The organism is Providencia sp. 2024EL-00732, assembly GCF_044006275.1.
In the GTDB taxonomy this organism is placed as follows: domain Bacteria; phylum Pseudomonadota; class Gammaproteobacteria; order Enterobacterales; family Enterobacteriaceae; genus Providencia; species Providencia huashanensis.
In genome coordinates this window covers 115,344-173,014 of the sequence record NZ_JBIPDG010000010.1, presented here as the reverse complement: position 1 = coordinate 173,014, position 57,671 = coordinate 115,344, and the positions used below count along the sequence as shown (strand labels likewise).

Genomic DNA, 57,671 nt, shown 5'->3' with positions numbered 1-57,671 from the left:
GGAGTCTTTGTACGAATGAAGATTCGTCTTATAGCGGATTTTATTGCCAAGATGATAATGCATTGGCGCTTGCTTACTTATCGGCATTCACCAAAAAAAATTTAGTTTTGAAAGTTAAATATAAAGATTAAGAGAGTCGAACAGTGGACACCATACACTTTGTAACCAACCTCTTCTACGTTTTCTTGTTTTCGTTAGCCTTTATTTTTCTGGCCCGAGTTGTTGCGATAAAAATCGGGTTAGTTGATAAGCCTAACTTCAGGAAAAAGCACGTAGGATTAGTTCCTCTTGTTGGGGGAATTTCCGTTTTCTTTGGGATCTGTTTTGCGTTTTATATAACTGAAGAGTATATACCTCATAAATGGCTGTATATCAGTTGTGCAGGTTTATTGGTCTTTATCGGTGCGCTAGATGATAGGTTTGATATCAGTGTAAAATTAAGGGCAGGGATCCAAGCTATTGTTGCGGTTGTTATGATGACAGCAGCAGGGCTAAAACTTGAATCATTAGGCCATGCATTTGGGCCATGGGAACTCGTTCTTGGTCCATTTGGTTATATTGTCACTCTCTTTGCCGTATGGGCTGCAATCAATGCATTTAACATGGTTGATGGTATTGATGGGTTACTTGGGGGGTTATCTTCGGTTTCCTTTGGGGCACTCGGCTTTTTACTTTATCAAAATGGTAATTTTGCATTAGCCTTTTGGTGTTTTGCCTTTATTGCAGCTATCCTTCCTTATATTCTGTTAAATTTAGGCGTATTAGGGCGTCGTTTTAAAGTATTTATGGGGGATGCAGGAAGTACTTTGATCGGTTTCACCATTATTTGGATCTTAGTCGCTTCAACTCAGGAAGAAGTTCACCCTATTAACCCAGTAACAGCTTTATGGATTATTGCGATCCCATTAATGGATATGGTTGCCATTATGTATCGCCGAATTCGTAAAGGTATGAGTCCATTCTCACCAGACCGCCAACATATTCATCATTTGATTATGCGTTCCGGTTTCACGCCAAAAGGTGCATTTGTATTGATTACTTTATCTGCAGCTATCTTGGCATGTATCGGAATTATTGGCGAAAGGTTAACATTTGTACCAGAGTGGGTAATGTTGGCATTATTTTTGCTTGTATTTATGATGTATGGTTATTGCATCAAACGAGCTTGGAAAGTCGCCCGTTTTATTAAACGAGTTAGACGTAGAGTCCGTCGAGGTGCAGTACGGTAACGACAAAACGAAAATAGAGGTTCTGTGCAGTGAATAACTCAGAAACACAACCGAGTCAGCATCAAACACCAATAGAGCCGGAATTGGATATCCGTGGTTTATGCCGCTCATTGTGGCAAGGCAAAATTTGGATCATTGCATTTGCAGTTATTTTTGCTGCAATTGCATTGGGAGCATCTTATTTTATGCAACCCAAGTGGAGCGCAACCGCAATCACGGATTTACCAACTGTAAATAATCTGGGAAGCTATTACTCTCAGCAGCAATTTCTGCGCAACCTCGATTCCCGTATAAATAATACCGGGCAAGAAGGGCAATTACCGACGATCGCAAAAGAAGCATACCAAGAGTTTACAAAACAACTTGGTTCTTATGATACACGCCGTCAATTTTGGTTGAGTACTGATTACTATAAGCAACGCTTGGAAAATGACCCAAAAGCGGATGCTGCATTATTGGATGAACTCATCAATAATATTGAATTTACTCCCGCCGATGAAATCAAAAACCTAACAGATAGTATTAAGTTAGTGGCTGAAACATCAGCAGATGCGAATCAATTATTGCGCCAGTACACTCAGTTTGCGAATCAACGCGCAACAACGAACCTGAACGATGAAATTAAAGGTACTTGGGCAACTAAAATGCAATCCATGAAAGCCTTAGTTAAGCGTGAAGATATGGTTGCCAACGCGGCTTATGAAAGACGTCTGAATGTCTTAGAACAAGCACTTAAAGTCGCGGAAAAACAAGGTATTGTGCGTAATCAAAGTACAACACCAGTGGATGAACTCCCTGACTCTAAAATGTTCATGTTAGGTGCCCCATTATTACAGGCACAAATTGAAACATTGAAAGCTACAGGTCCTGATCATGATACCGATTATGATCAAAATATTGCCATGTTATCAACATTGAGCGTAGGACCAACTCTCCAAGATAATTTCCAAGCATATCGCTACCTGCGGACTCCTGAAGACCCCGTAAAACGCGATAGTCCTCGTCGAGCCTTTATGATGGTTCTTTGGGGAGCCATAGGGTTGTTAGTTGGTGCCGGAGTGGTACTTGCTCGCCGTCGCCCATCTTGATTTTGGGATATGCCACTGATGTTTTCATCAGTGGCATTATGAAGTCATTAAGATTACAAAAGCAGCACACTGCGAAAGATAAATATAAGAGAGTCACTGTGAAAGTATTGACTGTATTCGGCACACGGCCTGAAGCTATTAAAATGGCACCGTTGGTTCATGCACTTGCTGCGGATGAATTTTTTGAAGCAAAAGTATGTGTCACCGCTCAGCATCGTGAAATGCTAGATCAAGTACTGAAACTGTTTGAGATCACTCCCGATTATGATCTCAATATTATGAAACCTGGGCAAGATTTAACCGATATTACATGCCGTATTCTCGAGGGGTTAAAAGCTGTCTTTGCTGATTTCCAACCTGATGTTGTCTTGGTTCATGGAGATACAGCAACAACGATGGCGACTAGCCTCGCCGCATTTTATCATCGTATCCCAGTCGGGCATGTTGAAGCTGGGTTACGCACTGGTGATCTTTATTCACCGTGGCCTGAAGAAGCAAACCGTAAAATTGCAGGCCATTTGGCCATGTATCATTTTGCTCCAACTGAAAATTCGCGCCAAAATCTATTAAAAGAGTCAATCCCTGATAGCCATATTTTTGTCACGGGTAATACGGTTATTGATGCACTATTGTGGGTGCGCGATAAAGTGATGAGCGACCAGTATATGATGGAAAAATTGGCAGCTAATTATCCATTTATTGACCCAAACAAAAAAATGATTTTAGTTACAGGCCATCGTCGCGAAAGTTTTGGTGGTGGTTTTGAACGTATTTGCCATGCATTAGCAGAGATTGCCCAAGCACACCCAGATGTCCAAGTTGTTTACCCAGTTCACTTGAACCCTAATGTGGGTGAACCAGTTAAACGTATATTGCATGACATTGATAATATTATTTTAATTAGCCCTCAAGAATATTTACCGTTCGTTTACTTGATGAATCATTCCTATTTGATTTTGACGGATTCTGGCGGTATTCAAGAGGAAGCTCCTTCTCTCGGTAAGCCGGTTTTGGTTATGAGAGACACCACAGAACGCCCTGAAGCAGTTGATGCAGGTACAGTTCGCCTTGTGGGGACAGATACACAAAAAATTGTGGAAGAAGTTAATCGGTTACTGACAGATGACGCGGAATATCATGAAATGAGCCGCGCACATAACCCGTATGGGGATGGTCATGCATGTCAGCGTATTCTTGCAGCATTAAAAGGTAATCAGGTGAAATTATGAGTTTTGAAACTATTTCTGTTATTGGCCTTGGTTATATTGGTTTACCGACAGCAGCAGCCTTTGCATCACGTAAAAAGCAAGTGGTTGGTGTAGATGTTAATCAACACGCCGTTGACACCATTAATCAGGGGAAAATCCACATTGTCGAACCTGAGCTGGATGTTGTGGTGAAAAAAGCCGTTGAAGAAGGTCACCTGAAAGCCTTTACTACACCACAGCCTGCCGATGCTTATCTTATTGCTGTGCCAACACCGTTTAAAGGTGAGCATGAGCCTGACCTCACTTATGTTAGGGCTGCGGCAGAGTCGGTCGCTCCAGTGCTGAAAAAAGGCGATTTAGTGATCCTTGAGTCGACATCCCCAGTGGGAACGACTGAGCAAATGGCACAATGGATGGCAGAGGCTCGTCCTGATTTAACTTTCCCTCATCAAGCTGGTGAAGAGGCAGATATCGATGTTGCATATTGCCCTGAGCGTGTATTACCGGGGCAAGTCATGGTCGAATTGATTAAAAACGACCGTGTCGTGGGTGGAATGACGCCAAAATCTTCCCTACGAGCCAGTGAGTTGTATAACATTTTCCTTGAAGGTGAATGTGTTATTACCAACTCTAGAACAGCTGAAATGTGTAAACTAACGGAAAATAGCTTCCGTGATGTTAATATCGCTTTTGCAAACGAATTATCATTGATTTGTGCTGAACAAGATATCAATGTGTGGGAACTAATTAGCCTCGCTAATCGCCACCCTCGCGTTAATATTCTTCAGCCGGGACCGGGTGTTGGAGGGCACTGCATCGCAGTTGACCCATGGTTTATCGTATCGCAAAATCCAAAACAATCCCGCTTAATTCATACGGCGCGCTTGGTCAATGATGGCAAGCCTATTTGGGTAGTTGATCAAGTAAAAGCTGCGGTTGCAGATTGTTTAGTGGAAACGGGTAAAAAAGCCAACGAAGTGACGATTGCGTGCTTCGGTTTATCTTTTAAACCGAATATTGATGACTTACGTGAAAGCCCAGCGATGCACATTACTAAAATGGTGGCGAACTGGAACCCGGGTAAAACCTATGCGGTTGAGCCTCATATCCATGAATTACCAACCTCTTTAAAAGGTATTTCTGAATTAGTATCGATTGAACAAGCCGTTAATGAAGCGGATGTGATCCTCATGTTAGTTGATCACAATATGTTTAAAGGTATTCAAGGTTCAGCTATTCCACAAAAATGGGTTGTTGATACAAAAGGAGTGTGGCGTTGAAACGCATATTAATTACTGGGGGCGCAGGGTTTATCGGTTCTGCGGTTGTTCGTCACATCATTGAGAACACTGGCGACAGTGCGGTCGTGGTTGATTGTTTAACTTATGCTGGCAATTTAGAGTCCTTAGCGGCTGTTGCCAGTCACCCCCGCTATGCTTTTGAGCAAGTGAACATTTGTGATAGAACGGCACTAGACAAAGTATTTGAACAATATCAACCAGATGTAGTCATGCATCTGGCTGCTGAAAGCCATGTTGATCGCTCCATTGATGGCCCTGCTGCATTTATTGAAACCAATATAGTAGGGACTTACACACTGTTAGAAGCCGCGCGTTCCTACTGGTCTGCATTGGATGAAGAAAAAAAAGCTGCATTCCGCTTTCATCATATTTCCACTGATGAAGTGTATGGCGATTTAGAAGGCCCAGAAGGGTTCTTCACTGAAACAACACCTTATGCACCAAGTAGCCCATATTCTGCGTCTAAAGCATCGAGTGACCATTTGGTAAGGGCATGGGAAAGGACTTATGGTTTACCAACCATGATCACTAATTGCTCGAATAATTATGGTCCATATCATTTCCCTGAGAAATTGATCCCATTAATTATTCTCAATGCATTAGCGGGCAAGCCATTACCTGTATACGGTAAGGGGGAGCAAATTCGTGATTGGTTATTTGTTGAGGACCATGCTCGTGCATTGCATTTAGTGGCAACAACAGCTGAACCGGGCACCACTTACAATATCGGCGGGCATAATGAGCGCCGTAATATCGAAGTGGTAGAAGCGATTTGTGAGTTATTGGAAGAGCTACAACCACAGAAACCACAAGGCGTTGCTCACTACCGTGATCTCATTACCTATGTGAAAGATAGGCCGGGCCACGATATGCGTTATGCGATTGATGCTGAAAAAATTGAGCGTGAATTGGGGTGGAAGCCCCAAGAAACATTTGAGTCTGGCATTCGCAAAACCGTGCAGTGGTATTTGAATAACGAAACCTGGTGGCGTCGTGTGCAAGATGGTTCCTATGCCGGCGAGCGCTTAGGTCTTGGCAATTAGGTGAAAGTATGAAAGGTATTATATTAGCAGGAGGGTCGGGGACGCGATTGCACCCAATCACTCGTGGCATTTCTAAACAGTTATTGCCTATCTACGATAAGCCCATGATTTATTACCCGCTATCAGTACTGATGCTAGCGGGGATCCGTGAGATTTTAATTATCTCGACACCTGACGATTTACCCATGTTCAAACGCTTATTAGGTGATGGACATGAATTTGGTATTGAGTTGAGCTATGCGGAGCAGCCATCACCGGATGGTTTAGCACAAGCCTTTATTATTGGTGAAGAATTTATCAATGGGGATTCATGTTGCTTAGTGCTGGGTGACAATATTTTCTTTGGTCATTCATTTAGCCCGAAATTAAAAACAGTCGCGCAAAGGCAGCAGGGGGCAACCGTATTTGGCTACCAAGTCATGGACCCTGAACGTTTTGGTGTGGTGGAGTTTACTGATGATTTTAAAGTGCTCTCCATCGAAGAAAAACCTAAAAAACCAAAATCTAATTGGGCTGTTACAGGGTTATACTTCTACGACCAACAAGTCGTTGAATTTGCTAAGCAAGTAAAACCTTCTGAGCGTGGTGAATTAGAAATCACTTCAATTAACCAAATGTATTTAGAACGCGGTGAGTTGAATGTTGAGCTATTAGGACGAGGTTTTGCTTGGTTAGATACTGGTACGCATGACAGCTTAATTGAAGCGGGCACATTTGTACAAACTGTTGAAAAACGTCAAGGTTTTAAAGTTGCTTGTTTAGAAGAAATAGCATGGCGTAATGGCTGGCTTACTGATGAGCAAGTTCAGGCTTCAGCAGAGCAACTGAAAAAAACCGGTTATGGGCAATACTTAGAGGATTTATTACGTGTCCGTCCGCGCCAGTATTGATAGTTTGCAATGGGAGAGCGATTTTTTTCAACGCTCGACCGCAAAATTAAATTTCACGGGGGAAAACTCCAATATTATTCTTGCTTATCAAATGGATAAGTTTGATATCGTACAGGCTAAAGTCACGGCGTCTGAAACGGGGCTAATCGATGACTTAGCAAGTATGGGGTTTTCTTTTGTTGAAGGTGAAATTGACTTTGCTCTCACTATTGGCACAGAAAATGCTTATCTTAAAGCAGGTTTAACAGCGGCAGATAATATTGTTACAGCGCAAGTGGATGATATCCCTGCACTGAAACAAGCTGCTGCTTCTGTCTTTAGCAAAAGTCGCTTCCGAGCACCTTGGTATAATGAAGGTGATAGCGGGCGGTTTTATGCTTTATGGATAGAAAAATCAGTACTTGGTACGTTTGATCACACTTGTTTATTAGTTAAAGACGCATCTGGCACAATTTTAGGGTTTGTGAGTTTACGCCATCTTGATGCAGACACAGCACGTATTGGGCTGTTAGCGAAAGTGCCAGAAGCGATAGGGCAAGGAGTGGGTCGTAAGTTGATGTCAGCCGCATTTGATTGGTGTGTACAACACCAAAAAAGACAGTTAAATGTTGCCACTCAAATCAGTAATGTTGCTGCATTAAATCTTTATTCACGTAGTGGTGCTGCCATTGCAAGCACTGCATATTGGTTATACAGGGGACAACATGATTCCATTTAATAAACCGCCAATTGTAGGTACTGAATTAGAGTATATGAAACAAGCCATGGAAAGTGGCAAACTGTGTGGTGACGGTGGTTTTACTAAACGTTGTGAAGAGTGGATGGAAAAACGTTTTGACTGCCCGAAAGTTCAATTAACACCCTCTTGTACTGCTTCATTAGAGATGGCGGCGATTCTAATCGATATTAAGCCGGGCGATGAAGTGATCATGCCTAGTTTTACGTTTGTATCGACATCTAACGCATTTGTGCTGCGCGGCGCAAAAATTGTTTTTGTTGATATCCGTCCAGACACAATGAATATTGATGAAACTAAAATTGAAGCGGCGATTACAGAGCGTACGCGAGCAATCGTGCCAGTTCATTACGCAGGTGTAGCCTGTGAAATGGATACCATCATGGACATTGCCAAAAAGCATGATTTATTCGTTATTGAAGATGCCGCACAAGGTGTGATGTCAACCTACAAAGGTAAAGCGCTGGGTACCATTGGCCATATCGGTTGCTATAGTTTTCATGAAACCAAAAACTACTCTTCGGGTGGTGAGGGTGGGGCAACATTGATAAATGATAAAGATTTAATCAATCGTGCTGAAGTGATCCGTGAAAAAGGGACCAATCGTAGCCAATTTTTCCGTGGGCAAGTCGATAAATATACTTGGCGTGATATTGGCTCAAGCTATCTGTTATCCGACTTACAAGCTGCTTACTTGTGGGCTCAATTAGAAGAAGCTGACAAAATTAATGATCGCCGTTTACTGCTTTGGCAACGTTATTACGACGCGCTACGACCTCTGGCAGAAGCAGGGCGTTTAGTTTTAGCCACAGTACCGGAAGGTATGAAACATAATGCCCATATGTTCTACATTAAGCTTAAGGATGTGGAAGAGCGTACGGCGTTTAATGACTATATGAAATCTCACGGTATTTTGACTGTATTCCATTATGTGGCATTGCACACGAGCCCTGCGGGCTTGGAGTTTGGTCGTTTTCATGGTGAAGACCAATATACAACGTCTGAAAGTGACCGTTTAGTACGCTTACCGATGTTTTACAATATGACGGATGACGAGCAACAAGTCGTCATTGAGCGAATCAAAGCGTTCTTTGCCTAATGTCGTTAGCTAAAGCATCGGTTTGGACTGCTGGCTCTACCCTAATTAAAATTGGGGTAGGCCTGTTAATTGTCAAATTATTTGCTGTCTCGTTTGGCCCTAGTGGCGTCGGGCTGGCGGGGAATTTCCGTCAGTTAATTACGGTACTAGGGGTACTATCTGGTGCAGGGATCTTTAATGGTGTCACAAAATATGTGGCGGAACATCATCAAGACCCACAGAAACTGCGTGCAGTACTCGGGACGTCATCAACGATTATCCTTGGTTTTTCGACCTTATTGGCGATTGTTTTTTTACTTTGCAGTGTGCCAATTAGTGTAGCGCTATTTGATAGTGAGAAATATAGCTCTGTTATTCAAGTAGTTGCCTTGATTCAAATGGGGATAGGTTATTCAAATTATTTCTTGGCTATTCTAAAAGGCTATAGGGACGCATCTGCTAATGCATTAGCGATTATTTTAGGTAGCATAATTGGGGTTTTTGCCTATTATTTATGCTATTTAGTGGGTGGCTACGAAGGGGCACTCGCAGGGTTAGCATTGGTGCCAGCATTGGTCGTATTACCTGCGGCTGGTATGGTTATTAAACGCAAACAGTTTGCGTTGTCATCGCTAAAACCTGCATGGGACAAAGCGATTGCGACTAATTTGGGTAAATTTACCGTCATGGCAATGTTAACTGCGGTGACTTTGCCAGTTGCCTATATCATGATGCGAAATTTACTGGCCCAAACCTATAGTTGGGATGACGTTGGCTTATGGACAGGGGTTACTACTATCTCTGATGCCTATTTACAGTTTATTACCGCCACATTTTCGGTTTATTTGCTGCCAACATTATCTCGTTTGCAGCATAAAAGTGAAATCTCAGCAGAGATCATCAAAGCATTGAAGTTTGTCTTACCCGCAGTGGCCGCAGTGAGTTTCACAGTTTGGTTATTGCGTGACTTTGCGATTTGGTTGCTATTCTCTGAAAAATTTATAGGAATGAGAGACCTTTTTGCTTGGCAGTTAGTTGGAGATGTACTGAAAGTAGGGGCTTATGTATTCGGCTATCTAGTGATTGCCAAAGCCGCATTACGTTTTTATGTTTTAACTGAAGTGAGCCAGTTTGTGCTATTGATGGTTTTTGCACATTGGTTTATTCCAGAGCATGGCGCTGTTGGGGCCACGCAGGCATATATGGCCACCTATATTGTATATTTTACTCTCTGTTGTTGCGTATTTTTGATTTACCGTAGGCGAGCATGACAACCTTAATACATGTACTGGGATCAAACCTCCCACACCATAATCAGACGGTATTGACGTTTTTTAATAACGTAATTTGCCAAGAAATGGCACCGTCAACAAAACCGCATTTTATGGTCGTAAGTGATGATGCGCAGCTTGCTGACGCATATCCACAGCTCGAAATAGAAGTTTTTAGTAGTAAAAAGTCGGTTGCTAATTGCGTGATCCAGCGGGCAAAAGCTGAGCGTCGGACCCGGTTTTTCTTCCATGGGCAATTTAACGCACCAATTTGGCTAGCATTGCTATTTGGCCAAATTAAATCCCATCAGTTTTGGTGGCATATTTGGGGTGCTGATCTTTATGAGGAATCTAACTCATTAAAGTTTAAATTGTTTTATATTCTGCGCCGTTTGGCTCAGAAAAAAGTCGGCCATGTTGGGGCAACACGTGGCGATTTGTGTTATTTCCATCAATCGAATCCGAAAGTGCCTGCATCGGTCTTGTATTTTCCGACTCGAATGGACCCTGCATTGACGATTACTGAGCGTAAGCCCCGTGAAGGTGAGCAATTAACTATCTTACTCGGTAACTCAGGTGATCGTTCTAATCGCCATGTAGAGGCTCTGAGCGCGATTAAACAGCAATTTGGCGATAAGGTTAACGTTATTGTCCCAATGGGCTACCCAGCGAATAACCAAGGTTATATACAGCAAGTCGAACAAGCAGCAAACAGTGAGTTCACCGCAGGGCAAGTGCAAATTCTAAAAGACCGTATGGAATTTGATGATTACCTTAATTTGCTGAAGTCTTGTGACCTTGGCTATTTTATTTTTAATCGCCAACAAGGTGTGGGGACGGTCTGTTTACTTATCCAGTTTGGGGTTCCATTTGTGATAAGCAGGCAAAATACATTTTGGCAGGATTTAACTGCGCAGAATGTACCTGTATTTTTCTATGGTGATGAACTGACAACCTCGCTGGTGGATGAGGCTCAACGTCAAATGAGCTTACTTGATAAACAACATATTGAATTCTTTGCTCCTAATTTCACTGAGGGTTGGAAAGATGTTCTCAGTGCCGCGGAGGAGCGAGCATGACACATGCAGAATTAGGTGGCTTAGCGTTTGTCTACCTGATATCAATTATTTTTATTGGTACTTTGCTTTATAAAGAGTTTGTGCGTGTTCGCTTTAATTTCAATATTTTCTTTTCAATGTTGTATTTATTAACATTTTATTTTGGCTTTCCGCTAACTTGCGCTTTGGTATTCCAATTTGATGTCGCAGTGGTACCGGCGGATTATTTGCTTTATGCACAGTTAGCTGCGACCAGCTTTTATGCAATCTATTACGTTGCCTATAAAACGCGGATTTCGAAGCGTACAGAGGTATCAGGGCGTGCTCTGTTTAGCATGAACAAAGTTGAAACCAATCTAACGTGTATGCTGTTGATATTAATAGCTGTAGTAACAGTTGGTATCTTCTTCATGCAAAATGGTTTCTTATTGTTTAAGTTGAAATCTTATAGCCAAATCTTTTCTAGCCAAGTGTCCGGTGTCGCACTAAAACGCTTTTTCTATTTCTTTATTCCTGCGATGTTGATCGTTTATTTCTTACGACCAACCCAAAAGCGTTGGGTATTCTTCCTTGTGAGTACCGTTGCCTTTGGCTTTTTAACGTATGTTATCGTGGGTGGAACAAGAGCGAATATTATCATCGCTTTTGCTTTGTTTTTATTCATCGGTATCGTGCGTGGTTGGATCACCTTGTGGATGCTAGCTGCAGCAGGGGTAGCTAGTATTGTTGGTATGTTCTGGCTTGCTCTTAAACGTTATGGCCTTGATGTGAACGGAGCAGAAGCTTATTACACTTTTTTATATTTGACCCGAGATACTTTCTCACCGTGGGAAAACTTGGCTCTGCTACTCAGCCATTATGATGAAATGGATTTCCAAGGCCTTGCGCCAATTATCCGTGACTTCTATGTCTTTATCCCATCTTGGGTTTGGCCAGAACGGCCAGATACCGTTTTGAACTCTGCTAATTATTTTACGTGGGAAGTGCTAAATAATCACTCAGGACTGGCGATTTCACCGACGCTTATCGGCTCTTTGGTCGTGATGGGCGGTGTGATTTTTATTCCGCTGGGCGCGATAGCCGTTGGCTTAATTATAAAATGGTTTGACTGGATTTATGGCATGAGCCTAAAAGAACCTAACCGTTATAAAGCCGCCATTATGCAGGCCTTTTGCTTCGGCGCCATCTTTAACATTATTGTTTTAGCGCGAGAAGGGGTCGATTCTTTCGTCTCACGAGTGGTTTTCTTCTGCTTAATATTTGGACTTTGTCTGATTTTAGCAAAATTATTGTATTGGCTATTTGAAACTGCGGGGCTTATCCGCATAAAAACAGCTTCTCTTTTGAGAAGCCAACAGCGTGAAAGTCGCTAAAGGAGTATCATGGAACCGTTATCAACTCAGGCTTCATCCGTTCCACAATATTGCATTCGTGGTCATAATATTTGGGGCTTCAAAAATATGGCCCATTTTTTAGATTATTTGTTTGCAGATGGAGAAACCAAAACGGGAACACTAGTTGCGATTAATGCGGAAAAAGTGATGATCGCTGAAAAAGATACCGCGTTAAATACCTTACTAGGCCAAGCAGAGTACTTGTATGCTGATGGTATTAGTATCGTACGTGCTATTCGCCGTAAATACCCACAAGCGGACGTTTCTCGTGTTGCAGGTGCCGATTTGTGGGAAGGCCTGATGGAAAGAGCAGGAAAAGAAGGCACTCCCGTTTTTTTAGTCGGTGGGAAACCTGAAATTTTAGAGCAGACAGAAAGTAAGCTTCGCGCTCAGTGGAACGTGAATATTGTCGGGTCTCAAAACGGTTATTTTACTGCAGAAGAAAGGGATGCGTTGTTTGAACGTATCCATGCGAGCGGTGCGAAAATAGTGACTGTTGCAATGGGCTCTCCAAAGCAAGAAATTTTCATGCGTGACTGCCGACAGGTACACCCTGAAGCTTTGTATATGGGCGTGGGAGGTACTTATGACGTGTTTACTGGTCATGTCAAACGCGCCCCTAAAGTATGGCAAAACTTAGGGTTAGAATGGTTGTATCGTTTGTTATCGCAGCCATCACGGATCACTCGTCAATTTAAGCTGCTGAAATTTTTAGGCTACTATTACGGTGGTAAGTTGTAACTCTTCCAATAAAGAGACTTGCGTAATTGCTGGTCTCTTTCTTCAAATATTTCTATAATCCCTCAAAAATTAAAGCAATAACGTCGGTTTGTGCTCAATTTTCCTCACAATATGTTTTTAAAATTTGCCTAACTGACATTTTTCGACTGATTACAGTGGTGATGACTACTAAGCTTTAATTAACGCTGTAATTTAACCATGGTAATTTTTGACAGGGGTATTTATGGAAAATCCACAACAGGGACTTCAGCGTGGGCTAGAAGCTCGCCATATCGAGCTTATTGCACTTGGTGGAACCATTGGTGTTGGGCTGTTTATGGGCTCAGCCAGCACGTTAAAATGGGCAGGGCCTTCTGTTCTATTAGCCTATATCATCGCGGGTATTTTTGTTTTTTTCATCATGCGCTCGATGGGAGAGATGCTATTTCTTGAGCCTGTCACGGGGTCTTTTGCTTCTTTTGGTTATAAATACCTTAGCCCATTTTGGGGATGCCTGACTGCTTGGGGTTATTGGTTTATGTGGGTTGCCGTTGGGATCTCAGAAATCACCGCAATCGGTTTTTATGCGGAATACTGGTTTCCTGAGGTACCACAATGGGTTTTTGCTATTATTGCAGTGGTATTAGTTGCTTTAGCAAACTTAGCGGCTGTACGTTTGTATGGGGAATTAGAGTTTTGGTTTGCTATGATCAAGGTCACCACGATTGTGGTCATGATTTTGATTGGTTTAGGGCTAATATTCTTTGGTATTGGTAATAACTTTGAACCTATCGGTTTAGGGAACTTAACAGAGCATGGGGGCTTTTTTGCTGGCGGCTGGAAAGGTTTTCTATTTGCTTTGTGCATTGTTGTAGCTTCATATCAGGGTGTTGAATTAGTAGGGATTACAGCAGGGGAAGCGAAGAACCCCAAAGTCACGTTGAAAAAAGCCATTAATAATATCTTATGGCGTATTTTGATTTTTTATGTAGGGGCGATTTTTATCGTTGTTACGCTTTTTCCTTGGACTGAAGTGGGTCAACAAGGAAGCCCATTTGTTTTGACCTTTGCAAAAGTTGGTATTGTCTCTGCGGCAGCAGTCATCAATTTTGTGGTGTTGACCGCTGCGTTATCAGGTTGCAATAGCGGTATGTATAGCGGTGGGCGGATGCTATACGCATTGGCACAAAATAAACAATTACCAAGTTCATTTTTAAAACTCACAAAAAATGGCGTTCCTGGGCGTTGTGTGGGCTTTACTATCTTGTGTCTGGTTGCAGGCTCTAGTCTCAACTATATTATTCCAAACCCTGAGAAGGTATTTGTGTATGTATATAGTGCTAGTGTTTTGCCGGGGATGGTGCCATGGTTAGTGCTTCTTACTAGCCAGATCCGCTTTCGCCAGCAAAATAAAGAAAAGCTTGAGGGGCACACTTTCAAGTCGATACTATTTCCATGGGTGAATTATGCCACATTACTTTTTCTGGCTTGTGTGTTGATTGGAATGGCGATTAACCCAGATACACGCTTGTCATTAATCGTAGGGGCAATATTTTTATTGGTGGTTTCGGTTCTTTATTTTTTAATTCGCTGGGTGAATAGAGAAAATCAACAGGACTAGCTAAAGTATTTTGGGGTATTTTTAGCGGAAATTGGTTGTCTGAGGGGGTGAATATGCTCTCTTTCTCAGCGAAATGGATAAAAGGCAAGCAATCGATATTTTTATTTCAAAAAGGACTAGACAGCGAGAGGATAAATCCGTACTATCCTCTCCCGCAACGGCGTTAAGCGCCCGTAGCTCAGCTGGATAGAGCGCTGCCCTCCGGAGGCAGAGGTCTCAGGTTCGAATCCTGTCGGGCGCACCATTTTTAGTACGCCGCTACGGTTGGCAAAATGACGTTGTATGTAGTAGAATAGCAACGCTTTGAAAAAAGTGAAGTTATGGTGGCTATAGCTCAGTTGGTAGAGCCCTGGATTGTGATTCCAGTTGTCGTGGGTTCGAGTCCCATTAGCCACCCCATTTTTTTTGTGACATTGCGAGGGTGGCGGAATTGGTAGACGCGCTAGCTTCAGGTGTTAGTGTCCTATGGACGTGGGGGTTCAAGTCCCCCCTTTCGCACCACGAAAAAAGATAACTAATGCTATAAAAATCAGTACTACAAAAATTTCGGCGAGTAGCGCAGCTTGGTAGCGCAACTGGTTTGGGACCAGTGGGTCGGAGGTTCGAATCCTCTCTCGCCGACCAATTTAAAGAACCCCGCTTAATAGCGGGGTTTTTGCTTTTTATTGCCTGGTCTTTTTATTGGCTTCTTTGTCAAAACTTCTTTTCTTTCCCCTTCAGTTGGATCACTTTTGTTGATTGTGTTTTCACATAAGTTTTTTTAAAACAGGTAATATTTTGGAACTGTGAGAATTGCTATTTAACTTATTGTTTTTTCTTGAGAAGAAGATAAGTGTCGTGATCTTGATACAACCCTCTACTTACTTGTCTCCAAAAGGAGACATTTTAATCATTGATTTATAAGAAAAAATAAATAATGAATTTATGATGTCTCTAAATTGAGACAAGCAGGTGTAACGAAATATGAGAAGGGACAATCATAGAGAGAAATTATCTAGCTAGGTTGGATTGATGATTAAAAATAGCGAGTCAATCCGAGGGGTAGAGAGAAATAAAAAAAATAGGCCCAAAAATATAGCTTTTATAAAAGTTGGCACGCATCCTGCATTATTATAGATGTAGATGCTCATCTCACTTCTTATGACAGCAAAGCTTCATAAACCCAGAGATGACGCAAAGCCGATTATCGGTGCCTATTGTCCAACTTAGATGATCAAGAGCTCATCCTCTTACCATCAACGAACGGGCGAAACGTTGAGTGAGGCACCATCCGTCTGTAGACCTGATTGTATTTTACACCTGCCTTGTGCAGGTGTTTTTTTTCTGCAATACAAGCGACTTAGCCCCTTTACTGAAAACGTGAAAGAGGCTGTTAAACAAGATAAGAGACTATTTTTTGCCTTTACTAAACCATTTGCTGAACCAGCGAGTAATGTAGGTATAGCAGAGGATGATGAACGTAATAATAAAAATGTCTTTACTGAGGTCTTCTGTATTAAAGCCAATAAATAGGATAAAAACAAAAGGCGATAAAACTAGCAGAAGAAGATCAAAAAATATTTGTAAACGGTTTGGACTTGCAATAACCCAACGCCAAATAGTTTTAATTACATTCATATAGATATCCCACATTCATTCAAGCCAAGATGTATATTATGCTTTATACACTATGTATTTCCTTTATGACATAGTAATCACAAAATTTGTTTATACCTTGGCACATAAGTGGTTTTATTTTTTTATGATTATGTCACCTAGCGTGATATTTGTATTTTGTTTCTTTATTTTTGACAGCGTAAAACATTCGTTTGAATTAAAGTGAAATGCTGTTATTTTTCGCTTAAAAATACACATTATTAGTATTTAAATTAAACCTTAAATAAACAATTTCTTACTTTACCTTGTCAGTAAAAATAAATCATCTTTAACTGATGATTCATTTTCCCAAGGAAAGGTATTTAAAATGAAATTTTTATTTTTTGCATTGCTTTCTTTTTGTGCAGTCTCTTTTTCATCAACTAACCAGCCAAATTATTTATTAGATATGAGTGATGATTCTAAATTAGCATTGGATCAGGTTATTCATAAAGTAATAATACCAAATCAAGGTCTACCCTATGGCAATCTTATTGAGCAAGTTTCTAGTGTTTTTCTGGGGATGCCGTATGTCGCCAACACATTAGTTGGTGGACCAAACGTCAGTGAAGTACTTGTTGTTAATTTAGAAGGTGTTGACTGTTTTACTTATCTGGATTATGTCGCGGCACTAAGCAAATCAAACAGTAGGAATACGTTTTTAAGCGCCCTTGTGAATACGCGTTATAAAGACAGTGATGTTGCTTATTATAAAAGAAAACACTTTTTTACTGACTGGTATGCGGTATCACCACAAAATGCGACAGATGTGACAGCATTAATTAGCTCTGAGTCGGTTACAGTTGAAAAAAAATTAAATCAAAAAGCAGATGGTAGTGAGTTTATTAAAGGATTAGGTATTCACTCAAGAAAGGTAACCTATATTCCTACTCATGCAATTAATGAAATGGTTCTTAATAACTTAAAAACAGGCGATTATATTGGTATTTATTCACCAATTAAGGGGTTAGATGTTTCCCACACAGGTATTGTGATTAGAAAGGATAATCAGGTTTTGTACCGAAATGCATCATCACTTTCAAAGAATATGAAGGTTGTTGATACAAACTTCCTAGAATATATATCCTCCAAGACGGGTATTATCGTTCTTCGTCCTATTATCTAATTGGATATATGGGGCTAACAAATATGAATTAGCCCGTTATTTTACTTAACGATAAACTAACGGGTAGGTTTGTATACTAAATAAAATAGCCCCTAAGGTAACTTCTTGGGGGCTATTATAATTAATATAGCCTTTTATGAACGCTCTTGGTTCAATGAGTGTATTAAGGCCTCTTGGCGAATTTTTGCTGCTTCATTCGGTTTATGTAATTTGTCGAAAGCATCAGCTAACCATGATGCATCTTGTACATCAAAACGTTGAGCTAAGGCAGCTTTGAAATAAGTTTCTGCTTTATCCCATTGAGCATGCTGCAGTGACAAAACCCCCAATGTACTGTTTAGTAATGGCGTTGCCCCATTTTGCTTTTGCAGATGTAAAAGCGTTTTTTCAATAATTTCAGGGTGTTCGCTATTAAGCTTCGGCACTAACAATAATAAGCGCTCATCATATTGCTGCTTTAAGCCGTCAATGACCATTTTTTCAGCACTGTTAATGTCGCCACATTCAATTAAGTGTTCTGCTAAAAAAGCCTGCAATGCAGTTTCATGGCGGACGCGGCGAGGCTGAGCTTTCCACCAAGCCTTCAAGCCATCACTCCCACCTTCAGCCATGCATTGGTTCATTAACCCTTTGTAAGCTTTCAGTTTTAATGCGTCTAACTCGTCTTCAGTGTGTAATTGTACTTTGGCCATTACAGGTAATAATTCGATCAGTGCTTGGTAAGCCCCTGAACGTAAATAAGCTTGTTCGGCTAGGCGTAAAACCTCTGGGTGCCTCGGTGCTTTATCGAGAAGTTTATCAATGCCGTTACGAGCCGCGTGTACTTCGCCTTCAGCTAATTGGATGCGAACGCGACTAATATCAACAGGGAGTTGATCATTACCTGCGGCTTCTGCTGCCCTATCTAAGTATTGGTGGGTACGGTATTCATCACCGCGCTGTTGTGCCGCCTCTGCTGCCATTAAATAGTTGATTACAGGTTGTTGGGAAAAATCAGCATGCTTGCTCATCAATTTTTCAACCTGCTCAAAATCACCTTCAGCTAACTTGAGTAGGGCTTTTTGCGTTTGGGTGTGTGCTTTATGATATTTACGACCACTTACCCAACCTTTAGTCCGTGATGTGGTGCTCATAAAGCGGCGGTAACACCAACCAAGAAATAGCAACACGAATTGGAGTAAAATAAAGCCCAATATCAGGCTCGTTACACTGGTTGTAATGTCGTAGTTATCGGTGCGAATAAAAACATAGCCTTGGTGACCGGCTAATAGTGGCCCTAAGATGACACCTGCGATAAGAACAATAAATAGGATCAGTACCTTAATCATTGTTACCCCCTATTTCCAGCAGGCTCAGTTGACTCAAAAGGGTGTGGTGTATCTGCTGGTTCTGCTTTTTGTGTCTCAGTCGCGGGAACTGCGGCATCTGCTGCGGCATCAACAGCACCATCATTTGCCTTAGTACTGTCAGAGGATTGAGCAAGTAAGCTACGCACTCGCGTTTGCATGACTTTCTCTAGCTTTTCTTGGCTTTCTAAGGCGTCAGGCATTTCAACATCAATCGGTTGATTAATTAGCTCGTCAATGGTTGATAAGAACGCTTTCGTTTCCGGCGCTTCAGTATCAAAATAAGCTCTTACCCATGTTGAAGCCTGCTCAAGCGACTGTTTGTATGTTTCTTCTTGGAAGCGAGGAACGGCTTGAGCTGCGATTAGCAACTGTGAACGAATGTTTTCACGAAGGTAAATGTCTTGATTTGGGGCTAGTAGTGGTGCTTCAGAACCGTCACGAGCCCTGACGGTGATGAAATCGTTAGTGAAGCTTTTCCAACTACGAGATAAGTTTTGTTGCCAATCAGAAATGTCATCACTGACTTCGGCATTATCTTCATTTTTAGCATCACCACTGTTTAAATCGGCTAAACGTAAGTTATCAACGTCATTACTGAGTTGGTTTAGGCGTAAGATAATACCGTCATAGTCGACTTGATTGATGGCGGCTAATTTTGCCATGTCATTGTTAATTGACTTGCGAATATCGAGCAGACTTGGGTCGTTCATTTCAGCCAAACTAGAGTCTGCACTTTTTAATAGGACAGCTGCTGTGACAGGGTCGTGGTCGTTCCACAGTTTTCTTCCTGCCATTTTTACCATAAAGTCAGCTTGTGCAATCAGCCAGCTTTTAACATCACTACTGGAAAGGGCAGTCACGTGAGCTTGCAGTTCTTGCATGCGACGATTGAGCCTATCTTCATACTCGCGAGATTGGTTTTTCATCTCAGTATTCGCGGTAATTAGGGCATCTAAACGTTGTCTATCTGAATTTTGTTGTTCGATTAAATCACTCAATTGCTGTTTTAGTTCATTGTTTTCATTTACTAAAGTTGCATTGTTTTGTTGAGTGAAATAATAAAGACCACCACCAATGGCGATGATAATAGCGATAGCAATTACTCCGCCAATGAGACCAGAACGTTTTTGTTCCGAAGAGGTTTTTTTTTCGGAGTGCTGTTGTTTTGCACCTGTTTCTGGGGTAACCGTCTCGGTTGTTTTATCGTGTTCCGTCATAAATTAGCATCCCATGTCGGTTGAAATTAATGCTTCTAATAAAGCATTATTATCTGCACTATTAGCTACACAGACCCTCTGCCATCCAGCTTGGCGAGCTTGATCTGCAATCCGTTCACTGACAACGAGTAAGCGGCGGGTAAACCACCAATTTTGATACTCTTCAGCGATTAATTCTTCTAGTAAAGCTAACATTTGGCCACTGGTTATCACAATGTCAGTGATATCAACTTGAAACCATTTGCGATTAAATTCGTTTTTTTCGTAAGGGATTGGGTGCCTTGCATAACATTCACAATAGTCGACTTGCGCACCTCGAGCCCTTAATGTTGAAGCAAGAAGTTCTCGGCCACCATTTCCACGCAATAAAAGGGCGTGTTTCCCTTCGAGAAACTGGAGATCAGGAAGCGTGAGTAGCACTTCGCTGGTTTCCCCTTGTTCAGCCCAATGGGCTGGCTTCCCGGTTACTTTCTTGAAAAACTGGGCGGTAGAGCGACCAATACCATAGTAAGATAGCTTATCTGACCAGTTACGTCCCATTTGTTCAAGTGTTAAATTTGCGTACTCGACTGCATTTTTAGATAAAAGAAAGACTAAGTCGTTTGTATTGAGGTGATCAAGGCGTGAAACTAGCGTGTTTAATTCAGCGCCTGGTCCAATACTGATCAAAGGGGAAGAGTAGGCTTCTCCCCCTTTAGCGGTGATTGCCGTTATTAGCTCCGAACCTGTGGGTTCAGGGCGTGTAACAAGAACCCTCATGCAGGTGGGTTCCCGTTATAAACTTCGGCTAAAATTTCCCTTGCACCGCGTTCGAGGAGTTCTTCCGCGAGTGATACACCCGCTTGGCATGCTTCATTTGGGGCGACAAGCCTTTCTCCACGAATAATAATACTCCCATCCGGTGCGCCAACAAGAGCACGTAGCCATATTTTGTCGTCTTGCCAAATAGCATAACTACCAATAGGGACTTGGCAGCCCCCTTCTAAACGCATATTCATTGCGCGTTCAGCAAGAACACAAATAGAAGTCGTATCATTATTAAGCTTAGCGAGCAGCTCTCGTGTAACACTATCGTTTAATCGACACTCAATGCCAACGGCCCCTTGACCAACAGCAGGGAGACATTGTTCCGGTGCAAGAGCTGTGCGTATACGTGCTTCTAACCCTAAACGTTTTAGCCCTGCTACCGCTAAGATAATAGCGTCATATTCACCATTATCGAGTTTAGATAACCGTGTGCCTACGTTACCGCGGAGATCCCGAATGACTAAATCCGGACGAAGTTCTCTTAATTGGCATTGGCGACGTAAGCTAGATGTCCCAACGATGCTGCCTTTTGGCAACGCATCAAGATTGTCATAGTGGTTTGAAACAAAGGCATCTCGAGGGTCTTCGCGTTCACAAATAGTGACTAGGCCCAAGCCTTCAGGAAATTCAACAGGAACATCTTTCATTGAATGAACGGCAATATCTGCACGCCCTTCTAATAAAGCCAGTTCAAGTTCTTTGACAAACAAGCCTTTTCCCCCCACCTTTGCGAGCGGAGTGTCAAGGATGATATCCCCTTTTGTCACCATCGGAACCAGCTCAACCTGCAAGTTAGGATGTAATTGCTCTAGCTTATCTTTGACAAAATGCGCTTGCCATAAGGCCAAAGGGCTTTTGCGCGTAGCAATGCGCACAATATTTGTTGATGTCATTTTACTGTTTTCTCTAGCGAAGAACGCCGTAGATTAACCATACAATTGACGTTAGTTTTAACATGTTAAGGATATTTTTTCCAGCTGAGCTCAAAGCCACCGCTGTGTGGCTATCTTAGTGTTTGCTGTTGTTTGGTTCATTCCACTACATTCTTTACCCACCTTCACTTACTCAACATGAAATGCGGCCCATACACTGACAAATCGTGATGTTACTTTTTGATGGTCTCTTGATAAATATTTTCCGGTGATGCGTGCTAACCAAAGAATTATTTTAGCTTTTCGTGCTGTTTTTTTTGTTGGGTTACCTGTAGGTTTCATCTGTTCATGTTGAAGCGTTCAAGCATAGATGCTGCATGTATTACGCTTACATGGCATTTTACATAGTGGTTTTGTTGTTCAATTTGCATCAAAAGTATTATTCCATTGAAAAACAAGGGATATTCTGATGCATTAAAAAATAAAAACCTTTTTATACAATATGTTGAAAAGCATTTAGTATCAAAAATAAGCACGTAAAATAATGTGATCTACTTTACCCTTTTGCTGCAAGGTGTTAAATTGATCACGTTTCCGACAATTCATTTGAAAACTTTTTTAAATCTATCTCTATCTGTTGGGTGCTGGGAAATTCCCAGATTTGTATTACATTCAGTCAGGCGTAACTCTTGTATCTCTATATTGAAACCTTAAAGCAAAGACTTGATGCGATAAACCAATTACGGTTAGAGCGCGCAACAGCATCTATGAGTGAAACCTTTTCGAAGGTTTATAACCTGCTGCCTGTCTTGTTTCATTATCATCATCCAATGATGCCTGGTTTTATTGAAGGTAATGTACCCCATGGCGTCTGCTTTTTCTCTCCAGATACAGAACAAATGAAGTGGTTGGGGCAATTTGAACGCTTCCTACCAATCGAAAAGCCCACTAATGGTGAATTACCCATAACTGGGATTTATTCAATGGGCAGTACCTCCTCTGTAGGGCAAAGCCATTGTTCAGATATCGATGTTTGGGTTTGTCACCCTTCTTGGTTAGATCACGAAGAAAAACGTTTTTTACAAAAGAAATGCACATTAATTGAACAGTGGGCAGCGTCTTTAGGCATTGATGTAACCGTTTTTCTAATCGATGAGAATCGTTTTCGCCATCATGCGAGTGGGCATATAGGCGGGGAAAACTGTGGTTCAACGCAACATATTCTATTGTTAGATGAGTTTTATCGTACTGCGGTTCGAATGGCCGGCAAACGCTTATTGTGGGCGATGGTACCTGTTGAAGAAGAACAACATTATGATGAATATGTTATGGGGTTATATGCACAAGGTGTATTAACGCCAAATGAGTGGTTGGATTTAGGCGGATTGAGTGAACTTTCAGCCGCAGAATACTTTGGTGCAAGCTTGTGGCAACTTTATAAAAGTGTTGATTCCCCTTATAAAGCAGTATTAAAAAGTATCTTATTAGAGTCTTATTCATGGGATTATCCTAATGGCAAACTACTGGCTATGGAGTTTAAACGCCATTTACATGCCGGTGAAATCGTGTGTTATGGCTTGGATTCCTACTGTTTAATGCTTGAACGCGTCACAAGGTATCTTGTTGAAATAAACGACTTAACTCGTCTTGACCTTATACGTCGTTGTTTTTACCTTAAAGTTTGTGAAAAACTTTCTGAAGAAGATAGCAATGCTTTTTCTGGTTGGCGTCGAGATGTCTTATCCCAATTGGTGGCATCATGGGGCTGGGGAGCAGAACGTTTAACAGTACTAGATACACGCAGCCAATGGAAAATTGAGCGTGTCCGTGAAGCGCATAATGAGCTACTCGACACCATGATGCAAAGTTATCGTAATTTAATTCGCTTTGCGCGGCGAAATAATTTAAGCGTTAGTGCAAGCCCACAAGATATTGGGGTATTAACTCGTAAATTATACGCAGCCTTTGAAGCGCTTCCGGGTAAAGTGACGTTAGTTAACCCTCAGATTTCACCGGATTTAAGCGAAGAGCACCTCACTTTTATTTATGTGCCAGCAGGGCGTGCAAATCGTAGTGGTTGGTATTTGTACAACCAAGCCCCGAATATTGATGCGATTATTGGGCACCAGCCTCTGGAATATAACCGTTACTTAAATAAATTAGTGGCCTGGGCATATTTTAATGGCTTACTAACTGAAACGACACAAGTTTATATGCATAATGGGCAGTCGCAGTGTGACGAAAGAAAACTGCTTGAACTTATGCATGACGTCTCAAATCATTTCCCAATTAGGTTGCCGGCTCCAACACCAAAAGCGCTATATAGCCCCTGTGAAATTCGCCACCTTGCAATAATCGTTAACCTAGAAAAAGACCCGACTCAAGTTTATTCAGAGCAAGTGGTTCATGTCGATTTTAGGAAATTAGATATTTTCAGCTTTGGCGAGTCACAGCAGTGTCTCATTGGTAGTATTGATTTGTTGTATCGTAATTCATGGAATGAGGTAAGGACGCTCCATTTCAGCGGTGAGCAGTGTATGCTAGAAGCGTTAAAAACGATTTTAGGTAAAATGCACCAAGACGCATCACCACCGGAAGCTGTTGAGGTCTTTTGTTATAGTGAGCACTTACGGGGGCTTATTCGTACTCGTGTACAGCAATTGATATCGGAATGCGTAGAACTGCGTTTATCAAGTAATAGTAATGACCCTGGGCGCTTTAAAGCGCTCCGCATAGCAGGGCAGACTTGGGGGCTGTTTTTTGAACGCCTGAATGTCTCAGTACAAAAACTAGAAAATGCGGTTGAATTCTATGGCGCAATTTCCCATAACAAGTTACATGGCTGGCCGGTTAAACTTCAGGCAAAAAGTGATAACCATTTGCCAGCTGTTGTTGATGGTTATGCGAGTGAAGGGATTGTACAGTTTTTCTTCGAAAATACGGCGGATAACACAGGTTTTAATATTTACGTATTAGATGAAGCTAACCGTGTGGAGATTTACTCTCACTGTGAAGGTTCCAAAGAAGACTTGGTGCGTGATGTCAGTAAGTTCTACTCCTCCTCCCATGACCGCTTTACCTATGGTGCTAATTTTATCAACTTCAATTTACCGCAATTTTACCAAATTATTAATCATGACGGTAAAAACCAAGTGGTTGCCTTTTCGGGCGCAACGTGGCCATTTACATCAGAGGATGATGACGAAGTGGGGCATGATATGCATTTAAGCCAATCAGGGCACCCACAAGCGCATTACTTTTAGTGATAGTTGTTTAAAACTAGAACGAAAATGGCTGTTGGCTTTGGAAAGCAATGGCTTCCGCTAACTGGTTTTTAAACTCATTGCCAGAACGGTCACAGACCCATTCCCCTTGTTTGTAATCATAATGGTATCCGCCTTGTTTGGTCGCTAGCCAAATTTGGTGAAATGCCTCTTGTTTGTTGATGATGATTTTGCTGCCATCTTCAAAACTGAGTGTCATAACACCGCCATTTATCTCACAATCGATATCGGCATCACCATCGTAATTGTCCAAATGCTCTTCAATAGAGCCCAGTAGCGCTTCTGCTAGCTGGTGAAATTCACTGTCATTCACGGTTAAAATCCTGTTTGCTCACAATTAGTTAATTAAAATTATAGGAGGGATCAAGCATTGGGGTCAATCTCAGTGCGCTGACTAAAAATTTCAGATTAAATTTAGCCTAGAGTATATAATATAAGCATGCTTGATAAACAGACGTGATTTGCTAGGTCACTCCTGTTATTGTGTAAAATATCAGATGTCAAAAGTTAGTATCACAGGCGAAAAAGAATGAAAAAAAGTTTATTTGGGCTTAGTGCACTTGTTATGTTATTTACCTTATCTGGTTGTGGCTTGAAAGGCCCTCTTTATTTCCCGCCGGAAGAAACTGTTGCTCCTGCTCAGGCGCCTGATGTGCAACCAACAGCGCCAAGCAGCTCAACCGAAGAGCCTGCTACAACAAATCATAACCAGTAAGTTGCCGCTATGGAGCGTGAAATGCAATTCTCTAAAATGCATGGCTTAGGCAATGACTTCATGGTTGTCGATGGTGTCACACAAAATGTGTATTTTTCGCCAGAACTTATTTGCCGGCTGGCAGATAGGCATACTGGTGTCGGTTTTGATCAGCTATTATTAGTTGAAGCCCCCTATGACCCTGACCTTGACTTTCATTATCGCATTTTTAATGCGGATGGCAGTGAGGTGTCACAATGTGGTAATGGGGCGCGTTGTTTTGCGCGTTTTGTTCGGCTTAAAGGTCTGACTAATAAGCAAAAAATTAAAGTTAGTACCCAATCAGGCCGGATGACATTAACCATAAATGAAAATGATGATGTCTGCGTTAATATGGGAGAGCCTGATTTTGAGCCTCAAAGGGTGCCATTTCGCGCTATTAAAGAAGAAAAAACCTATATTATTCGAGCTCAAGAACGTACAGTGTTATGTGGGGTTGTTTCAATGGGTAACCCACATTGCGTCATTCAGGTTGAAAGTATTCATACCGCAGAGGTTGAAATTTTAGGGCCAGCTTTAGAGAGCCATGAGCGCTTTCCCGAACGCGCTAATATTGGTTTCATGGAAATTATTAATGCTGAGCATATTCGCTTGCGCGTTTATGAGCGTGGTGCAGGTGAAACTCAAGCATGTGGTAGTGGAGCATGTGCCGCAGTGGCTGTTGGGATCACTCAAGGGTTATTGGCGAAACGAGTACGTGTTGATTTACCCGGCGGGTCGTTAAATATAACTTGGGAAGGCCCAGGGGCTCCGTTGTATATGACAGGCCCAGCAACTCATGTCTACGATGGGGTCATCCAGCTATAAAAGTCACACAGCGATAATTTTACCGAGTTGAAGAGGGGAATATGGATAAAACCGAAAAAGCACTGAAGAGAAAACATCAACTTGATGAATTCGATGTGGTGCAATATCTAAAGGAAAATCCTTACTTTTTTCTTCGTAATGCACAATTATTGGAGCAGTTGAAAGTTCCACATGTTGTACAAGGTGCTATCTCATTACCTGAATTAGTGATGAATCGCCAACGTTTGAAAATCAAAGAGCTTGAGCAAGATATCCGTTTTATGGTAGAGCAAGCGCATGAAAATATAGAGCTTTTTGATGAGTTATTGGTTCTGGTGATAGACATGTCATCAGCCAAAAGCTTACAAGAAATGTTACTTACTTTAAATCGCTGGGCAAAAAAATTAGGTTTATCAGGCGCATCGGTTCGTTTATTCAGTGATAGTTGGTATTTATCAGCCCCTTTAGATGCCCATCAACTGGTGATTTCGCGTCGTGTTTTTGAGCCTATCAGAATTCAACGATTTGGCGATAAACGTAACTATCTTGGTCGTTTAAATGGCCCTGAAATCCAATTGCTTTTACCAGATGCGCTCAATGTCGGCTCTGTGGCTATCTCATTATTTGGTCATCATGGTGAATCGGGCATGGTTATTTTTACTAGCCGCGACCGCGAGCATTATCAACATGGTATGGGGACGGTTATGTTGGAAAAAGTGGCTCAAATTCTCCCGAGGTTATTATGCCAATGGATAGAACGCCTGTAGAGTCTCAGCCGAAAGGGCTGATGATGCAAGTTGAGGCCTTCTTACGTTATCTGCGAGTTGAACGTCGGTTAAGCCCTGTCACTATTACTAATTATCATCGTCAATTGAGTGTTATTGTTGAAATGCTAACCTCATTGAAAATCACTGAATGGCAAAAAGTTGATACAGCTATCGTACGGAATATTGCGGCTAAAAGTCGCAAATCAGGCCTACAGGCTGCAAGTATGGCTTTACGATTATCGTCATTGAGAAGTTTTTTGGATTGGATGGTGCATCAAGAGGCGTTGCCTGCAAACCCAGCCAAAGCAATTCAAGCACCCAAATCCAAAAAACGTCTTCCTAAGAATATGGATGTAGATGAGGTCTCCCAACTGCTAAATATGGATAGCGGTGATCCACTAGTTGTGCGCGACCGTACTATGCTGGAAGTGATGTATGGTGCTGGATTGCGTTTATCTGAACTTGTTGGTCTTGATGTTCGTCACCTCGATTTAAGCACTGGTGAAGTTTGGGTGATGGGAAAAGGAAGTAAAGAGCGAAAAATTCCAATGGGAAAAACAGCGGTGAGCTGGCTACATCGTTGGTTAGAAATGCGTGAGTTATATGAGCCAGAAGATGATGCTGTTTTTATCTCAACCCAAAGTGGGAAACGAATTTCGAATCGAAATGTACAAAAACGTTTTGAACAATGGGGAATAAAACAGGGGGTTAATAGTCACATTAATCCTCATAAATTACGCCACTCCTTTGCGACACATCTCCTTGAATCAAGTGGTAATTTACGTGGGGTGCAAGAACTTCTTGGTCATGCGAACTTATCAACAACACAAATTTATACGCACCTTGATTTTCAGCACTTAGCCAACGTTTATGATGTGGCTCATCCGAGGGCAAAGAGGGAGAAACCTTAATGCATTTTTACCGCCCACTGTCACCAATTATGGCGATTACGTTTGATTTGGATGACACGCTTTATGATAACCACCCAGTTATTGATAAAACGGAAGAGGAAGTCTTACGTTTTGTTCGTGAATACGACCCTCGATTCAATCATTTTAGCAATGATGACCTCTATGCTTTTCGCCGCCTTGTGGAAGAACAAGAGCCTGAGATCTGCCATGATATTTCCCGTTGGCGCTGGCTTTCTTCAAAAATGATGTTTTGCCATTATGGCTATTCGCGAGAAGATGCACAAAAAGGGGCAGATGACATCATGGCACATTTCACTTACTGGCGTAATAAAATAGATATCCCTGAATCTACACACGCAACACTTGCCAAATTAGCTGAAAAATTACCGTTAGTTGCGATAACCAATGGTAATGCAGAACCTGAAGCGTGTGGGTTAGGCCAATACTTTCAGTTTGTTTTAAAAGCCGGGCCAGATGGCCGTTCAAAACCTTATTGTGATATGTACCGTTTAGCTGCACAGCGCCTTGATCTTGAACCGAAATTCATTCTTCATGTTGGGGATAATCTACTGACAGATGTTGAAGGCGCAATCAATAGTGGTATGCAAGCCTGCTGGATTAACCTTGACCAAAAAACCCTAATGGGGGAGAAAGACGTGCGTTTATTGCCGCATGTAGAAATTTCTCAGTTGGCTTCTCTTTTATCATTGGTATAATCATTTCTCTGTATAAAAACACAGTGGTATTTGCTATTGTCGTGCTGCTACCAAACCTATTAAGGTTGGTAGTAAGTCGAATAGGTCATTTAAAATAAATCAGGAAAATCAATTTATTGGTTTTTGATTGATAACACAAAGTGGGAAATTACGTTTTTATTCCCCTTTGTTAACAACCTCACAGTGGTATTTTCCACTGCTTTGCTTTGATGGTAATTATGGACGTCTCTTATCTGCTTGAAGGTCTCAATGACAAACAGCGCGAAGCGGTTGCCGCACCGCGTACTAATTTACTTGTGCTCGCGGGGGCGGGCAGTGGTAAAACTCGCGTATTGGTACACCGAATTGCCTGGTTAATGTCGGTGGAAAATGCATCACCATTTTCTATTATGGCAGTGACGTTTACTAACAAAGCAGCGGCAGAAATGCGCCATCGAATCAATCAGTTGATTGGCAGTAGTGAAGGTGGGATGTGGATTGGCACATTCCATGGTTTAGCACACCGCTTGTTGCGCCAACATTATATGGATGCCAATTTACCGCAGGATTTTCAAATCTTAGATAGTGATGACCAATATCGCTTAATTCGACGTTTGCTTAAAGCAATGAATTTAGATGAAAAACAATGGCCCCCACGTCAAGGAATGTGGTACATCAACGGCAAAAAAGATGAAGGTTTAAGGCCCCAACATATTGAAAGCTATGGTAACCCTGTTGAAGCGACGTGGTTGAAAGTATATCAGGCGTATCAAGAGGCTTGTGATAGAGCAGGTTTGGTCGATTTCGCTGAGCTGTTACTTCGGGCTCATGAATTGTGGTTGAATAAACCCCATGTATTACAACACTACCGTGAACGTTTTACTAATATTTTAGTGGATGAATTCCAAGATACTAATAATATTCAATATGCATGGATTCGAGTATTAGCAGGGGAAACAGGCAAGGTCATGATTGTTGGTGATGACGATCAATCAATTTATGGCTGGCGTGGTGCCCAAGTAGAGAATATCCAACGGTTTCTTAATGATTTCCCCGGTGCAGAAACAATTCGTCTTGAGCAAAACTATCGCTCGACAAATAATATATTAAAAGCGGCGAATGCTTTAATTGCGAATAACAGTGATCGGCTAGGCAAGAATTTATGGACAGAAGGAGGGGATGGTGAACCCATTTCACTCTACTGTGCATTTAATGAATTAGATGAAGCCCGCTATATTGTTGGGCGTATTAAACAATGGCAAGAAAATGGCGGGGCGTTAAAAGATTGTGCCATGTTATATCGTAGTAATGCCCAATCGCGTGTACTTGAAGAGGCGTTAATTCAAACTAACATGCCTTATCGCATATATGGCGGCCAACGGTTCTTTGAACGTCAGGAAATCAAAGATGCACTTTCTTATTTAAGGCTGATAGCAAATCGTAATGATGATGCCTCGTTTGAACGCGTGGTCAACACGCCAACACGAGGAATAGGTGAACGTACTTTGGATACCGTTCGCCAAACAGCACGAGATCAACAATTAACTTTATGGGAAAGTTGTGAGTACTTACTTCGTGAGCAAGTACTTGGAGGGCGAGCTGCGGCAGCAATAGAGCGTTTTTTAGAGTTAGTTGAAGCGTTGGCGAAAGAAACGCAAGATATGCCATTGCATGTTCAAGCAGACAGGGTTATTCACGATTCTGGTTTGCGTGCAATGTATGAGCAGGAAAAAGGCGAAAAAGCCCAAGCGCGTATCGAAAACTTGGAAGAGTTGGTGAATGCAACGCGTGACTTTAGCTACCAAGAAGAAGACCAAGATTTAATGCCATTACAGGCATTTCTATCACATGCAGCTCTTGAATCAGGGGAAGGGCAAGCGGATGCCAACCAAGATGCTGTTCAATTGATGACTTTGCATTCAGCCAAAGGTTTGGAATTCCCAGTTGTATTCATTGTCGGAATGGAAGAAGGGATGTTTCCCAGCCAAATGTCAATGGATGAAAGCGGACGTCTTGAAGAAGAGCGTCGGCTCGCTTATGTGGGGGTTACCCGAGCAATGGAAAAACTTACCATTACTTATGCAGAAAGTCGTCGGTTATACGGTAAAGAAGTCTATCACCGTCCATCACGCTTTATTGGTGAGCTACCGACTGAATGTGTCGAAGAAGTTCGCCTAAGAGCCACAGTTTCTCGTCCGGTTAGCCATCAACGCCTTGGTACACCAATCAGTCAAAATGATTCAGGTTATGCGCTAGGGCAGCGGGTAATGCACCCTAAATTTGGTGAGGGGACTATTATTAACCTAGAAGGCAGCGGTGAACATTGTCGTTTACAGATAGCCTTTCAAGGACAAGGGATTAAATGGCTAGTGGCTTCATATGCACGGCTAGAGAATTTATAGTTACCATAAATTTCAAATATAACACCACCGTTCTAGGTGGTGTTATATATAATATAATAATTATATTATATATTTCTAAAACTATTTAGTTTATTTGTTTTGATTTTTTATATGATCTATTAATTTGTTTTTTTATTTTTATCTTTTAATATTAAATTGTAGTTCATGGCTAACGTAATGGTAATAAATGGAGCTTAATTATATGGATAGTAAACGTATTTCTGCACTAAATGAAAGATTGATAAATATAAAAAATAAAATTAAAGATATAAATGGCTTATTAATGAGATATAAAAACAGTATAGATGAAATGTCAAATAATATGGAATTAGTAAAAATACAATTAGAGCAGTCTGAGCATCCTAATCGAGTCAAAATGAACAAAATTATGGATGAGGTTAAACAGAAAATAAAGGTCAGAGACAAAGAGCAGAGAGACGAGCTTAAATCACTAGGCGAGTTTTTTAACAAGAAAGAAAAAAATATAAAGACATTTATCAAACCAACAAGTACATATAAGGCAGTCAACTTTGTTAATGTGGGTGGGTTAAAACGTCGGATTTTTGATTTTATTGCAGTAGTTAATAGGGATAGTGAATTAGTGGAGAAGGAACTTAGTTCTCTTCAGATTGAACTGAACGAAGTTAGCACGAAATATCCGGGTATTAAGGGTGATTGGTTAGAGGCGTTGCTGAAACCAGATGCACTTATTGGAACAGCGAAACCAGATGCACTTATTGGAACAGCGAAACCAAATACACTTATTGGAACAGCGAAACCAGATGCCCTTATTGGAACAGCGAAACCAGATGCACTTATTGGAACAGCGAAACCAAATACACTTACTGGAACAGTGAAACCAAATGCACTTATTGGAACAGAGAAACCAAATACACTTATTGGAACAGCTAAACCAGATGCCCTTATTGAAATGACAGCGGCGCTAGAGCCGTCTCAGGAAATGACTTCATCTGTAGAGGCACTGGTTGAAACTCAACATAAACCTCTCGTTTTTGTTGCTAAGCACAGTTGTTTTGGAAAGACGGCATGGTGTGGAATAACACACTGATAATATTGTTTGATTTTTAATCTGTAAAATAAATCAATCGAAATAATTTATTAGTGTAAGGTACTTATTTATATAGGTACCTTATTCAATCAAATGATTAAAAATACTTACATAATGAAAAATAAAGGGTTTTTAGTTAGAAAGATTGATTCGATAGTTTAATCAATAAGATTTAAGCTTTTAATTTTATCTTTTTGTTTTTTTAGCGTATAAAGTTTTACCGAATAACCTTTCTAGTATTTATCATGTCAATTAATAAACTTATTGATTCACTCTCTACACAGGGCTGGTATGTGTGGGACGGTTTCTTGATCCCGCCTAATATAAAAGCTATCAAGGATTGCATTCCAGAAACACTGCAAGATGCACGTATTGGTCACCGTAATTTGTTACAGGGGAATAAAGCAATTCGAGGTGACCAAACAGTTTGGTTAGAACCTGAAATGGGGGCTCCTATTTGTGATTATATGGAGAAAATGGAACAAATAAGACAGGAAATCAACCGTCAACTTTACCTAGGTTTACGCGGTTTTGAAACGCATTTTTGCCGATATTCACAGGGTGGTTTTTATAAGAGACATGTCGATAACCCTAGGGGTGTTGGGCGGCGTAAGGTCACGACGGTTTTATATATGAATGAATCATGGCAACCTAGTGATGGTGGTGAATTGGTGGTTTACGACCAAACAGGTAATCAACTGTTTACATTAGAGCCGATTGCGGGGCGTATGGTCTTTTTTATGTCAGAAGAGTTTCCCCATGAGGTTTTACCAACTAAATTGATACGTGAAAGTATAGCCGGTTGGTTTTTAACTGAAACAGTATCTTAATTAGTTTTTTCATATTCTAGATACTGTTAGATAGTAAGCTATCTTATCAAGATTTCAACAATAAACTTTTAAAACATACAAACTATAAATTTGTATTTTAACGTTAATAACGATATTTTATTTTACTACGTTAATAGTAGCTTAACTTTAAAAAGGAGTTTTATTATGAAATCTAATTATGGAACGCTTGATAACGTAAAAAATTTGATTAAAGAATTAAATAATCAATTCAAAGTTATTGAAGAGAAGTTTTTAAAGTATGAAACTGAACAGATTAAAAATTTTTATAAACTAATTGATTTAAAACCTTTAAGTTCAGATGAATTAGTATTAGAAAATAGAGAGTCTACAGTAAAATATATTTTTGAATCAATGAGTTTTTATAGTGAAAATAAAATTAAACATTTACTTTTTAAAAATTTAATTCATGAATTAAGTGAATATAATGATGTTGCAGTAGATAAAAAGCTAATAAGTACGCTTGATAAGTTTCAGGAGGGGATAGGTAAAATATCGGATATAACATACACTCTACCTAAAATTTACGCCTCAAAACCGCCGCTTATTCAACATGCTTTTCTATCAAGCTTCAATAATAATATAGAAATGAAATATCTATTTAAAGAAATAAATAGTGAAGTCATTAAATATGTTGATATCATCAAGAAAGACTACAATCCCCAAGAGCAAGTACAGATTTCATCGTTGATTAAAGCGAATCAAAGTAGCGCGTTTCTTCCCCAAAGCCCACCGCAAACTATAGAGGAGCAGGCTAAAGCCTATCGTAAAGTACTTGAGCCACAGAATTTAGCACCAGTTATCGAAGGGTTTAGAGAGGGTACACAAGAAACTTTATTATCGAACCACATGGCGGCACTAAAGCCAGTAGAAAGTCACTCTTTAGATAACAACCTGTCAGCAGATTTTACTATTCACGGCTGTCAGATCTTTATTCCACATCAATATCGTATGTAATAGGTCACGTTGGGGGTCCACCTTTCAGAGTGGACCCCCATTAGTTAGTTACTTCGCTTAAACTCTATTCCAACAAAAGTGATCGTAGCATTTCCCCTTTCTATTTGGTAATGGGAATGATGTCGCTGTTTGTCTAATGAGCTCAGTTGTTGTGAGTAATACTCACTGAGTTTCCACTGGATTAATTGCCTTGCGAGTCTCTTATTTGCGTGTTGGCTACGCTCAGACTGGACTTTAACCGCAATACCTGTGGCAATGTGTTTTGCTCTAACTGCAGAAGACGTTTTATTTACATGTTGCCCACCCGCGCCTTGGGCTTTAGTAAATTCAAACTCAATCTCACTTTCTTCAATAGGTTTGATCGCTGAAAAACGCGTGACATTGAGAAACCAATTTTTCCGTTTATGGCGAGGCCTGATGGGGCTTTGACATTGCCATTGAACAGTGCCGCACCAAGTATTGGCTAATGTTTCTGTATTTTCACCTTCCAGGCAAACTAATGCAGATTTTAACCCTTGTTTCGATGGGACAGACTCTAACAAATTGACTGTAACTTGGTGTTTATTCGCTTCTTGTAGAAAACAGGCTAGTGCTTTTTCAACCGCAATACAGCATTCTTCAGGGCCTTGTGCAGAGGAAAATTGTAATAACATGATTAACACTCCCCACTGGTTTTGTAGGTAATGATAGGTTTAAGCCTAGCCACCACTTGGATTACTCCAATATTCACCATGCTTTCAATCACAGTATCAATTGATTTATACGATTGTGGGGCTTCTTCATAAATCAGTTGTTTATTGGCGCAAATGACACGGCTACCTAGTTCTGTTCGAGATAATTGAACAGGTGTGTAGCGATGAGATAGGCGGCCTTTACACTCCCCTCGCATCCATTTGCGCCCAGCGCCGTGAGCGAGGGAATTCAGGCAAGCGTCATTTCCCTGTGGTGCGACTAAATAACTGTAATCGCCACGCGAACCAGGAATAATTACCAGCCCTCGGTCTGAAGGGGTTGCTCCTTTACGATGTAACCACCCAGTTATGCCATTAATTTGACATGCCTCGACTAAATTATGGTTAACATCTAGGCTTAGTTCACCAGTTGATTTAACCTGTTGCAGCATGCGTAGCCCTATAAGACGGCGATTTACCTGCGCAAAATGTAAAGCACCTTGATGAGCTTTAAGGTAATTATCAGCATCACGAGTGCCTGATAGAAGCCCATTGTGGTTATATTTTTCAACGTGTTGTCGAAGAATTGATTGGCCTAAACCACGCGAGCCGCTATGAACTAATAGCAGTAGCTGTTGCTTATTTAACCCACTCGTAGCAAATAATTCAGGGTGCAATACTTGGTCAATGGCTTGGAACTCTGCAAAATGATTCCCACCACCAATAGAGCCTAATGATGCCATAAATTCACATGTTCTCATTGTGTCTGGCACATGTTCTTCGAGCCATGCTAATGAGGCATGATCTGACATCTGAGATAGCTGTTTTTCTAATTTATCGAGGTTAACTTTTGATTGTTTAATATCTGTTTTAAACAGACTCATACCGCAGCCGATATCATTGCCAACTAATGCAGGATAGAAGCGTTTAGTAGAGAAAAATGCCGCACCAATTGGATATCCTCGGCCTGGATGAAGATCAGGCATACCAACAACAGATATCATATCTGGTAAGTTTGCCGTTGTTTGTAATTGTTGGATCGCTTTGCTTTCAATCCATGTATTTTTCGTTGCGATATAACTAACGTGTTCGCTAACGAAATGAAGGGTATTGCCCATAAGCTATTTACTCATTTAAATATTAAAAATAAGGTTATTTAGCGGGCCAATATGAATAGGATCTTTTTTTAAAGAATGGCTATTTTTGACAGTGCCCGCAAAGAGTTTGATTAATTTTTGACATTGTAAACCTCCTTGCAGTTAGTTGATGAATATAAAACGTTGGGAATACTAGCTATAACTTTTTTCTTTTGCAAGCGCTATTTTTACAAAGAAATATTTTTAGTCATTTTCTTATAATAATATATTCTCGTTAATATTTTTCGATAATTTATAACGAGATTGTTTATTGTTATATTATATGATTATTAATTTTAAAATATACTTTTTATTATCGTAATAACAGGTGTGAGGAATATAAAAGTTTGTTACGCTGTGATTCTGTGCTTGAGCCTTTCTGGTTCAAACTTATTTTTTGGATCAGAAATGAAAAAGCCCCGTTAGTTATTATTAACCAACGAGGCTCGATCCAAACCTAGACAGTTAGGTTTGTGGTTTTAAGCACCTAATTAAAATACCCCAACGCTACTATTAGTATTGGGGTATTTATTCATTTAAATAATAGAAAAATATAATTAAGCGATATGAACGGTTTTTCCACCGATAATTGTGCGCAATACTTTTACATTTTCAATATCATCGGCTGGGATTTCAAATACATTGCGATCTAGCACTATCATATCGGCAAATTTGCCTGCTTCGAGTGAACCAAGTACATCTTCTCGGTGTTGCGCATAAGCAGAATCAATAGTTGCTGAGCGCAAAACTTCGATAACAGTAAGGTTGCGGTCATTATCCAGTCTTGGCGCTTTTTGACCATTAATATCACGCCCACGTCGTGTAGCTGCCACTTTTAAGTCATACCATTCGTCAAAATCATCAATTGGCCAGTCACTACCAAAAGCAACAACAGCACCTGCATCGACAAATTTAGCGATAGGTTCTAATTGTTCAAAACGTTCATCACCTAGCATTTTCTTTTCAAAAGCAGCGAGCTCAGGTGTTGGTGCTGCCCATTGGAAAGATAGGCAAGCGATGGTTTTCAAGCGGGCAAAGCGTGCATAATCATCTGCATGTACTAGTTCGTTATGGGCTAAGCCTGGGCGAATATCTTTTTCGGGGTGTGCCGCTCGCATTTTTTCAATCGCATCTAATACAATTGACACAGCACCTTCGCCGACAGTGTGTAAGTGTGGGTCATAACCTGCCGCTGCTATTTTTTCCATCAGTTCATCAAGGATTTCGGCAGTGAAGTAGAGGTCGCCATAGTTATTAGTTTCGACCCAATTAGGGGCATCATCAGTACCTTGATTAATACGATATGGTTGTAATAATGACGCGGTCATGGTTGGAAACTGCATCACGCCATCAACAAACATCTTAATATTATTCAATCCTATTCCTGGAGCCGGTGTCCAATCTGCTTGGTGCCATTTTTTGGCAAATGCAACGGCTTTATCCACCGCGCTAGCAACGGATGCCACATCAGGAGTTTCATCTGGGGTAATTTCACGAGCCGCTTGGAAACGGAGCGTTAAATCACCGCGTTGTTGTAATTGTGAAAATGCTTCGAGTTGTTGTTCAGAAACCCGAGCATCCATGACCATAGTCACGCCTTGTTGATTCAATACTTTTTGAACTAATTCAGCAACTTCAATAGCTTGGTCATCGCGAATAGAAGGAATGCTGTCGGCTGCACGCATGGCAGGGGCATCTTCTAAAATACCGTTTAACTCGCCATTTTCATATTTACCAATTTTACCATCAGGGGGCTCAGGGGTTTCTTTGGTAATGCCAAAGAGTTCGAGTGCACGGCTATTGGCGAGCAATGTATGGCAATCATTGGAAAACAGGACGACAGGGCGCTGAGTGTTCAGTTTATCCATGTCTTCACGGTACATATCAACCCCTGCAGGGAGCATTCCTTGGCGTAGCCAAGCGGTTACTTTTAGCCAATCATTTTCACCGGTACGAGGGTCTTTATCTAAATGGTCTTGAACGCGCTCTAAAATTTGATCGATAGTCAAAGATTCATAGTTCAAATGGCAGCCGAACAATTGAATGCCACCCCAAAATGGGTGCATATGGCCATCAATAATGCCGGGCATCATCATTTTGCCTTCTAAATCGATACTTTCTGTTTCAGGACCAACATATTGATGAAGTTCATCTGAGGTGCCTGTTGCGAGAATATAGCCGTCACGGAGCGCAATCGCATCAACTACGCGATTCTGGTTATCTGCGGTGTAGATATAACCGTTAAAATAAATAACATCAGCAAATGGATTATTCATAGTAAACCGTCTGTATCAGTAGTGCTTTAGAAGCAACAAAGCTAAAAAAACAACGGGGAAGGCAAATGCTCCCCCGTAATTATTTATAAAGTATGAAATGATTAGTTAATAATCATCTCAGTTTCGTCATCAGAAATTGCAGGAGGACGACGAGTGAAGCCATGGGTGAGCAGGGTGAGATAAACAGCACCAGCAGCTAACCACCATAAACCGACTTTAAAGGCTTCGCTATCAAGGCTTGTCCATAACCATAAGGTTAAGATAACACCAATGGACGGCATTATCAGGCATGTGACAATTTTTGTATTATCTAATGACGCTTTTCGGTCAATATAGAAATGTTTGATTACGGATAAATTCACGAAAGTGAAGGCAATCAAAGCACCAAAGCTTATCATCGATGCAACCATGCTTAGGGATAAAATTAATGAAAGCAGGGAAGCGATAGCCACAAAAATAATGGAATAAACAGGCGTATTGAGTTTTGGATGTAAATAAGCAAATAAAGAACGCGGCAGTACGCCCTCACGGCCCATCGCATAGAAAATCCGCACAATACTGGCCTGTGAGGTCATCGCTGAGGCAAATACACCAATAACATAGGCGGTGATAAAGCTCGATGCCATCATTGCGCCACCGACTTGTTTCATCACAGCAAGGCTAGCAACATCGGTATTAGGAATAAAGTCCTGCCACATTGGATAAACGAGGTGTGCGCCGTAGGAGATAACGACAAATAGCGTTCCAGCGATAAACACAGTGTATAGGATTGCTTTAGGTAATGCGCTGCGTGCATCTTTGGTTTCTTCTGCCATGGTTGAAATTGCATCAAAGCCAAGGAAGGCTAGGCACAGCACTGCGGCACCTGCAAACAGCCCAGAGGCTTGATCTGCCATAACCGTAATTGGCGCCAATAAGGCATCTGCATCTAATACAAATGATGTTTTAAAGCTTAGGTATAAAAATACAGCGATAAACACAAATTGCATTAAAATGATTAGCATATTCATTGAGGAAACTAATTTGATCCCCAATATATTCATAATGCTAACAATTGTGATGGTGCTACAAATAATCACATACATTGGAATATCAGGGAAAGCTTCATGAACGAAGATCCCAATCGCGATGTAGTTGATAATTGGTAGGAATAGGTAGTCGAGCAATTGTGCCCAACCAACTAAAAAGCCAAGTGTGCCGCCGAAAGTTTTTTGTACATATGAGTAGGCAGATCCAGAAAGTGGAAGTGCGCTAGTCATTTTGCAATAGCTCATGGCAGTAAAAAAGACAGCGGCTAATGTAATCAAATAAGCGACAGGCAAATGCCCTTCACTTAATACAGTAACTTGCCCATAGGTGGTGAAAATTCCGAGTGGTACCATATAGGCCAGCCCGAAAAAAACTAACGCAGGAGTGGTTAGTACGCGTTTCATTTGAACGGTATTCTGTTGCATTTTGAAGCCCTTCCCAAAAGCCCTTAACAACGTTAACTCTGTCTGAATACTCAGGGAGAGTGAACCTAAAATGCAGCCATATAGCTTGGTCTTTATAACATTGGCTATAGTACTACACTGTTTTTATTTAATACTTACGCGTCATATTCAATTTCAGAAAACCTCGCACCAGGACATTTTAATTAAATGTCATCGTGCGCACTTTAATGAAACGTCAGTGATGAATCGGACCATCACCATCCGCTGGGGTGAATACAAGCGGCGTACAATATAATTACCAAGTTCCTATTAAGCAATCATTAATTGAAAAAAATATAGAATTACTTTTATATCAATAAGTTGTTTATAGAAGAGTCAGTTAATTGATGAGAATTTAAGATAGGTTAAATGATAGCTATTTTTAGAATAAAATCAAGCCAAATGAGGTTATTGTAATTAATTGATTTATATGATTATTTTTGATTTCGTTATGGGGTGTGAGAATTAATCTATCTGGTTTTGATTAACTCTAAGTATTATTCATAATAAAAAATTAATATTCTTTTTTATCATCATTGCATTAATTAAATTAATTATTTTTGTTCCATATAATGAAACACCGACTTTCTTTTTATATTAAAAACAAAGTCGGTGTTTGAAATTGGCACTGTTTATCCACTATGCAGCTTTATATAAATTGCGATAATTTATTTCTTCCTCAGCTTTTGTTGAGTATATAAAGCATCTAATGTAAACAAAACTAATGCAATCCAGATAAAGCCAAAAGTTACTAATAATTCAGTGGTCATGACTTCGCCATACACAAAGACCGCCAGCAAGAACATAATACTTGGCCCCATATATTGGAAAAACCCAAGGGTGGATAACCGTAAATGGTTTGCTGCCTCTGTGAATAATAATAATGGCACCGTCGTAATAACACCCGCGGCAATCAATAGAATATTCAAGTGCCAATCATTGACAGCCATGTTACTGGTAGGGCTATCTGCAAAAAATAATAAGAAAATAACGCCAACAGGTAGTAGCCATAATGTCTCGAATGTCATCCCTGTTTGAGCATCTACGCCAAGTTTTTTACGTAATAAACCATACGTTGCAAATGTTACAGCTAGACTTAAGCCGATAACGGGGACTGAACCGAATTGCCAAAGTTGGATTAATACCCCAGTTAAGGCAAGCGCGACGGCAAACCATTGCATAGGGCGGAAGCGCTCTTGTAAAAATAACATACCAAACAATACGTTAACTAATGGGTTGATAAAGTAGCCTAAGCTTGCTTGTAACATATAACCATTATTAACAGACCAAATATAAATTAACCAGTTGCAAGCAATTGTTGTCGCTGTCACGCCGAGAAGTAATATTTTCTTGGGTTGCTTGAGTACTTGACGGACATAATTCCAATGTCGTGAAACGGTTAATAACAAAATCATAAAGAAAAATGACCAGATAATACGATGAGTCAGGATTTCTTCTGCGGGCACTTCTTGGATACTTTTAAAATAAATAGGTGCGACACCCCAAATAAAATAGGCGCCTAAGGCACATAATACGCCTTTGGTAGTATTTTGCTGGCTCATTGTTGGCTCTGAAATTGAATTAAAAACTAAAAGAAATTTATACAGAGATACCGAGCCGTTTTTTGTGCGGCTCGATTTTTGATGCCACTAATGTGACATTGCTCAGGTTTTTTTACAAGTTAATAGTTTACTAAGTGACTAATTATTTACAACACTAACTCAACCAACGAGATAAGTAGCGGTCGCAGTCGCAATATGTTGGTTATTTTCATTATGTAATTCACAACGGGTGACGGCTATTTTATTGCCGTCTCTTAATAAACTGGCACTCGCGGTAAATACTTCACCACGTCCAGGACGTAAATAATCCACGCGTAGATCAATTGTGCCCATTCGCGACATTTTATCCACAATTTCTGTATGTGATAGCGGGTCAATGCGCTGCAATATGCGGTTAATACACACCATTCCGCCAGCAACATCTAAAATAGAGGCAATCACACCACCATGTAGAATATTTTGAGTGAAGTTGCCAATGAGTTGTTGGCGGTTTTCAATTGTTAGCTGAACAAAATCATCATTCATATTGGCCAGTTTAATGCCGAGTAATTGGTTAAAAGGCATTTTGTAGATAAATGCATGGCTCATTAGCTCACTGGCTTCTTCTAAGGTATAGATACGGTCATTCATCATGTTCATCCTTTGAATAAAATGTAAATGATAAGTTAACATTATGTATAAGATATGTCTCTAACAAACGTATGAATAATCTTTCAACAGTCTGTGGGTTTTATGTGTAAAATAGGACAAACTTTTTTTTGACGATGTTGAAAATAGGAATGACTAATGCGTGCTTTAGCAGTGTTATTGAGTGCCGTGCTCTGTTTTTGGTCTGCTTCTCTATCTGCGACTGAAATTAATTCCCAGTCAAATCAGGATACAACGAGCAACACACCAATCAGAGGGAGCATTATTTCAGGGTTATTACAAAATTATGATAACCCTTTTGTGTTGTATCCGTATGAATCAAATTACATCATTTACACCTATACTTCCTCGATAAATAAAAATGCGATTTCGAGCTACAACTGGGGGGATGATGCATTAAAAGATGAAGTTAAATTTCAATTAAGTTTAGCCTTTCCTTTATGGGAGGGGATTGCAGGGGATGATTCCATTCTCGCGGTCTCGTATACACAACGTTCTTGGTGGCAACTGAGCAATAAAAAAGAATCTTCTCCTTTTCGTGAAACCAATTATGAGCCGCAGGTTTTTGTCGGCTGGCTAACCGATTATCAACTGGGTGGCTGGACTTTGCGTGAAATTGAAACTGGTTTTAACCATGAATCAAATGGTCGTTCCGACCCAACCTCACGTAGCTGGAATCGGGTATATGCAAGGATGATGGCACAAAATGGCAATTGGCAAGTTGACCTAAAACCTTGGTACCGTATTCATGAAAGCGAAGGTAGCGATGATAACTCAGATATCACAAAATATATGGGATATTACCGCCTGAAAGTCGGTTATGCGCTGGGTGACAGTGTGTTTACAACCACGGGTCGTTATAACTGGAACACCGGTTATGGCGGTGCTGAATTAGGTTGGAGCTATCCAATTAGTAAACATGTGCGAATTTATACTCAGTTGTTTAGCGGATATGGCGAGTCAATGATAGACTACAACTATCGCCAAACTCGATTTGGTATCGGTGTTATGTTAAACGACATGTTGTAATCTAAGGTTAGCTCAACCTGATTTTGTTAGTTAGAGCTAAATATCTTTTGATGAATCAACAAATTCGCTGCTCAACTGGGCAGCGACTTGTTTTATAGATTGAGGAAGTTTGTGTCAACTGCTTGTGTCATTAACCAACTTTCGCTGGCTGAAAATGTGCTTAACAGTACATTTGGTTACCAGTCATTTCGCTCTGGGCAAGATGCAGTTATTGGGGCTATCCTTGATAATCGTGATTGCTTAGTGTTAATGCCAACAGGGGGCGGCAAGTCCTTATGTTACCAAGTGCCTGCTTTAGTAAAAGAAGGGGTTACCTTGGTGGTCTCTCCTCTTATTTCACTGATGAAAGACCAAGTAGACCAATTGCGGTTACACGGTGTCAGTGCGGCTTGTCTAAATTCATCGCAAACCTCCCAAGAACAGCGCCAAATCATGGAATTATGTAGCCGTGGTGACATTAAATTATTATATGTTGCCCCTGAGCGGTTACTGACTGATTATTTTCTGAGCCAATTATCGAATTGGAATATCAGTTTGCTGGCGGTTGATGAAGCGCACTGCATTTCACAATGGGGGCATGATTTTCGCCCTGAATATCGTTCATTAGGTCAGTTAAGGCAATCTTTGCCTGATATCCCCGTTATGGCATTAACGGCCACCGCAGATGAAACAACTCGAGCAGATATTATTCGCTTATTAGAGCTGCGTGATCCTTTGGTTCATGTGAGCAGTTTTGATAGACCAAATATTCGTTATACCCTAGTAGAGAAATATAAGCCTTTGGATCAACTTTGGTTTTTTATTAAAAGCCAAAAAGGGAAGGCGGGGATCGTTTATTGTAATAGCCGTAATAAAGTTGAGGAAACCACCGAGCGCCTGCAAAAACGAGGCTTGAGTGTTGCAGCTTACCATGCGGGGCTAGAGGCTTCACAACGAGAGTGGGTACAAGACGCCTTTTTAAAAGATAACTTACAAGTTGTGGTTGCAACAGTGGCTTTTGGAATGGGCATCAACAAATCCAATGTACGGTTTGTTGCTCACTTTGATATTCCTCGTAATATTGAAGCATATTATCAGGAAACGGGTCGTGCGGGGCGTGATGGCGTTGAAGCCGAAGCCATTCTATTTTATGACCCAGCAGATATGGCATGGCTGCGTCGTTGCCTTGAAGAAAAACCCGCAGGTATGCAGCAGGATATCGAGCGGCATAAACTGAATGCGATAGCCGCTTTTGCGGAGGCTCAGACCTGTCGTCGCTTAGTCTTACTGAACTACTTCGGCGAAAATCGACAGCAGCCTTGTGGTAATTGTGATATTTGTTTAGACCCACCGAAACAGTATGATGGGTTAATTGATGCACAAAAAGCGCTTTCTTGTATTTATCGTGTTGGTCAACGCTTTGGTATCGGCTATATTGTTGAGGTGTTGCGTGGTGCGAATAATCAACGGATACGGGATTTAGGGCACGACAAGCTGCCTGTTTATGGTATCGGTAAAGAACACAGTAATGAGCATTGGGTTAGTGTGATCCGCCAATTGGTACATTTAGGCATGATCACTCAGAACATTACGCACTTTTCTGCACTGCAACTCACCGAAGCCGCTAGGCCAATATTGCGAGGTGAAAGTGCATTACAACTCGCAGTTCCTCGTGTTTTAGTGGCAAAAAGCCGTAATCAACAAAACAAAATTTATCATGGTAATTATGATAAGAAGCTATTTGCGAAATTGCGTAAATTACGTAAATCGATAGCAGACGAAGAAAATATCCCACCATTTGTGGTATTTAATGATGCGACACTTATCGAAATGGCCGAACATACACCAACCTCTTCGGTTGAGTTACTGTTAATTAATGGCGTTGGTGAGCGTAAGCTTGAACGTTTTGGGGATGCATTTATGACGCTTATCCGAGACCATCTTGAAGGTTATGAATGAATAAATAAGGAAACTACCGGATGACGCCTGAAAGCCTAAAAGAAAGTTGGCTGAATCGAGAAACTCAATTTTCTGCCTTTACCAATGGCCCCCTTTTAGATTTCTGGCAGCACCGTGAAGAATTTAATTTCCTTGGTGTTGATGATATCCCTATTCATTATGTCCGGTTTATTCATCCTACCCACCATAAAGCGGTCGTCATTTCACCTGGTCGAAGTGAAAGTTATGTGAAGTATCCTGAAGTAGCATATGATTTTTATCATTTAGGCTATGACGTATTTATTATAGATCATCGTGGTCAAGGGCGTTCAGGCCGTATGCTGACAGACCCTCAAAAAGGGCATGTTGAAAAGTTCACTGACTATATTGATGATTTTGAAAAATTTATCGAATTAGAGGTTAAGTATCGCCATTACCCAAAATGTTACGCATTGGCGCATTCTATGGGGAGCGCAATTCTTGCAGGGTATTTATTGCGCGATAGCCTCACCTTTGATGCTGCGACTCTGTGCGCACCGATGATTGGTATCAATCTGCCAATGCCTCGTTGGATGGCGAGTTTTATTGTTGATAGGGCAGAATCACGTGAGAGTGTGCGTAATGATTATGCGGCATCAACAGGTAAGTGGCAGCCTTTACCTTATTTAATCAATGTATTAACACACAGCTCAGAGCGTTATCGGCGTTATTTGCGTTACTATGCGGATTACCCCGAATTACGTTTAGGTGGGCCAACATACCACTGGTTGCGTGAGAGTTTTGCGATGGGCGATGAGCTAATTGCGAAAGCGGGGGACATTGATGTACCACTGATGGTGTTGGAAGCCAGCGAAGAAAAAGTGGTCAGCAATAAAGAGCTACAAGCTTTTTGCCAAAGTCGGCAAAAAGCGCAAATAGGAAGAGAAGAAAAATTACCTCTCGTCATTGAAGGGGCACACCATGAAATCCTATTTGAAGTGGATGCGTTAAGAGCTATGGCACTCAACGCTATCTGTGATTTTTTTGAGCAGTATTAGTTAGGGTTTGAATATGAAATATCCAGTAGTTGCCTCCGATTTAGATGGGACATTACTATCTCCCAATCATGACTTAACGTCTTATACCAAAGACACATTAAAACAGTTAGTTGAAACACAAGATATTCATTTTGTGTTTGCTACTGGGCGCCATCACGTGGACGTTGCACAAATCCGCGATGGCTTAGGCATCGATGCTTATATGATCACTTCAAATGGTGCTCGTATTCATAACACACAGGGTGACTTGATTTTTGAGCACAATGTTGATGCCCAAATCGCCCATGAGCTTTGCCTAATGGAATTTGATAACCCAGAGCTCGTCACTAACTATTATCATGGTGATGATTGGTTTATTAACCGAGAAAGCCCAGAGCAAAAAGAGTTTTTCAAAGAATCGGTGTTTAATTATCAACTGTTTGATCGACATAACTTTAAAACCTCAGAAGTTTGCAAAGTTTATTACACCAGTGAAGATCATGATCTATTAGTGGATTTGCAGCAGCGAATTCAGGATCGCTGGAAAGATAAAGTGAATGTCACATTTTCTTTGCGTAGCTGTCTTGAAGTTATGGCTGGGGCGGTTTCTAAAGGTGAGGCCTTGAAGCAAGTTGCTGGGTTACATGGCTATGCTACAAATGATTGTATCGCATTTGGTGATGGCATGAATGACAAAGAGATGCTTACCATGGCTGGAAAGGGTTGTATTATGCAAAATGCCCACCAGTTACTGAAGGATGCGTTACCGACGATGGAAGTGATCGGTTCAAATAGTGATGATGCTGTTGCTCGTTATTTAAGAAACAAATACTTAAGTAACGTATAGTGTTGAGGTAAGCCCTTCAGTAATAAGTTGGGTAAGTATGGTATTTACCCAACTTATTTATACTTAATTTAGAAAGCTAGCCAGTTGGGACTGAAATTCGGCGAAACGTGCTTTTTAAGTCAATTAGGTCATTTTTCCTATTTTTTCTCACAAAGAGAAAATTTACACTAGGGGTCTAGGTGTTTGGGTCGATATTAATGGATATAGCACTGTTGAGGGTTTCTTAGGATGAAAAAAATTGCGTTAGCATTGTTGGTGAGTTCTGTTTTTTATAGCTCAGTATTAATTGCAACACCGAGTACAGCTCCTACTGCTGCAACCACAGAGCAAGAACCCACGATAGAGCAGATTAAACAATTAGCGCAAAAAGGTGACCCTGAAGCTCAATTCCAACTTGGAGAACGTTATTTTAAAGGTAACGGGGTTTCTCAAGACTCGAAAGCCGCAGCGGATTGGTTTGTTCGGGCTGGGAACCAAGGGAATTCTGACGCACAGTTTAGGCTTGGCACCATGTTTGTGAATGGTTTTGGTGTTCGTCGTGACTATGATAAAGCGATGTTATGGTATGAGCAAGCGGCGGAAAATGGTGATACCCGCGCTGAAACCAATATGGCAATGATGTATGCTCAAGGCTTGGGCGTCCCGCAAAATTTAGAAAAGGCCGCTTTTTGGTTTAGAAAAGCCGCTCAAGGCGGTAATGTTATTGCCCAATTCCATATTGCTCAGATGTATTCGATTGGCAGTGGTGTTGATTTAGATGATGAAAAAGCTGTCTTTTGGTTTAGAAAAGCCGCCAAACAAAAAGATGCCAAATCCCAAGACCGTTTAGGGGTGATGTATTCAGAAGGGCGTGGTGTTAAGAAAAACTTACAGCAAGCTTATGCATGGTTATCTACCGCAGTTTATAGTGGCAATGCGGAGAGCCGCCGTTTGCAAAGTAAAATTGAAGAGCAATTAGAGAGCGCAGACTTACAACAAGCGCAGAAACTGGCTGAAAGTTATATTAAATCCTACGGGAAAAAAGCCAGTTGATTGTTAGTTTGATGGGCCGGAGATAATTCTGGCCCCTGCCATTATAAGTAGTGACAATATCAGGTAGCTCCAACTCAACCGATAAAAGCGGTTATAACCCCACCCCCGTCGGATACTCAGCTGTACCTCTTTAGAAGAAAGCGTCGCCGTCATCATGCGAAATATCACAATGTAGACTAAGCAATAAGCTTGCCATAGGTAGAGTGTATTAAATGCGAAACTTTTACCAACGATTAATAAGATAATTAATGGGATCAAAAAGAATAAAATTGACCCAACTCGTTCAAGTTGGGCAATCCTCAGCTTAATTAGCTCATCTTGATGCTGTGGCTCTAGCGACATAATCGGTTTACAACTCCCCAGACTTACGAGCAGGATTGCGCCCAGAGAGGTTGTTAGTTGCACTCTGCAGTGAGTTATCGCGCACATCGACCCTCGCTTGGAATGGTGGGAATGGTAAGGTAATCCCTTGTTCAGCAAAGGAAACTAAAATATTTTGGTGGATCTCATGACGAGCCGGTAAGCGGTGCCCCATCTCAGCTGCATAGACACGTAACTCAAATATTTGAATCCCTTGCTGTAAATCAACCAAATACACTTCTGGCGCTGGGTTATCTAAGATCATCGTAGAGCGATTCGCTGCACGTAAAATAGTGTTAGTCACTAACTCACTGTTGGCATCTGATGGTGCGGGGATGGTCATAACGATACGGGTGATAGTGTCAGAAAGTGACCAGTTAATAAATTGCTCGGTAATAAAAGCCTTGTTCGGCACAATAATTTCTTTTCTATCCCAATCTGTTAGGGTCGTTGCCCGGGTATTGATTTTGGTGATGCTACCCGTTAAGTTACGAATAGTCACGGTGTCCCCGATACGAATTGGTTTTTCAAATAAAATCATCAAACCAGAAATAATATTGGCAAAAATTTCTTGTAAACCGAAGCCAAGCCCAACCCCCATTGCCGCGATTAACCATTGAAGTTTTGACCAGTCAATCCCTAACATAGAGAAGCCGACAATGGTACCAATAAGGGTGATACCATACTTGGTTAGTGTACTGATAGCGTAGCCAGTACCTGGCGTTAAATCTAAATGCTGTAATACTGCAAGTTCCAATAAAGCTGGAAGGTTACGAACTAATTGAGCCGTTACAATAATCGTTAAAATGGCAATAAAGATAGAACCCATCGTGATAGGCTGAATAGTATCAACACCATTTACTGTGGAAGTCACATCCCATAAGCGAATATTTTCTAAGAAAGAAAATGCAGTGTGTAATTCTGACCACAGCCAAATAAGTGATACCAAGGCTATCATGGTTAAAATTGAGCGTACCAGCCCAACAGATTGGGTACTGATAGTATCAAGGTCAATGACCTGTTCTTCGATATCAATATTCCCTTCGCTACTGGCACTTGCTTGTTGGTTGTCATCTTCACCTTTGGCTCGTTGTGCCAAAATCTCTGCACGGCGCTGCTTAGCACGCTCAAACGCAAGCTTACGGCGTTGCATCGACATCCATCGACGAATGGTGTGATATATAATGAGGATCACAAACCAAATTGCCACGGAGGTTTCTAAGCGGGCGAGTAGGGCTTGTGATGTTGAAAAATAGCCTAAAATAGAGAAAAATGCGGCAATGATGGGGGCGAGTAATATCATCCACCATAGTGCTTTATTAACAATATTTTCCCCAGACCCATGTCTATCTATATACAGCGGAATTTGTGAGCGACGTAGGTTATTAGTAATTAGGCTTAATGCGATACACAAAAAGATGAAGCAGAAACGGCCAATACTTGCCGCAAATTCCCTATCACTATAATGTTCAAAGGTAATAATGGCCATAACGAGAGGGACGATAACAAAAATAGCCATACGGTAATAACGCATCGCTCGTTTGACAGCGTCTTTGTCCCAACCAAAGTGGGAAATAAATAACCCCGTTGGGCGAGAGAAGGTCTCACTGATCATAAACAGCCATAAAAGTGGTGTGGTTGCACTCACACCAAAACCAATGGCAACGGCCATCGGATACTGCCATGCACTTTGTAACCCATAACCTATAGCGGACCACATCATTGGTAATGGCAGTGCCACAATAATCGACCAGAAAATAGTACGGATGGTTAAATAGAAGCGGTCTTGCGTCACTTTACCGATACGTAAACTGGAGCGATCAAGGAATGCTTGGTAATGTTTGCGAGTACTGATGCTAAAAATGACCAGTGCTATTGAACCTAAAAGATATAAAAAAGTATCTTGGGTTGTCACCATAACACTGAGTGCGCCAGCAAGCTGGGACAAGGTATCAAGTGACAGTAACTGGGTAATATCTGTGACTAGCAATACGGGATAACTGATGCTAATTGGCGGGACATCAGCTACCCAAAATAGGTAGCGGTTAGACGCATCTTTTACTTCTTTTAATGCATCTGTTAATTGCCCTGTCGCAACATTTAACTTTGTCAGTTCTAACATTTCAGCGTCAAGGCCTGAAATCAACGAGGTTAATAGCTCCCGACGTGTTTTGATTAAAGATTGATAAACCTGAATTTGGGCTGCATTTAGCTCATTAGCCGTTTCTTGTTCGCGGGTATCAATTTTAGTTAGTCTATCAAGGCTATCTTCGTAATTTAAGCGTTGGACTCGTAAATCAGCCATTTCACGGTCAAGTTGCTGGCTTTTAGGGATATCTGGCAAACGAGAAAGCTGTGTCCTCAATGCTTCCCCTAGAGTACTCGAACTACTGATCCATTGAGCTTGCTCGCGAATGGTTGTTAATGCTTGGCGAGCATCGCGAATACTGGTAGATATTTCCGATTGGCTGGTGGTAATCGCACTCATACGTTGAGCTTGAGCCGTTAATTCTTGTGACATTTTACGGTTGACATCAAGCTGTTCTTTCAAAAAGGGCGTTAATTCACCTTGTTCAGCCAACATTTCTGTATGTTCTAAAGCTAAAATGGCTTTTTGTTGGCGTTGAGTATTTTGAAAGTCACGTAATTTTTGAAGCTCAAGCTCCATGCGTTGATAACGTTTTTTATATAACTCTAAAGTAATACGTGAAATTTCTTGGCGATTATTGGCGGACAACTGCGCCATTTCTAATTCATTAACGGCTGATTTGCGAGCACTTACTTCCGCTTGAGCTAAGGTATACTGGGCTTCAGCCAAAGGCGTTGATGGAGTACTAAGGGATTGAAAGCGTGATGTTGCTTCAGTGAGTATACGCCTTGCTTCAGAAAGTTGTTGTGGCAGTACATTTAATGACTCACTGATCTCTCGGCCTTTATCTTGCTCCTGTTGGGTTAGACGGCTTTGGTCCAGTAATTGGCTACTGAGTTGAATAATACGCTGGTCTAATTCCCCTAAACTAATCCCAACTGGGATAGGGGCAGGTTGATCACTTTCGTTAAGTAGCTTTTGTCTTAGCTCCTTAATAATATTAGGGAAATCATCAATAGCTTTTTGATAAGATTTTGCTTTAGCTTCAGAATCACGAGTTTCGTTTATCCAATTGAGTGCGCCTTGTAACGCTTGAGCTATTTCTGCATCTTTGGGGTTTTTACTCGAATCAAGTTGTTTGAGCTCCTGCTTAATCTGTGCTTCATCCTGCGCCGCCGTAGGCGCCGCAACGGAAGAAAAAACGATTAACAGACTAACAAAAAAACTGATAATCAAACGCACAGTAAGGAGCTCCTTTAAGGAATGAGTGATTTACTTAACTTCAGTTGGTTCTTCTGCTACTTGATCTGCTACAGTTTCAGCGAGTAATTCACCCATACGTGTAGCATAACCAGGGATCAGCGATGGGTTAAAACTGATTTTATTGGCTTCAAATAAGTTAACCACCGTTGAACCAAGTTTAAAAAGCCCCATTTCTTCGCCTTTTCTCAGGAAAATAGCACCTTCAGAACCTAATTCAGGGTAAACCCAACGCTTGATTACACCTTCACGAGTCGCATTCACACAGCCGCTCCAGACTGTATCTATACTACCTACGATGGTTGCACCAACAAGAATTTGCACCATTAAACCAACTGGAGTGTCAAAAACGCAAATCAAGCGCTCATTACGCGCAAACAGATTCGGGACGTTTTGTGCCGTCAGTGGGTTCACAGAAAATAGGTCACCAGGGACATAAATCATTTCTTTGAGCAAACCATCACATGGCATGTGGACACGATGGTAATCACTTGGCGATAGATAAGTCGTAATAAATTGGCCACCGCGGAAATGCTCAGCTAATTGATATTGCCCAGCGAGTAATGCTTCAACGGTGTAATTGTGGCCTTTTGCTTGAAAAATAATGCCATCATTAATTGAACCAAGTTGACTCACCGCACCGTCTGCGGGCTGGGCAAGTTGATTATCTTTTTCAACGATTGGGCGTGCATCTTCTTTTAGCAGACGGATAAAAAACTCATTAAAGGTAGAATAAGCGGTCAATTCACTTTTTTGGGCTTCATTCATATCCACTTTATAGGCTTTTACAAACAGCTTAATTGCCCATTGTGTCAGAAACCCTGCATTTCGGCTCGCAAACCAGCCTGCGAATTCAGTAAGGCATTGTTTTGGAAGCATATATTGCAAGCGAATTTTAAATTTATCTAGCACGTTAACCTCTGGTTTTTAAAGGTATGTTAGCAAAAGGGCGGCTATTGTACACAGTTTACTCGCCATATTTCAAACGGTAGTAGGGGGTACCTAAGTGACAGGGAAATACATGTCTTTGGGGTTACCCAATTTTACTGCCGAACACTACTTAGAACTATTTAGAGCCGTAAACAACAAGGTTGTAAGCGCTCACTAACTTCACTTGTCTTTCGCTGTAAAGTTACCGCGGGGTTTGACCTGTTCCATACTCTCTAAGATGCGATGGTAGTTTTCAAAGCGTGATTCGGCAATTTTCCCTGTATCTACGGCTTCACGCAGCAAGCAACCAGGATCATCCAAATGTTTGCAATCACGGAATTTACAACCACCAAGGTATTCTTTAAATTCGACAAATCCTTTCGTCACTTGTTCCGTGGTTAAATGCCACAAACCAAATTCACGAACTCCGGGGGAGTCAATCACATCACCACCTAGCGGAAAATGATACAAACGCGCTGTTGTCGTTGTGTGCTGGCCTAACCCAGAGTTGTCTGAAACGTCATTAACGAGAATCGCCTCTTCATTATGCGGAAGTAACGTATTTAGTAAACTAGATTTACCGACACCGGATTGCCCTACAAATACCGACATTTTACCTGCTAGTATGTTAGTAAGTGCTTCCATTCCTTCATTAGTATGGCTAGAGACCTCGAGAACTTGGTAGCCAATATCACGATAAATAGTCATTAAATCGCTTACCCATTCGCGATTCTCTGTATCGAGTAAATCGACTTTGTTTAACACGATAATGGGTTGAATTCCGATAGTTTCACAAGCCACAAGATAGCGATCGATAATATTGAGAGACAGTTCAGGTAAAATCGCTGAAACCACCACGATTTGGTCAATATTTGCAGCGATTGGCTTTAAACCATCATAATAATCTGGACGAGTTAATACTGAGTGGCGGTCATGCACAGCTTCAACGATACCATTAACTTTAATGTCACTTTGTGTGTTTAAGGCAGGGCGCCATACCACTTTGTCCCCAGTCACCAGAGATGAAATGGTCCTACGCAAGTTGCAGCGTTGTATTGTGCCGTCGAGAGCCTCAATATCTGCATGTTGCCCAAACCGGCTGATGACTAGGCCTTCTTGCGCTTCGCCTAATTGGCTATCATCAATCTCAACTGTTTTTTGCTTTTTAAGCCTTTTTTGATGATTTTCCTGAACGCGGCGCTGTTGGCCTTTGGAAAGTTTCTGTTTAGCCACCTGTCCTCTCTTTGCTATTGGTAGTCGTTTAGAATATCAATTATACAGTAAGTTGTTAGTAGAGCTTGTTAAGGCAATACCTGTCACTTAAGGCATGAACAGTGCTATCATACCTTAACTTCATAGAATGCAGTTAGGGTATATCATGCAAAAGAATGAGAATAATTTAATTTGGATCGATTTAGAAATGACTGGTCTCGACCCCGTTCGTGATCGCATTATTGAAATTGCCACTATTGTAACAGATAGTCATCTTAATATTTTAGCAGAAGGCCCCGTAATTGCAGTACATCAGACTGATGAGCAACTTGCGTTAATGGACGAATGGAACGTGAATACTCACACCAACAGTGGGTTAGTTGAGCGCGTACGTAAAAGTACAGTGAGTGAGCGTGAAGCGGAGTTAGCCACTATTGAGTTTTTAGAAAAATGGGTTCCTCAGGGGGCATCCCCAATTTGTGGCAATAGTGTTGGGCAAGATAGGCGTTTTCTGTTCAACTATATGCCTGAATTAGAACGCTATTTTCACTATCGTTACCTTGACGTTAGTACGCTAAAAGAGCTTGCTCGCCGTTGGAAACCTGAGATTTTAGCGGGTTTCACTAAGAAAAATACTCACCAAGCCCTTGATGATATTCGTGAATCAGTCGCTGAGCTAGCTTATTATCGAGAGACATTTATTAAAGGATGAAAAGGTTTATAAATCTGCGGTCAATAGGCTGGTATAAGTATTATTGTTGAGTAAGTTACCAATGTTAATGTATTGAAATCAGATTTTTACAACGTTTGTTGATAAAATCACCATTGTGACTATTTTGTCGGCAAACGAATAAAAAAATTAAAAATTTGGGTCTAGGGGCTTGCTAGAATCTGAATTTTTCGTATAATGCGCTCCCCGTACCGATGAAGTTTTTGTAGTTAAGTCGGCACGTGGAATACCTAGAAATGGTGATGCGGGAATAGCTCAGTTGGTAGAGCACGACCTTGCCAAGGTCGGGGTCGCGAGTTCGAGTCTCGTTTCCCGCTCCAAATTTTCTTGGTGTTTTAGCTAAAGCACTATTTTCGTGATGCGGGAATAGCTCAGTTGGTAGAGCACGACCTTGCCAAGGTCGGGGTCGCGAGTTCGAGTCTCGTTTCCCGCTCCAAACTTTCTTAGTGTTTTAGTGATAGCAATACCCACCAAATGCGGGAATAGCTCAGTTGGTAGAGCACGACCTTGCCAAGGTCGGGGTCGCGAGTTCGAGTCTCGTTTCCCGCTCCAATATTTTCTTATCGTATTATTTTCTCTTATTACTCTTTCGTATTATTTACTCACACTTAAATCTAAGTGAAATCACGTATCGTTATAAATTCTGACGATCGACTACTTTTTGGTACATATAATTTCTACAAGCTAGGATCGACGCGGCTTAAACGATCTTTTCCAGATCTTATTCCGATTTTTACTTGCATTCATCATCCGGTCGCCATAGAATAGCCACCCCTTGCTAATAGGGTGTTCTATTTGGTGTTTTATTTAAAAGTGGTTAGGTTAGCCTATTAGACAAAAAATTATTTTTTACCGGGTTTTACTCTTTTTTCATGGTAGCTTGGTCTTTTAGTCACTTTATATCGATTAATCAACGTAAAATCAGTTTTTTTCTCTAATTACCTCATTGAAAAGTTATCCACAGCCTCGCCAATCTTAATGGACGATTATTGTCGTTTGAAATAACTTATTGCACAGAGTTATCCACAGGATGATAGGTTGTTTTTGTTTACATTATCAAGATATGACTTGTTAATTACTCTTTCGTAACCCATTGATTTTTAGTGGTGGGATATATTTTTCTAAAATGTGTTGAGCACGACTTGCAAATTCTTTACCTATTGGTAGCTAAGCCTTTTTTTATTTTATTCACATCTGTTTGACAATTCTTTTTTTTGAATATATAGCCGCGCTTTTTTTAGGCGTCTCTAGGCAAACCTTTAGTAATGGTGCGTACAAGACGCTTTTGTTGTGAAGTTTGAATTGTTACTTGATTTTCGTTGCGTCGATTGAGCTGCTGTTGGATTGCCCAGTGGAAGTGTTCATCCAGCATCCCGTTGATCCCTAAACGGTTTTGTAAGGCAAGTACAATGTTATCTTGGTAGGGGGCATTACCTAATGCTACGCTAATATTGCGTAACCATTTGATATAACCAATTCTGCGGATCGCCGATCCTTCTGTCAACGTTAAAAATTTATCTTCTGTCCATGAAAAAAGCTCAAGAAGTTCAGGGGTATGCAACGCTCGTCTCGGGCTGAAATCTTCTTCATCGGTAAGCTGTGAAAAACGGTTCCATGGGCAAATCAATTGGCAGTCATCACAACCATAGATGCGATTTCCCATTAATGGCCTAAATTCTTCAGGAATAGCGCTATCTAACTCGATAGTAAGGTAAGAAATGCAACGCCTTGCATCTACGGTATAAGGTTCGACAATCGCGCCAGTGGGGCAGGTCGTCATACAAGCCACACAGCGGCCGCAACCCTCTTCGATAGGTTGATCAATAGGCACTGGTAAGTTAATCAATAACTCGCCTAGAAAAAACCAAGACCCTGCCTCACGATTTAATACGAGAGAATGTTTCCCTGTCCAGCCTAAGCCTGCTTTAACGGCAAGGGGACGCTCTAAGATAGGTGCTGAATCGACAAAAGGCCTAAAGTTAAGGTCGTCAACATGGATACCATTTGCTAGCATCATCCCATCAAATTCGCGACAATAGGCTAAAATACGGTCAGAAAGTACTTTTAAACGTTTTTTCAATAGCTTATGATAGTCACGGCCAAGAGCATAACGGCTAATATAGCCTAGCTCTGGGTTATTCAGTGTACTGGCAAATGCGGCTTTGGCTGGAAGGTAGTTCATGCGTACACTGATGACGCGTAATGTGCCGGGGTGTAATTCATGAGGTCTAGCACGCATCATACCGTGGCGGTTCATCCATTCCATTTCTCCATGGTATTGTTTGTCTAACCATGCTTGCAGCTTGGGTTCTTCTTCAGATAGATCTGTATCGCAGATCCCCACCTGTTGGAAGCCCGCTTCAATGCCCCATTGTTTGATATTCTGGGCCAGAAGATTGAGATCGAGGTATGTCGCCATAGATCCTATTATGGTAAAGGTTAAAACGGCAGGCACTCTATCATGTCCTGTGTTTTTCATCAAAATACAGGAAAAAAATGCCTCAATAATTTAGAACTATTATAGGATATTTCTGATCTCATCATTCAAGTCATGTTAATTAAGAAAAATGGCCCGGCTTGGGTTAAGATAAGCAGTAATAATGATATTAATTGTTATATCTGTTATCCATTATTGCGCGATGAACAATAATGCAAAAGATCTTAGGCCTAAACAGGCTAGATAGTTCACTAATGACGTAATCAAAGAACAATATGAAAGAACGTACAATACAACTTGCCAACGAAGAGCAAACTGTTGCGCTAGGTTGCACTATCGCTAAAGCTTGCCAGCAAAATACCGTGATCCACTTGTTTGGAGATCTTGGGGCAGGGAAAACAACCTTCAGCCGTGGTTTCTTGCAGGCTCTTGGTCATCAAGGTCATGTAAAAAGCCCAACTTATACATTGGTTGAGCCATATGAATTAGCGGGTCGTCAGGTTTTTCACTTTGACCTTTATCGCTTAGCCGATCCCGAAGAACTTGAATTCATGGGGATCCGTGATTATTTTTCTGAAAATTCGATCTGTTTGGTTGAATGGCCGCAGCAAGGTAAAGGTTTTTTGCCTGAAGCGGATCTTGAGCTCCATCTAACCTATCAAGGTGAAGGGCGTCAGGCTCACTTTATTGCTTTGTCTGCAAATGGGGAGTCGTTGTTAGAAGCATTATCCCTACTTTAAGGAAGCTATTGCTCATGTTGAATGCATCAATACATAAAATAACAAAAAAGGGTTTTTTTACTGTTTTCTTCCTGTTTATGTTGTCGATAGTGTGGTTGTTTGTTGCGAAAGCACAGGCAGCGACGTTGTCTAATATTCAAGTCAGTAATAGCCCATCACAGGCAGAAGTGACCCTAAGCTTTACCGATGGT

The 57,671-nt window shown here is 41.1% G+C and carries 49 protein-coding genes and 7 tRNA genes (1 of these 56 only partly in view); 39 read left to right on the top strand and 17 right to left on the bottom strand.

Going from position 1 to position 57,671, the window contains the following annotated elements; all coding sequences use genetic code 11:
* Nucleotides 1-143 precede the first annotated feature (143 nt).
* From wecA to ACHB7C_RS15725, 17 genes are all read left to right on the top strand, one after another.
* Entirely contained in the window at nt 144-1,229 is a 1,086-nt protein-coding gene (gene wecA, locus ACHB7C_RS15805) for a UDP-N-acetylglucosamine--undecaprenyl-phosphate N-acetylglucosaminephosphotransferase (protein ID WP_042845892.1), read from the top strand.
* A gap of 29 nt (nt 1,230-1,258) precedes the next feature.
* Nucleotides 1,259-2,317, top strand: coding sequence for an ECA polysaccharide chain length modulation protein (wzzE, locus tag ACHB7C_RS15800; RefSeq protein ID WP_042845890.1), 1,059 nt, complete (start codon nt 1,259-1,261; stop codon nt 2,315-2,317).
* A 98-nt stretch (nt 2,318-2,415) separates the two neighbouring features.
* A complete protein-coding gene (wecB, locus tag ACHB7C_RS15795; RefSeq protein WP_048605856.1) occupies nt 2,416-3,546 on the top strand; it encodes a non-hydrolyzing UDP-N-acetylglucosamine 2-epimerase in 1,131 nt (376 codons plus the stop codon).
* Complete coding sequence (gene wecC / locus ACHB7C_RS15790; RefSeq protein ID WP_042845888.1) at nt 3,543-4,805, top strand: UDP-N-acetyl-D-mannosamine dehydrogenase; 1,263 nt, start codon at nt 3,543-3,545, stop codon at nt 4,803-4,805. The genes wecB and wecC overlap by 4 nt, the downstream gene beginning before the upstream one ends.
* Complete coding sequence (gene rffG / locus ACHB7C_RS15785; protein ID WP_042845886.1) at nt 4,802-5,869, top strand: dTDP-glucose 4,6-dehydratase; 1,068 nt, start codon at nt 4,802-4,804, stop codon at nt 5,867-5,869. Before wecC ends, rffG begins: the two co-directional genes overlap by 4 nt.
* Before the next feature lie 8 nt (nt 5,870-5,877).
* Entirely contained in the window at nt 5,878-6,759 is an 882-nt protein-coding gene (gene rfbA, locus ACHB7C_RS15780; RefSeq protein WP_048605787.1) for a glucose-1-phosphate thymidylyltransferase RfbA, read from the top strand.
* The gene (rffC, locus tag ACHB7C_RS15775; protein ID WP_395347847.1) at nt 6,737-7,477 is read left to right on the top strand and encodes a dTDP-4-amino-4,6-dideoxy-D-galactose acyltransferase; all 741 of its coding nucleotides are present in this window, start codon (nt 6,737-6,739) and stop codon (nt 7,475-7,477) included. Before rfbA ends, rffC begins: the two co-directional genes overlap by 23 nt.
* Nucleotides 7,464-8,594, top strand: a complete 1,131-nt coding sequence (gene rffA / locus ACHB7C_RS15770; protein ID WP_042845881.1) for a dTDP-4-amino-4,6-dideoxygalactose transaminase — start codon at nt 7,464-7,466, stop codon at nt 8,592-8,594. Before rffC ends, rffA begins: the two co-directional genes overlap by 14 nt.
* On the top strand, nt 8,594-9,844 hold the full coding sequence (wzxE, locus tag ACHB7C_RS15765; protein WP_042845879.1) for a lipid III flippase WzxE: 1,251 nt from the start codon (nt 8,594-8,596) through the stop codon (nt 9,842-9,844). The genes rffA and wzxE overlap by 1 nt, the downstream gene beginning before the upstream one ends.
* Nucleotides 9,841-10,923 carry a TDP-N-acetylfucosamine:lipid II N-acetylfucosaminyltransferase gene (locus tag ACHB7C_RS15760; RefSeq protein WP_042845878.1) on the top strand — a complete coding sequence of 361 codons (1,083 nt, stop codon included), beginning with the start codon at nt 9,841-9,843 and terminating at the stop codon, nt 10,921-10,923. The genes wzxE and ACHB7C_RS15760 overlap by 4 nt, the downstream gene beginning before the upstream one ends.
* Nucleotides 10,920-12,275 carry an ECA oligosaccharide polymerase gene (wzyE, locus tag ACHB7C_RS15755; protein WP_042845876.1) on the top strand — a complete coding sequence of 452 codons (1,356 nt, stop codon included), beginning with the start codon at nt 10,920-10,922 and terminating at the stop codon, nt 12,273-12,275. The genes ACHB7C_RS15760 and wzyE overlap by 4 nt, the downstream gene beginning before the upstream one ends.
* Nucleotides 12,276-12,284: 9 nt before the next feature.
* Nucleotides 12,285-13,037 carry a lipopolysaccharide N-acetylmannosaminouronosyltransferase gene (gene wecG, locus ACHB7C_RS15750; protein ID WP_042845875.1) on the top strand — a complete coding sequence of 251 codons (753 nt, stop codon included), beginning with the start codon at nt 12,285-12,287 and terminating at the stop codon, nt 13,035-13,037.
* Between the two features lie 223 nt (nt 13,038-13,260).
* Nucleotides 13,261-14,637 (top strand): amino acid permease, encoded by a 1,377-nt coding sequence (locus tag ACHB7C_RS15745; RefSeq protein ID WP_166685238.1) that lies wholly within the window; start codon nt 13,261-13,263, stop codon nt 14,635-14,637.
* A 167-nt stretch (nt 14,638-14,804) separates the two neighbouring features.
* Nucleotides 14,805-14,881: transfer RNA gene (locus ACHB7C_RS15740), tRNA-Arg, on the top strand.
* A 79-nt stretch (nt 14,882-14,960) separates the two neighbouring features.
* Nucleotides 14,961-15,036: transfer RNA gene (locus ACHB7C_RS15735), tRNA-His, on the top strand.
* Between the two features lie 16 nt (nt 15,037-15,052).
* Nucleotides 15,053-15,138 (top strand) — tRNA-Leu (locus tag ACHB7C_RS15730).
* 46 nt (nt 15,139-15,184) lie between these two features.
* A tRNA-Pro gene (locus tag ACHB7C_RS15725) sits at nt 15,185-15,261 on the top strand.
* Between the two features lie 765 nt (nt 15,262-16,026).
* On the opposite strand, the gene ACHB7C_RS15720 is transcribed toward ACHB7C_RS15725, so the two are convergent.
* Nucleotides 16,027-16,254: a hypothetical protein gene (locus ACHB7C_RS15720; protein WP_042845873.1), complete on the bottom strand. Its 228-nt coding sequence runs from the start codon at nt 16,252-16,254 to the stop codon at nt 16,027-16,029.
* A gap of 346 nt (nt 16,255-16,600) precedes the next feature.
* On the opposite strand from ACHB7C_RS15720, the gene ACHB7C_RS15715 reads away from it, so the two are divergent.
* A complete protein-coding gene (locus ACHB7C_RS15715) occupies nt 16,601-17,398 on the top strand; it encodes a DUF1460 domain-containing protein (protein WP_129466655.1) in 798 nt (265 codons plus the stop codon).
* A 134-nt stretch (nt 17,399-17,532) separates the two neighbouring features.
* Here the strand turns inward: ACHB7C_RS15715 and hemY are convergent, their stop codons facing one another.
* The 4 genes from hemY to hemC are packed head-to-tail and all read right to left on the bottom strand — an operon-like array spanning nt 17,533 to nt 21,664.
* Nucleotides 17,533-18,726: a protoheme IX biogenesis protein HemY gene (gene hemY / locus ACHB7C_RS15710; protein WP_166685237.1), complete on the bottom strand. Its 1,194-nt coding sequence runs from the start codon at nt 18,724-18,726 to the stop codon at nt 17,533-17,535.
* 2 nt (nt 18,727-18,728) lie between these two features.
* Nucleotides 18,729-19,964: a uroporphyrinogen-III C-methyltransferase gene (gene hemX, locus ACHB7C_RS15705; protein ID WP_210831945.1), complete on the bottom strand. Its 1,236-nt coding sequence runs from the start codon at nt 19,962-19,964 to the stop codon at nt 18,729-18,731.
* Between the two features lie 3 nt (nt 19,965-19,967).
* Complete coding sequence (locus tag ACHB7C_RS15700; RefSeq protein ID WP_042845868.1) at nt 19,968-20,723, bottom strand: uroporphyrinogen-III synthase; 756 nt, start codon at nt 20,721-20,723, stop codon at nt 19,968-19,970.
* A complete protein-coding gene (hemC, locus tag ACHB7C_RS15695; protein WP_166685235.1) occupies nt 20,720-21,664 on the bottom strand; it encodes a hydroxymethylbilane synthase in 945 nt (314 codons plus the stop codon). The genes ACHB7C_RS15700 and hemC overlap by 4 nt, the downstream gene beginning before the upstream one ends.
* A gap of 668 nt (nt 21,665-22,332) precedes the next feature.
* On the opposite strand from hemC, the gene ACHB7C_RS15690 reads away from it, so the two are divergent.
* Nucleotides 22,333-24,906 carry a class I adenylate cyclase gene (locus ACHB7C_RS15690; RefSeq protein WP_042845864.1) on the top strand — a complete coding sequence of 858 codons (2,574 nt, stop codon included), beginning with the start codon at nt 22,333-22,335 and terminating at the stop codon, nt 24,904-24,906.
* Nucleotides 24,907-24,922: 16 nt separating this feature from the next.
* Here ACHB7C_RS15690 and cyaY read toward each other — a convergent pair whose 3' ends face one another.
* The gene (cyaY, locus tag ACHB7C_RS15685; RefSeq protein WP_042845862.1) at nt 24,923-25,240 is read right to left on the bottom strand and encodes an iron donor protein CyaY; all 318 of its coding nucleotides are present in this window, start codon (nt 25,238-25,240) and stop codon (nt 24,923-24,925) included.
* 216 nt (nt 25,241-25,456) lie between these two features.
* On the opposite strand from cyaY, the gene ACHB7C_RS15680 reads away from it, so the two are divergent.
* From ACHB7C_RS15680 to ACHB7C_RS15640, 9 genes are all read left to right on the top strand, one after another.
* Nucleotides 25,457-25,642: a lipoprotein gene (locus tag ACHB7C_RS15680; protein WP_042845861.1), complete on the top strand. Its 186-nt coding sequence runs from the start codon at nt 25,457-25,459 to the stop codon at nt 25,640-25,642.
* 21 nt (nt 25,643-25,663) lie between these two features.
* Nucleotides 25,664-26,488, top strand: coding sequence for a diaminopimelate epimerase (gene dapF / locus ACHB7C_RS15675; protein WP_042845859.1), 825 nt, complete (start codon nt 25,664-25,666; stop codon nt 26,486-26,488).
* 41 nt (nt 26,489-26,529) lie between these two features.
* Nucleotides 26,530-27,234 carry a DUF484 family protein gene (locus ACHB7C_RS15670; protein WP_129466652.1) on the top strand — a complete coding sequence of 235 codons (705 nt, stop codon included), beginning with the start codon at nt 26,530-26,532 and terminating at the stop codon, nt 27,232-27,234.
* Nucleotides 27,216-28,145 (top strand): tyrosine recombinase XerC, encoded by a 930-nt coding sequence (xerC, locus tag ACHB7C_RS15665; protein ID WP_042845855.1) that lies wholly within the window; start codon nt 27,216-27,218, stop codon nt 28,143-28,145. The genes ACHB7C_RS15670 and xerC overlap by 19 nt, the downstream gene beginning before the upstream one ends.
* On the top strand, nt 28,145-28,861 hold the full coding sequence (gene yigB / locus ACHB7C_RS15660) for a 5-amino-6-(5-phospho-D-ribitylamino)uracil phosphatase YigB (protein WP_042845853.1): 717 nt from the start codon (nt 28,145-28,147) through the stop codon (nt 28,859-28,861). The genes xerC and yigB overlap by 1 nt, the downstream gene beginning before the upstream one ends.
* A gap of 218 nt (nt 28,862-29,079) precedes the next feature.
* Entirely contained in the window at nt 29,080-31,242 is a 2,163-nt protein-coding gene (gene uvrD, locus ACHB7C_RS15655) for a DNA helicase II (protein ID WP_048605792.1), read from the top strand.
* A 202-nt stretch (nt 31,243-31,444) separates the two neighbouring features.
* Complete coding sequence (locus ACHB7C_RS15650) at nt 31,445-32,311, top strand: hypothetical protein (protein WP_395347840.1); 867 nt, start codon at nt 31,445-31,447, stop codon at nt 32,309-32,311.
* A 245-nt stretch (nt 32,312-32,556) separates the two neighbouring features.
* On the top strand, nt 32,557-33,141 hold the full coding sequence (locus ACHB7C_RS15645) for a 2OG-Fe(II) oxygenase (RefSeq protein ID WP_042845847.1): 585 nt from the start codon (nt 32,557-32,559) through the stop codon (nt 33,139-33,141).
* Between the two features lie 165 nt (nt 33,142-33,306).
* A complete protein-coding gene (locus ACHB7C_RS15640) occupies nt 33,307-34,116 on the top strand; it encodes a hypothetical protein (protein ID WP_129466649.1) in 810 nt (269 codons plus the stop codon).
* Nucleotides 34,117-34,160: 44 nt separating this feature from the next.
* Here the strand turns inward: ACHB7C_RS15640 and prfH are convergent, their stop codons facing one another.
* The 6 genes from prfH to ACHB7C_RS15610 all read right to left on the bottom strand — a co-directional run bounded on the left by prfH (nt 34,161) and on the right by ACHB7C_RS15610 (nt 41,863).
* Nucleotides 34,161-34,772, bottom strand: a complete 612-nt coding sequence (gene prfH / locus ACHB7C_RS15635) for a peptide chain release factor H (RefSeq protein WP_226693414.1) — start codon at nt 34,770-34,772, stop codon at nt 34,161-34,163.
* On the bottom strand, nt 34,772-35,905 hold the full coding sequence (locus ACHB7C_RS15630; protein ID WP_048605796.1) for an RNA ligase RtcB family protein: 1,134 nt from the start codon (nt 35,903-35,905) through the stop codon (nt 34,772-34,774). The genes prfH and ACHB7C_RS15630 overlap by 1 nt, the downstream gene beginning before the upstream one ends.
* 575 nt (nt 35,906-36,480) lie before the next feature.
* Nucleotides 36,481-38,199: an amidohydrolase gene (locus tag ACHB7C_RS15625; RefSeq protein WP_042845840.1), complete on the bottom strand. Its 1,719-nt coding sequence runs from the start codon at nt 38,197-38,199 to the stop codon at nt 36,481-36,483.
* 101 nt (nt 38,200-38,300) lie between these two features.
* Complete coding sequence (locus ACHB7C_RS15620; protein ID WP_198860989.1) at nt 38,301-39,653, bottom strand: APC family permease; 1,353 nt, start codon at nt 39,651-39,653, stop codon at nt 38,301-38,303.
* Between the two features lie 686 nt (nt 39,654-40,339).
* Nucleotides 40,340-41,233 carry an EamA family transporter RarD gene (gene rarD, locus ACHB7C_RS15615; protein ID WP_042845837.1) on the bottom strand — a complete coding sequence of 298 codons (894 nt, stop codon included), beginning with the start codon at nt 41,231-41,233 and terminating at the stop codon, nt 40,340-40,342.
* Nucleotides 41,234-41,392: 159 nt separating this feature from the next.
* Nucleotides 41,393-41,863, bottom strand: coding sequence for a thioesterase family protein (locus ACHB7C_RS15610; protein ID WP_042845835.1), 471 nt, complete (start codon nt 41,861-41,863; stop codon nt 41,393-41,395).
* Between the two features lie 156 nt (nt 41,864-42,019).
* On the opposite strand from ACHB7C_RS15610, the gene pldA reads away from it, so the two are divergent.
* The 5 genes from pldA (at nt 42,020) to ACHB7C_RS15585 (ending at nt 47,722) form a co-directional block, all read left to right on the top strand.
* Nucleotides 42,020-42,910 (top strand): phospholipase A, encoded by an 891-nt coding sequence (gene pldA, locus ACHB7C_RS15605; RefSeq protein WP_187549490.1) that lies wholly within the window; start codon nt 42,020-42,022, stop codon nt 42,908-42,910.
* A 111-nt stretch (nt 42,911-43,021) separates the two neighbouring features.
* Nucleotides 43,022-44,848 (top strand): ATP-dependent DNA helicase RecQ, encoded by a 1,827-nt coding sequence (gene recQ / locus ACHB7C_RS15600; RefSeq protein WP_048605799.1) that lies wholly within the window; start codon nt 43,022-43,024, stop codon nt 44,846-44,848.
* Nucleotides 44,849-44,868: 20 nt separating this feature from the next.
* A complete protein-coding gene (gene pldB, locus ACHB7C_RS15595; RefSeq protein WP_042845831.1) occupies nt 44,869-45,864 on the top strand; it encodes a lysophospholipase L2 in 996 nt (331 codons plus the stop codon).
* Between the two features lie 13 nt (nt 45,865-45,877).
* On the top strand, nt 45,878-46,690 hold the full coding sequence (gene yigL, locus ACHB7C_RS15590; RefSeq protein ID WP_042845830.1) for a sugar/pyridoxal phosphate phosphatase YigL: 813 nt from the start codon (nt 45,878-45,880) through the stop codon (nt 46,688-46,690).
* A gap of 228 nt (nt 46,691-46,918) precedes the next feature.
* A complete protein-coding gene (locus ACHB7C_RS15585; RefSeq protein WP_129466647.1) occupies nt 46,919-47,722 on the top strand; it encodes a tetratricopeptide repeat protein in 804 nt (267 codons plus the stop codon).
* Between the two features lie 3 nt (nt 47,723-47,725).
* Here the strand turns inward: ACHB7C_RS15585 and ACHB7C_RS15580 are convergent, their stop codons facing one another.
* The 4 genes from ACHB7C_RS15580 to rsgA form a co-directional block, all read right to left on the bottom strand.
* Nucleotides 47,726-48,064: a hypothetical protein gene (locus ACHB7C_RS15580; protein WP_048605800.1), complete on the bottom strand. Its 339-nt coding sequence runs from the start codon at nt 48,062-48,064 to the stop codon at nt 47,726-47,728.
* A gap of 7 nt (nt 48,065-48,071) precedes the next feature.
* Nucleotides 48,072-51,413, bottom strand: a complete 3,342-nt coding sequence (gene mscM / locus ACHB7C_RS15575; RefSeq protein ID WP_042845826.1) for a miniconductance mechanosensitive channel MscM — start codon at nt 51,411-51,413, stop codon at nt 48,072-48,074.
* Between the two features lie 30 nt (nt 51,414-51,443).
* Entirely contained in the window at nt 51,444-52,343 is a 900-nt protein-coding gene (gene asd, locus ACHB7C_RS15570; protein WP_129466646.1) for an archaetidylserine decarboxylase, read from the bottom strand.
* 198 nt (nt 52,344-52,541) lie between these two features.
* Nucleotides 52,542-53,594: a small ribosomal subunit biogenesis GTPase RsgA gene (gene rsgA / locus ACHB7C_RS15565; protein WP_042845824.1), complete on the bottom strand. Its 1,053-nt coding sequence runs from the start codon at nt 53,592-53,594 to the stop codon at nt 52,542-52,544.
* Nucleotides 53,595-53,739: 145 nt separating this feature from the next.
* Here rsgA and orn point away from each other — a divergent pair, with 145 nt between their 5' ends.
* From orn to ACHB7C_RS15545, 4 genes are all read left to right on the top strand, one after another.
* Nucleotides 53,740-54,285 (top strand): oligoribonuclease, encoded by a 546-nt coding sequence (orn, locus tag ACHB7C_RS15560; protein WP_042845823.1) that lies wholly within the window; start codon nt 53,740-53,742, stop codon nt 54,283-54,285.
* Nucleotides 54,286-54,547: 262 nt separating this feature from the next.
* Nucleotides 54,548-54,623 (top strand) — tRNA-Gly (locus ACHB7C_RS15555).
* A gap of 40 nt (nt 54,624-54,663) precedes the next feature.
* Nucleotides 54,664-54,739, top strand: a tRNA-Gly gene (locus ACHB7C_RS15550).
* A gap of 40 nt (nt 54,740-54,779) precedes the next feature.
* A tRNA-Gly gene (locus tag ACHB7C_RS15545) sits at nt 54,780-54,855 on the top strand.
* A 685-nt stretch (nt 54,856-55,540) separates the two neighbouring features.
* Here the strand turns inward: ACHB7C_RS15545 and queG are convergent.
* Nucleotides 55,541-56,722, bottom strand: a complete 1,182-nt coding sequence (gene queG, locus ACHB7C_RS15540) for a tRNA epoxyqueuosine(34) reductase QueG (protein WP_395347834.1) — start codon at nt 56,720-56,722, stop codon at nt 55,541-55,543.
* Between the two features lie 293 nt (nt 56,723-57,015).
* Here queG and tsaE point away from each other — a divergent pair, with 293 nt between their 5' ends.
* Both tsaE and amiB read left to right on the top strand, forming a co-directional pair.
* Nucleotides 57,016-57,480 carry a tRNA (adenosine(37)-N6)-threonylcarbamoyltransferase complex ATPase subunit type 1 TsaE gene (tsaE, locus tag ACHB7C_RS15535; protein ID WP_042845821.1) on the top strand — a complete coding sequence of 155 codons (465 nt, stop codon included), beginning with the start codon at nt 57,016-57,018 and terminating at the stop codon, nt 57,478-57,480.
* Nucleotides 57,481-57,494: 14 nt separating this feature from the next.
* Nucleotides 57,495-57,671 carry the 5' portion of an N-acetylmuramoyl-L-alanine amidase AmiB gene (gene amiB, locus ACHB7C_RS15530; protein WP_042845820.1) on the top strand. 1,110 nt of this gene lie beyond the right edge of the window, so only the first 177 of its 1,287 coding nucleotides appear in the window; the start codon lies at nt 57,495-57,497; the stop codon falls past the right edge of the window.

What these genes read in the sequence shown, in the direction of transcription:
- ACHB7C_RS15650 (WP_395347840.1), top strand. Translation starts at nt 31,445, where the DNA reads ATGGATAGTAAACGTATTTCTGCACTAAATGAAAGATTGATAAATATA.
- ACHB7C_RS15670 (WP_129466652.1), top strand. Translation starts at nt 26,530, where the DNA reads ATGGATAAAACCGAAAAAGCACTGAAGAGAAAACATCAACTTGATGAA.
- hemX (WP_210831945.1), bottom strand. Translation starts at nt 19,964, where the DNA reads ATGACGGAACACGATAAAACAACCGAGACGGTTACCCCAGAAACAGGT.
- tsaE (WP_042845821.1), top strand. Translation starts at nt 57,016, where the DNA reads ATGAAAGAACGTACAATACAACTTGCCAACGAAGAGCAAACTGTTGCG.
- ACHB7C_RS15625 (WP_042845840.1), bottom strand. Translation starts at nt 38,199, where the DNA reads ATGAATAATCCATTTGCTGATGTTATTTATTTTAACGGTTATATCTAC.
- ACHB7C_RS15700 (WP_042845868.1), bottom strand. Translation starts at nt 20,723, where the DNA reads ATGAGGGTTCTTGTTACACGCCCTGAACCCACAGGTTCGGAGCTAATA.
- hemY (WP_166685237.1), bottom strand. Translation starts at nt 18,726, where the DNA reads ATGATTAAGGTACTGATCCTATTTATTGTTCTTATCGCAGGTGTCATC.
- ACHB7C_RS15630 (WP_048605796.1), bottom strand. Translation starts at nt 35,905, where the DNA reads ATGGGCAATACCCTTCATTTCGTTAGCGAACACGTTAGTTATATCGCA.
- ACHB7C_RS15585 (WP_129466647.1), top strand. Translation starts at nt 46,919, where the DNA reads ATGAAAAAAATTGCGTTAGCATTGTTGGTGAGTTCTGTTTTTTATAGC.
- rarD (WP_042845837.1), bottom strand. Translation starts at nt 41,233, where the DNA reads ATGAGCCAGCAAAATACTACCAAAGGCGTATTATGTGCCTTAGGCGCC.
- wzxE (WP_042845879.1), top strand. Translation starts at nt 8,594, where the DNA reads ATGTCGTTAGCTAAAGCATCGGTTTGGACTGCTGGCTCTACCCTAATT.
- rfbA (WP_048605787.1), top strand. Translation starts at nt 5,878, where the DNA reads ATGAAAGGTATTATATTAGCAGGAGGGTCGGGGACGCGATTGCACCCA.
- pldB (WP_042845831.1), top strand. Translation starts at nt 44,869, where the DNA reads ATGACGCCTGAAAGCCTAAAAGAAAGTTGGCTGAATCGAGAAACTCAA.
- ACHB7C_RS15640 (WP_129466649.1), top strand. Translation starts at nt 33,307, where the DNA reads ATGAAATCTAATTATGGAACGCTTGATAACGTAAAAAATTTGATTAAA.
- ACHB7C_RS15620 (WP_198860989.1), bottom strand. Translation starts at nt 39,653, where the DNA reads ATGCAACAGAATACCGTTCAAATGAAACGCGTACTAACCACTCCTGCG.
- ACHB7C_RS15720 (WP_042845873.1), bottom strand. Translation starts at nt 16,254, where the DNA reads ATGAATGTAATTAAAACTATTTGGCGTTGGGTTATTGCAAGTCCAAAC.
- xerC (WP_042845855.1), top strand. Translation starts at nt 27,216, where the DNA reads ATGGATAGAACGCCTGTAGAGTCTCAGCCGAAAGGGCTGATGATGCAA.
- hemC (WP_166685235.1), bottom strand. Translation starts at nt 21,664, where the DNA reads ATGACATCAACAAATATTGTGCGCATTGCTACGCGCAAAAGCCCTTTG.
- ACHB7C_RS15760 (WP_042845878.1), top strand. Translation starts at nt 9,841, where the DNA reads ATGACAACCTTAATACATGTACTGGGATCAAACCTCCCACACCATAAT.
- pldA (WP_187549490.1), top strand. Translation starts at nt 42,020, where the DNA reads ATGCGTGCTTTAGCAGTGTTATTGAGTGCCGTGCTCTGTTTTTGGTCT.
- dapF (WP_042845859.1), top strand. Translation starts at nt 25,664, where the DNA reads ATGCAATTCTCTAAAATGCATGGCTTAGGCAATGACTTCATGGTTGTC.
- orn (WP_042845823.1), top strand. Translation starts at nt 53,740, where the DNA reads ATGCAAAAGAATGAGAATAATTTAATTTGGATCGATTTAGAAATGACT.
- wzyE (WP_042845876.1), top strand. Translation starts at nt 10,920, where the DNA reads ATGACACATGCAGAATTAGGTGGCTTAGCGTTTGTCTACCTGATATCA.
- queG (WP_395347834.1), bottom strand. Translation starts at nt 56,722, where the DNA reads ATGGCGACATACCTCGATCTCAATCTTCTGGCCCAGAATATCAAACAA.
- uvrD (WP_048605792.1), top strand. Translation starts at nt 29,080, where the DNA reads ATGGACGTCTCTTATCTGCTTGAAGGTCTCAATGACAAACAGCGCGAA.
- ACHB7C_RS15715 (WP_129466655.1), top strand. Translation starts at nt 16,601, where the DNA reads ATGAAATTTTTATTTTTTGCATTGCTTTCTTTTTGTGCAGTCTCTTTT.
- ACHB7C_RS15580 (WP_048605800.1), bottom strand. Translation starts at nt 48,064, where the DNA reads ATGTCGCTAGAGCCACAGCATCAAGATGAGCTAATTAAGCTGAGGATT.
- wecG (WP_042845875.1), top strand. Translation starts at nt 12,285, where the DNA reads ATGGAACCGTTATCAACTCAGGCTTCATCCGTTCCACAATATTGCATT.
- yigB (WP_042845853.1), top strand. Translation starts at nt 28,145, where the DNA reads ATGCATTTTTACCGCCCACTGTCACCAATTATGGCGATTACGTTTGAT.
- yigL (WP_042845830.1), top strand. Translation starts at nt 45,878, where the DNA reads ATGAAATATCCAGTAGTTGCCTCCGATTTAGATGGGACATTACTATCT.
- ACHB7C_RS15745 (WP_166685238.1), top strand. Translation starts at nt 13,261, where the DNA reads ATGGAAAATCCACAACAGGGACTTCAGCGTGGGCTAGAAGCTCGCCAT.
- ACHB7C_RS15645 (WP_042845847.1), top strand. Translation starts at nt 32,557, where the DNA reads ATGTCAATTAATAAACTTATTGATTCACTCTCTACACAGGGCTGGTAT.
- ACHB7C_RS15680 (WP_042845861.1), top strand. Translation starts at nt 25,457, where the DNA reads ATGAAAAAAAGTTTATTTGGGCTTAGTGCACTTGTTATGTTATTTACC.
- wecC (WP_042845888.1), top strand. Translation starts at nt 3,543, where the DNA reads ATGAGTTTTGAAACTATTTCTGTTATTGGCCTTGGTTATATTGGTTTA.
- ACHB7C_RS15610 (WP_042845835.1), bottom strand. Translation starts at nt 41,863, where the DNA reads ATGAATGACCGTATCTATACCTTAGAAGAAGCCAGTGAGCTAATGAGC.
- rffA (WP_042845881.1), top strand. Translation starts at nt 7,464, where the DNA reads ATGATTCCATTTAATAAACCGCCAATTGTAGGTACTGAATTAGAGTAT.